Raw genomic sequence first — 54,454 nt, forward strand, 5'->3', positions numbered from 1 at the left:
CGGCGACCAAGGACCAGGTGGTGGGCCTGTTCGAGCATATCGAGGAGGCGCTTGACGCGCGCGGTTATTTCCGGCCGGCCCCGAAAAAGCCGAAGATGGTGGACAACTTGAGGGCCGTCCTGTCTCGCAGGGCCTTCACCTCCCAGGAAATTGGCGTCATGCGCGGCGTGATATCTTCCCTCGACCGGTTTTCCCGCAAGCGGCCTCGTGGCAGTGGTGCGCCGTTGGACGAGTTTGACGCGGAGAACGCCGAACTGGATGGCGGAGCCGATCATGAGTGATGGGAGGCCGGTGCTGGTTTTCGACAGCGGCATCGGCGGCCTGACGGTGCTGCGGGAGGCGAGGGTCCTCATGCCGGAGCGTGGCTTCATCTATGTGGCGGATGATGCGGGATTTCCCTATGGCGGCTGGGATGAGGAGCCGCTCAAGCAGCGTATCGTCACGCTTATGGGGGACTTGCTGGAGCGGTATCGTCCCGAAGCTGTTATCGTCGCCTGCAATACCGCCTTTACGCTCGTGGGCGCCGACCTGCGTGCCGCCTTTCACGGCGTGCCCTTCATCGGCACCGTGCCGGCGATCAAGCCTGCGGCCGAGCGCACCCGGTCCGGCCTTGTCTCGGTGCTGGCAACGCCCGGAACCGTTCGACGGGCCTATACCCGTGATCTGATCCAGTCGTTCGCCTCCCAGTGTCACGTCCGGCTCGTCGGCTCGGAAAACCTCGCGCGCATGGCCGAGGCCTATATCCGGGGCGATGCCGTGGCCGATGCGGACATCCTTGCGGAGATCGCTCCCTGCTTCGTTGAGAAGGACGGGCTGAAGACTGACATCGTCGTGCTGGCCTGCACGCACTATCCGTTCCTCGCCAATGTTTTTCGCAGGCTGGCGCCGTGGCCGGTTGATTGGCTCGATCCCGCGGAAGCCATTGCGCGCCAGGCGCGCCGGCTCGTGCCGGCCTCCGATATGGAGGATCATCCGGAGGAGTTTGATCGGGCCGTCTTTACCTCAGGCCGTCCTGACTTCTCCACCCGCAGGCTGATGCAGGGTTTTGGTATGCGAACGGTCTGAACCAAGAATAGCCGCAGGTTGAAGCGAAATTCGTCTCCTCTTGCGGTAAAATTGCCGTGGCTCATTTGGAAAGTCGCGGGGCGGTGTGCTAGACACGAGGCCGGGTTCGCTTTCGGGCGAACAAATGGAGCTTTGGAACTCTCGTGTTCGCTGAAATACTGATCGTTGTTTTTCTAACCGTCGTTAATGGTGTTCTGGCCATGTCTGAAATGGCCATTGTTTCTTCCCGTCCTGCCAGGCTGAAGGTTCTCGCCGAACAGGGCAATCGTGGTGCAGCCGTGGCCATCAGCCTGTCCGAGGAGCCAGGCCGCTTTCTCTCAACAGTTCAGATCGGCATTACCCTCGTGGGCGTTCTGTCCGGCGCATTCTCTGGTGCGACGCTCGGCTTGCGCCTTACCCAGTGGCTGGAGACCCAAGGCCTTTCCGATGGCGTTGCGGACGCCTTGGGCGTCGGCTCCGTCGTGGTTCTTATTACCTATCTTTCGCTGATCGTCGGCGAACTTGTGCCCAAGCAGATTGCGCTGCGGAACCCCGAGGCGGTGGCATCACGGATTGCCGGCCCGATGCGCCTGCTGTCCCGCATTGCCGCGCCGCTGGTGTGGCTGCTCGATAACTCCGGTCGTCTCGTCCTGGGCCTGCTCGGCCAGAAGGGCGAATCGGCCGGCACGGTGACCGACGAGGAAATTCGCTCTGTTCTGGCCGAGGCGCAAAGTGCCGGCGTGATCGAGACCGGCGAGTCCGCGATGATCTCTGGCGTCATGCGGCTTGCAGACCGCACAGCCCGTGGTTTGATGACGCCGCGTCGCGATGTTGAAGTTATTGACGTTCACGACAGCCTTGATGAGATCAAGGAGACCCTGCGGGAGACCCAGCATTCGCGCCTGCCGGTGCGTGATGGGCATTCGGACGAGATTATCGGCGTCCTGTTCGTCAAGCATTTCTACAACGCCATATCGCAGGACCCGAATGTGGATCTGCGCAGCGTCGTCGCGGAAGTGCCGATCGTTTCCGATCTGGCGGGTGCGATCGACATCATCCAGGCCATGCGCGCTTCGCCGCTGCATATGGTTCTGGTCTATGACGAATACGGCCATTTCGAAGGCATCATCACATCAGGTGATATCCTCGAAGCCATCACGGGCGTGTTTGTCGAGCATGAGGCTGAGGAACCTCATCTTGTTCGGCGTGAGGATGGCTCCTATCTGGTCGCCGGCTGGATGCCGATCGACGAATTTGTCGAGCAGATCCGCGTGCCGGTCGATAGCGATCCTGACTACACGACTGTGGCTGGCTATGTCATTGCTGGGCTCAAGCGTATTCCTGAGCTTGGCGAGTATTTCGAAACCGGCGGCTGGCGCTTCGAGGTGATCGACCTGGACGGACGACGCATCGACAAATTGCTGGTTACGCCGATAGAGGAAGGCTCACTGTAGCCTTCCAGTCTCCCGTCTGGTTTCCTCCTGCTTCCACTGGCCGCGCCTGATGGTTCGTCGATCGCGGTCAGTGTTGCGCGATGGCCACAGATGCGACATTGTGTCTGCAATCGCGAATTGCGGGCTTGCCGCCGCCTCGGCGCTGTGTAATTCTCTGCGTCGTCCACTGATCAACCCTTGGGAGGCGTAACATGACTATTGTTTATGTGCTTGCACGCCGATCCGGTGGACACGGTTCCATGACCATTGCATCCGGTGCAGGTCTATCGCGAACCACCCGCTGAACGAATTCGTTCGGCTTTCTAGCCACTTGGCATCTTTTCTCAAGCTGTAACCGCAGGTTCTGTTCGCGCTGACGCGTGTTCCTAGGTCTGCGTCCTTTTCATTTTTCATTCGATCAGAGGGCCTGGCTGCCGCGTGGCACCGGGCATGAAAAGTCATGCATCAAGAACAATCCATAGTTGTCGAGCCGCTTGACGCGGCATTGGACGAGCTTTGCCAGAAATTCGGTGTCTGGGGCACGAGTCTTGCTTTGCTGGGCGTTGCCTTCCGGCGCCGCAGGCAAAACAATTCGCTGCGCCACATGTCCAACCGAATGCGGAGGGATATCGGTGTGGCAGAGGTTGACGATCTGTTGCTGCCGCCGCGATTTTCCGTCTGGGATATCAGGCTGTAGCGGTTTACCAGCCCGCACCGGCGCGAGCCACTGCTCGCGTCGGTGCTGGCTCTGCGATTTTCGCGGTCATTGCGATCACTCTCGCGGATGAAGTGCAGAATTGCCTGTTGATGGAGGCGGCTTTCATTGCCGCTCTCCGTCATTTATTTGCTAAACAGCTCGGTGATGACGAGTCTCGATCCGTCATGTCATTGGAAGAGGTGCAACAGGTGCAGGTCGGAATCGATATGGGAACGGTCTCGGGCGGCGCGCCGGCCAAGCTCGATATCGAGGAACTGCTCGCGACGCGTCTTCTGGTGCAGGGCAATTCCGGTTCCGGAAAATCCCACCTTCTGAGGCGATTGCTGGAGCAGTCGGCCCAGTGGGTGCAGCAGGTCATCATCGATCCGGAAGGCGACTTCGTGACGCTTTCGGACAAATACGGCCATGTGGTCGTGGATGGCGAACGCACGGAAGCAGAGCTCGCCGGCATTGCCGACCGCATCCGCCGCCACAGGGTGTCCTGCGTGCTGACGCTCGAGGGGCTCGATATCGAACAGCAGATGCGGGCGGCGGCTGCCTTTCTCAACGGGCTGTTCGATGCGGATCGCGACTATTGGTATCCCGTGCTCGTGGTGGTCGACGAGGCGCAGATGTTTGCGCCCTCCGTCGGCGGCGATGTGTCCGAAGACGCGCGCAAGATGTCATTGGGCGCCATGACCAACCTGATGTGCCGTGGCCGTAAGCGCGGCCTTGCCGGTGTGATCGCTACGCAGCGACTGGCGAAGCTTGCCAAGAACGTGGCCGCTGAGGCCTCGAACTTCCTGATGGGCCGCACCTTCCTTGATATCGACATGGCCCGTGCAGCGGACCTGCTTGGCATGGATCGGCGTCAGGCGGAGATGTTCCGTGACCTGAAGCGCGGTAATTTCGTGGCCCTGGGGCCGGCCTTGTCGCGGCGGCCGCTGCCGATCGTCATCGGCAATGTCGAGACCTCGGCGCGGTCATCTTCACCGAAGCTGATGCCGCTACCGGATGCGCCTCAGGATGTCGAAGACCTGATCTTCACGCCGGATCCGGAAGAGTTTGCCCGGCCGATCGTGCGCCGTGCGCCGCCCGCCCCACGCCCCACCACGGATATTCTGGCCGAATTGTCGCGCTCGACGCCTGTCGCATCTGACGAAGGGGTGGTCATCGCCCCGCGTGCCTCCGCGCCGGAACTCTCCGCCGAGGAGCGTGAGGAGCGGCTGGTGGCCGTGCTGCAGGAAATCCTGTCCGATCCCCAGGCCGGCTATCGCACCGATTCGGTGCTCTATCAGGAATTCCTGGTTCGCGCCCGCATGCGCCGCGTGCCCGGTCCACCGATGTCGATGGGCGAGTTTCGTCGGCGCATGGCCATTTCCCGGTCCGGCGTGGACGAGGAGACGGCTTCCGGTGAGACCTGGGCCATGGCGCTGGACCTTTCGTCTCGGGTGTCGGATGACCTTCAGGGCGTGTTCCTGCTGGTGGCGAAAGCGGCGATCAAGGGCGAGCCCTGTCCCTCCGACCAGCAGATTGCTCGGGCCTACGGCACACATTCCGCCCGCCGCGCGCGCCGCCTGCTCGGCTATTTCGAGGAACAGGGCCTGGTGGTGGTGCATACGGATTTTTCCGGAAAGCGCATCGTCGCCTTCCCGGACATGCAGGTCGAGACGGCACCAGGTGCGGCCGACGCTCCGGGTGATGGAACGGATATGGCGTCTGCGGCGGAATAAATAGGTTATCCGTTGCGCACATGGATGTATCATCTATGGCCGCGTGCAGTTTGGGAATCAAAGGATGCCAAGAATTGTCGCAGTCTGCGGATTTTTTTGCTGCATTGCTGTTTTTGCTTTTACTATAATACTGGGCGTCTCTGTATTTGGAGACGGCCCCATCGATGATTCCGGATTTTCCAATTTATTGTTCTTGATGCTTTTAAGTTCTTCGATAACAGGTGTTGCTTTTTTCGCGGTAAATGTTTGGTCGATTGCAATCCTATTGATGGCTAAATCGTATGGGTCGTTCGACGTGATCCGAGACGCCGGTTCTCCTATGTATTTTCTCCTCTGGAGCGAGTTGCAGCACGAGTTGCAGGATCCAGCAAAGGATGTGGATGATTGATTTTCGTTGGGATCGCAAGCTGAGGTCATGGCGAGTTTCGGTGGCAGGAAATGCGGATGTCCAGCCTGACTTGATTATGTGGGTGAGCTTCTACTGTCGGACAAGGCTGGCAACGGTTAGTTCATCCCTTTCGCCCGCATGGAATTTGTTCAGCAAGGCCGTAAAGCGCTCCTCCCGCAGGTCGGCGTTGGCAAACAACGTGAGGCATGATTTGAGCTTCAAGACGTCGGGGTAGCCGAAAACCATTTCGGCCGTAACTCCGTCAAGGTCGAGCAGGATATCGCAGCATTCGCGCAGGCGGTTTCCCAGGACGGGATGCTGCAGATAGGACTGCGCTTCGGCCAGTGATGAAATCCCATAAGCGATCGCTGTCGGGCTGGAGCCGAGCCCCTTGATTTGCGGGAAGACGAACCACATCCAATGGGATGCTTTTCGGCCTGCCTTCAGCTCGCGCAAGACCGAGGACCAGACGGCGTCCTGCGCGGTCACGAAGCGCTGGAGATCGAAGGGATCGTCGGACATGGTTTCCTTTCAGCATGGGGCGGATCAGGCCGTCGCCCGTTCCTCCCAGATCTTCACCAGTTCGACGATGGTCTTGACCGAGATTTCCATGTCCTGGCGGCTGACCCATTCCAGCGGCGAGTGATAGGCGTGGCCGCCGGTATAGATATTCGGGCAGGGCAGGCCCATGAAAGACAGGCGCGAACCGTCCGTGCCGCCGCGGATGCTGGTCAGCTTGGGCGTGAGCCCGACGCGGCGCGTGGCTTCCTCCAGATTGGCCATGAGTTCCGGATGCCGGTCCAGCACCACCTTCATGTTGCGATACTGCTCGCGGACCTTGAAGCTGTAGCTTGAGCCGGGATAGGCCGTCATCACTTCGCGGGTGATGTCCTCCAGCAGTGCCTCCTTGGTCTTGAGGCCCTCTTCCTCGAAGTCCCTGATGATCAGGCTGATCCGGGCGCTGTCCATCGAGCCTGAAATGCCGGTGGGGTGGATGAAGCCTTCGCGGCCTTCGGTCGTTTCCGGTGTGATGTCGCGTGGCAGGCGGGCGACAATGTCGCTTGCGATCTTGATGGCATTCTCCATCTTGCCCTTGGCGGTGCCGGGATGGATGGCGACGCCGGTGATGGCGATCTCCACGCCATCGGCGGAGAAGGTCTCGTTTTCGATCTCACCCACGGTACTGCCATCGAGCGTATAGGCGAATTGCGCGCCGAGTTTTGTCAGGTCGACCTTGTCGGCGCCACGGCCGATCTCCTCGTCCGTCGTGAACAGGATCTTGATGGTGCCGTGCTTTATGTCGGGGTTGTCGATGAGGAAGCGGGCGGCGGTCATGATTTCGGCGATGCCGGCCTTGTCGTCGGCGCCCAGCAGTGTGGTGCCATCCGTCGTGACGATGTCGTGACCGATCTGGTGAGCGAGTTCCGGGTTGTCGGAAACGCGGATCACCTGGCTGGTGTCGCCCGTCAGCCGGATATCGCCACCCTGATAGTTTTTCACGATCTGCGGTTTGACATTGGTCCCGGTGAAATCCGGTGCGGTGTCCATGTGCGAGCAAAAGCAGATCACCGGCACGGTCTTTTCCGTATTGCCGGGGATCGTGGCGTAGACATTGCCATGCTCGTCGAGATGGGCATCATCGAGCCCGAAAGACAGTAATTCGCTCACCAGCAGCCGACCCAGGTCCTTCTGCTTTTCCGTTGACGGCTGGCTTGAGGAGGTCGGGTCTGACTGCGTGTCGATCACGACATAGCGAAAAAGGCGGTCCACAACAGTTTCGGTCATGAAATTATCCGATTCACATAAGAAAGGAGCGTCCAGCATAACCTTACCGAACCGACGAGGAAACGCTGCTCAGATGTCTTTACGGGCCTCTGAACCGGCAAAACTGTGGCAGGGGTGGTACACCGCGATGATTTCTTGGCCTTGATGGGGCGGAACAGCGTCGCCGCGAAAGATGGCATTTGTCACGCGGCCTTCAATGAATATTAGTAAATCGCCGGGAAACATGCCCGTCCGATTGCATTTTTACCTACGGAGATATGCCGGATGATGACTCGTCGGAGCCTCATCGGAGCAGCGACCTTGTTCGCCTTGCTGTGGAGCAGTGCAGTGCATGCCGAAAATGACGAAATGCGCCTTTGGACCAGCCAGCCCCCGGGTGGCGGCGGCCCTCAAGGCCAGATGATCGAGACGAATTTCGGCGCTCGCAGCAATATCGATGTACCGACGATCCGGGTCTATACGCCCAAGAAGCCGAACGGCGTTGCAGCCCTGGTGGCTGCCGGCGGCGGTTACCGGCAAATCTCGCTGGGGGGCGAGGCAAGGCCCGCGGCCGAGTGGCTGAATGCACGGGGCATCACCGCGTTCGTCTTGACCTATCGATTGCCGGGCGAGGGCTGGAAGGCCGGCCCGCTCAGCCCCTTGCAGGATGCGCAACGCGCCTTGCGGCTCATTCGCGCCAAGGCCAGCGAATTCAAGATCGACAAGAACAATATCGGCGTGCTCGGCTTTTCCGCCGGTGGCCATCTGATGGGCCTGGCTTCGGTCCGGTCAGACTTCCAGTCCTACAATCCGGTTGACGAGGCCGATAAGCTGTCGGCGCGTCCCGACTGGGCCGCCCTTGTCTATCCGGTTATTTCGCTTAGCGATCCCTATAACCGCACCTCGACTCGCCGGCAGATGGTCGGCCTTGAGGCGACGGCGCAGGCGGTGGCGGAATGGTCCGTCAATACGCATGTCAACAAGTCGACGCCACCGATGCTGCTCGTGCATGCGGCGGATGACCCGATCGCGGATTATCATCACAGCGAAATCATGAAGTCCGCCTGTGAAGGCGCCAAGGTTCCGGTCGAACTCGTGCGTCTGCCTGCCGGCGGGCATGGGTTCGGCATGAGCCGCCCGGGTGCGTCTAGCTATGGCTGGAGCGCCCATCTCGACGAATGGCTGAAGCGCGGCCCGCTGAAGCTGAAGCAGAGCGAGCCGCAGATCGCATCGGCTTCGACCAAACGCAGCTGACAGTTCCGCGCGAACCAGAAGCGGGAGTTTTGGTGGTTGACAATTCGATGACATCTGACTAATGCACCACCCAACGCCGGGCGGCAACGCCCGGTGTTTTATTTGACATGTCCCGTGGCCTCGTCCGTACGCGTTACGTGAGAGACCTGTCGGATCTTCCAAAAGAGGATCAGAGGAGGGCGTGTTTCCTCGATCGGTTTGGCAACGGACCGGTCTAACATCTTGAGAAGGAAATGCGATGAGCAAGCGCGCTGCATCCAAGTACAAAATCGATCGCCGCATGGGCGAAAATATCTGGGGTCGTCCGAAGTCCCCGGTCAACCGTCGCGAATACGGCCCCGGCCAGCACGGCCAGCGCCGCAAGGGCAAGCTTTCGGACTTCGGCGTGCAGCTGCGCGCCAAGCAGAAGCTCAAGGGCTACTACGGCGACCTGCGCGAGAAGCAGTTCCGCGCCATCTATGACGAAGCCAACCGCCGCAAGGGCGACACTTCGGAGAACCTGATTGGTCTGCTCGAATCGCGTCTCGACGCGATCGTCTATCGCGCCAAGTTCGTTCCGACCGTTTTTGCTGCGCGTCAGTTCGTCAACCACGGCCACGTGACTGTCAATGGCGTTCGCGTCAACATCGGTTCGTACCGTTGCAAGGCCGGCGACGTCATCGAAGTTCGCCAGAAGTCCAAGCAGCTCGTCACCGTTCTGGAATCGGTGCAGCTCGCCGAGCGTGACGTTCCGGACTACATCGAAGTCGATCACAACAAGATGGTCGCGACTTTCGCTCGCGTTCCGGGCCTGAGCGACGTGCCTTACGCCGTCGTCATGGAGCCGCAGCTGGTCGTCGAATTCTATTCGCGCTAATAGAATCTTGATTTTATGGAAAAGCCGCTCTTCGGGGCGGCTTTTTTATTTGCACTGCAGCATCTGTCGTTGAATATGGCGTATGGCATCCGCCGCAGGAGACACCATGGACCTACAGTCTGTTGTCGATGACATCTATGCCGATCTTGCGCCCCGGATTGGGGAAGGCAAGGTCGCCGACTACATTCCGCAATTGGCGCGGGTCAATCCAGCGCAGTTTGGCATAGCCATCACGACCGTTGGCGGAGAGGTGTTCTCGGCCGGCGATGCGGCTGTGCCCTTCTCAATCCAGAGCATTTCCAAGGTCTTCACCTTGACGCTGGCGCTGGGCAAGGCCGGTGAAACCATCTGGAACCGCGTCGGCCGGGAGCCCTCGGGGTCTGCCTTCAACTCGATCGTTCAGTTGGAGCAGGAGCAGGGTATTCCGCGCAATCCCTTCATCAATGCCGGTGCCATCGTTGTCACCGACATGGTGCTGGCCGGCCATGCGCCGCGCGAGGCGATCGGCGAGATCCTGCGTTTCGTTCGCTATCTCGCCGATGACGAGACTGTTGGCATCGACGACGCGGTTGCCGCGTCGGAGCAGGCGACGGGCTATCGCAACCGGGCGCTTGCCAATTTCATGCGCGGATTCGGCAATCTCCAGCATCCTGTGGACCATGTGCTCGGCGTCTATTTTCATCAATGTGCGCTCGCCATGACCTGCCGGCAGCTGTCGCGATCCGGTCTGTTTCTCGCCAATAGCGGCCGGGATGCGATGAGCGGACATTCCGTTGTGTCGAATCGCAGGGCGCGGCGTATCAATGCGCTGATGCTGACCTGCGGCCATTACGATGGCTCGGGCGATTTCGCCTATCACGTGGGTCTGCCGGGAAAGAGCGGCGTCGGTGGCGGCATTCTGGCGATTGCGCCGGGGAAGGCATCCATTGCCGTATGGTCACCAGGCCTCAACAAGGTCGGCAATTCTGCGCTGGGTTCGGCCGCCCTGGAGATGCTGGCAAGCCGCACCGGATGGTCGGTGTTTGAGTAGAAGTGTTGCCGCTCACCCACGGAGGTTGGGCGTCGCAACATTTATTAACACCGTCTGCCGGCAATCAGGCTCGCGCTGAAGAGCCTCTTCGGATAGACGGGGTAGCGCACTGTCGAAATCACCGACGGTGCGGCTGATGATACGGAGTGCCGTGAATGCAAGAAAGGGGTGGATGGCGCCAGAATTGGCAGACGAAGGCACTGCTGGCGACGATTGCCATTTTCACCGTCGTTCTGACGCTCCATGCTGACTGGTCCCGCTTCAATCTCGACGAATGGGGCGACATGCCGGAGAACTACGCCTGGGGCGTGCTCTGGCAGTGGGGATATTTCAAGCACCCGCCGTTTTTCGCCTGGGCCGTCGCGGCCTGGTTTTCGGTCATGCCGCATACCGATTTCGCCTATTATGCGTTTGCCTCGCTCAATATGGCTGTGGCGCTCTATTGTCTCTGGCGCATCGCTTTGCGCTATGGCGGTCCCGACTATCAGCTCTTCGTCATTCTGGCGGCCGTGCTCATTCCGCCATTGTCGTTTCAGGCTATCAAATACAACGCCAATTCCGCCATGACTCCGGTCTGGGCAGCGGTCTTCCTGTTTTACCTGCGGGGGCTTGAGCGGCAGCGCTGGTATGATGCGGTGGTGCTGGGTGCGCTCACCGGCGTGGCGATGCTGACCAAATATCATTCTGCCGTGCTGGTCTTTACCCTGTTGATCCATGCACTTGTCGACCGGCAGGCACGTTCGATCCTGTTGTCCTGGTTCGGTCTGATCACCGCGGTGGCGTCGATTGCGGTGTTCTCAGGACATGCGATCTGGCTCTTTCAAAACGATTTCCGGCCGATCACCTATGCCGCGTCCCAGGGCGACGGGTCTCTGGTGCTCATCGCAACAAGCCTGGTGCTGTTCCTGACGGGCATGGCGGTCTATCTTTTGCCCGCCGTCGGTCTGGCAGTCCTGCTCCGGGCGCCAAATGACGGCTATCCCCTTGTGTGGTTGGAAGGCCTGAGGAAGCTTCGAGAGACAGTGACGGGTCGGGCGCTGCTCGCCTTCGGTATCCTCCCGACAATCCTGACGATCATTCTTGCCTTCGCCGCCGGGGCGGACCTGAGCGTCGTCTGGGTTCTGCCGCTTTACGTGCCGCTGCTTCTCTTGGTCGGCCTGTTGCTACCTCCTGATCTCATCGGCCGCTATCTCCGGCGTGGTCTGGTCGTGGTCGGCATCTATATGGTTGCCCTCCTGGTAGCGGCGCCGATCTACAAGGAGAGCATACGCGGGAGCGATATTCGCAATATGACCGTGCCCGTGGCGCGCATGAGTGCGGCGCTGGATGAGTTTTGGGTGGAGACTGCAGGCGATGCGCCAGGTTTCGTCGTGGCCGGCGAGCCAATTCTCGCCAATTCCATGTCCTTCTACTCGCGCCATCATCCGCTGACGCTTGAAGCAAACTCGCTTGAAATCGCGAAAGGCCATATGGATAAAGCCGAGATCGATCGTCGCGGGCTTATGGTGATCTGCCGCGCTGGCGACGAGGCATGCCTTCCACTTGCGACCCTGCTGACCCAGGGCAAGCCGGATGCAGTCACGCGGCCCTTCACGATCGAGGGCTTCGACGGAGAGCGGCAGTGGCCGTTCGTGGTCACCATGGTGAAGCCGCAGGGCCGGTAATTCCTCAGCGCGCGAGCTTGTTTTCGATCGACCACCGCGCCGCGACGAAATTCAGGATCGCTGCGACAATCGTGCCTGCAATTTTTGCGGGCCAGAGACCGATAAAACCGGTCAACACACCGACGGCGAGCGAAGACACCAGGAGCGAAACGAGTGCGCCGCTGGCGACGAAGCGGAGCAGCGCTGGGAGATGGCGGACGCGCCGTTCAAACGACCAGTTGGCATTCGCGACATAGGAAAACACCACCGCGATCAGCCAGGCGACGAGATTGGCGAGCAGCGCCGTCAGGCCGACATGGATCAGCAGGCCGAAGATCGAAAAATCGATGAGCGTGTTGCCGACGCCCACAATAAGAAAGCGGACGGCCTTGCCCTGTAATGGTCGCTCTTGTTCCATGCTGATCCATCCTGTTTCACGCACCGCGATCTATCCGATATTGCAGCACAGGTTAAGCCCCTCATCCCGCTAGAGCGGAGGTGGGGAAGGATGTCTATGAACCAAGACGCTGGCTATTGTGCGCCTCTGTCATTATAGAGCCTGACGAAAGCATGTTTGTCACCGGAGACGTGAATGGCCCTCCTGACTGTCGTCGCGCCCTTCCTCAATGAGCGCGATTCAGCCGCCGATTTTGCAGCCTTTGCCAGCAAGCTGGGCGAAGAGGTCAAGACGCGCCACGGGCTCGATCTCGAAGTCATCCTGGTCGATGACGGCAGCAGCGACGACAGTATCGCACGGTATCGGGAATATCTGAGTGGCAACTGGCGGATCGTTGAGCTCAGCCGCAATTTCGGCAAGGAAGTCGCGCTTTTTGCCGGTATCGAGCAGAGCCGCGGCGATTTTGTGCTGATGGTCGATGCCGACCTGCAGCATCCCTATTCGGTTTGCCTGGAACTGATCGACAAGATCATGGCCGATCCCGAACTGGATGTCGTTTATTCGATCCGCGACGATCGCATGGACGAGTCGCTGAAGAAGGCGATTGCCGGCAGGTTCTTCTACTGGATCATCAATTCCCGCCAGCGGGTGAACATCCCGGAAAATGCCGGCGATTTCCGCATCATGCGTCGGTCGGTTGCCGATGCGCTTCTAACCGTTCGCGACAAGCGGCGGTTCAACAAGGGTCTCTATGCTTGGGCCGGTTTCCGGCAGGAAGGCGTGTATTACACCCCGGATGCGCGACATGCTGGCACCAGCAAATGGTCGCGGCTTGCCCTGGTCGCTTTGTCGCTGGAGGGCATCACCTCGTTTTCCGTGCTGCCTTTGCGGGTGCTGTCCGGTGTTGGCGTGCTGATCGGCCTGGCCGGGATGCTGTACGGCCTGAAGATCCTGTTCGAGGTGATGTTCCACGGTATCGACGTGCCCGGCTATCCGAGCCTGATGGTGGCCGTACTGGTGCTCGGGGGCTTCAATCTGGCGCTTTTGGGCTTGCTGGGCGAATATATCTGGGTCGCGGTCAGCGAGGTGAAGGACCGCCCGCTCTACATCGTCAGGCGTATCCACGGACCGGATAGATCGTCATGACCGAGACCGCTCCGTCAACACCGATGCCTCAGAACATCGTCCTGGTTGCCGACGATTATGGGCTGGCGCCCGGCATCAACAATGCGATCAGGACACTGATCGCGGCCGGTCGGCTGTCTGGGACGGGATGCATGACGCTGTTTCCGGAATGGCCTGAGGCGGCCAGGCAATTGAAGGCGATGCCGGAGGCGAGCGATGTCGCCGTGGGCCTGCATTTGACGCTGACGGATTTCGAGCCGTTGAGCGGTGTCGGCCCCCTCGGGACCGGACCCATGCCTAAGCTCAGCCGCCTGATCCGGGCAAGCTATACCGGTGGAGTCGACCTGCCGGCGCTGTTTCGCGAACTGGATGCGCAGCTCGCAGCCTTTGTCCAGGCCATGGGGCGCATGCCGGATTATCTGGATGGCCATCAGCATGTGCACTTCCTGCCGGGGGTGCGCCTATGGTTGACGCGGCGACGGTTTCACTTGGTCTCGTCGGGGACGCCCTGGCTACGCGGCGCTCCGGTGACTGGGCTCGCGGATGGTTTCAACATGAAGACCAAGGTCGCCGTCGTGGCGCTTCTCGCCCGCGGTTTCGATGCGGAGATGGCGGCCGCCGGGTTCGTCGTCAGGGGGCCGCTGGCCGGCTTTTATGAATGGGGCTCGCCTGCCAGCTTTGCTCCGACCTTGCGGTCTCTGGCCGCGCGCCTGCCGGATGGCGCCGTCGTCATGTGCCACCCCGGCGAGGTCGATGAGGTGCTCAAGTCACGCGACATGCTGATCGCCGCGCGGCCGATCGAATTCCAGGAATTGATGCGCTTCGATGGCTGGCGGCTCGCCAGGAGCGGAACGGGCAGAGGAGCGATTGCATGACACTCGACATGATCGATCAGGACGCGGCCGAAACGACCGTGACGGACGAAGACGAGGCGCGCCACCCGCTTTTCGCCGATGCGCCACGTTCTGTCTCGTTCAACAAGCTGCGCAAGCGGCTGTTGCGGCAGGTTCGGCAGGCCATTGACGATTTCGATATGCTGAAAGGCCAGCGGCGCTGGCTGATCGGCGTCTCCGGCGGCAAGGACAGTTACGGCCTGCTCGCCCTGTTGATGGACCTGAAATGGCGGGGCTTGCTGCCGGTCGAGCTTATCGCCTGCAACCTGGATCAGGGCCAGCCGAATTTCCCAAAACACATTCTGCCGGACTATCTCGCATCCATCGGCGTGAAGCATCGCATCGAGTATCGCGACACCTATTCCATCGTGAAGGAAAAGGTGCCGGAAGGCGCTACCTACTGCTCGCTCTGTTCGCGGCTTCGGCGTGGCAATCTCTACCGCATAGCGCGGGAGGAGGGCTGCGACGCGCTGGTGCTCGGGCATCACCGGGAAGACATTCTCGAAACCTTCTTCATGAATTTCTTCCATGGCGGCCGGCTTGCCGGGATGCCAGCAAAACTGCTGAATGACGAGGGCGACCTGATGGTGCTGCGTCCGCTGGCCTATGCGGCCGAGGACGACCTTGCCAAATTTGCCGCTGCCATGGCCTTTCCGATCATTCCCTGCGATCTCTGCGGCTCGCAGGATGGCTTGCAGCGCAATGCGATGAAGGCCATGCTGGCGGATATCGAAACGCGCATGCCGGGCCGCAAGGACACCATGCTGCGGGCGCTTGCCCATGTGAACCCTTCCCACCTCCTCGACCCCAGGCTGTTCGACTTTGCCGGCCTGATGGCACATTCCAAGGAAGACTGACGATGGCAGACATCGATATTTCCCTGCTGGCCAACCTGTTGCAGGAGGCCGCGGCGACGGAAATCCTACCGCGCTTCCGCAATCTCGGGGATGGCGACGTCAGGATCAAGACGGAGGCCATCGATCTCGTGACCGAGGCGGACGAGGCCGCGGAACGGCTGATCGCCGCGCGGCTGAAGGAGGCGATGCCGGACGCGCTGTTCGTTGGTGAGGAATCCGTGGCTGCTGACCCCGGCTTGCTGGGACGGCTGGCCGATGCGCCGCTGGCGGTGGTTGTCGATCCGATCGACGGAACCTTCAACTTCGCCTCCGGCCTGCCTCTGTTCGGCGTGATGATCAGCGTCGTTTCCGCAGGTGAGACGGTCGCCGGCATCATCTATGACCCCATGGGCAATGACTGGCTGATTGCCGAAAAGGGCTCCGGTGCCTGGCTCTGCAGCGTCGATGGCGCCCAGACGCAGATGCAGGTCTCGCCGTCTGTCCCTCTGGCCCAGATGGTTGGAATTGCCAATACCGGTTACTTCGAGCTGGAGACGCGCCGGCGGCTTCTGAACAATCTCGCCGATGTCAGGCTATTTACCAGCTATCGTTGCGCGGCCCATGAATACCGCGCCTTTGCGGCCGGGCACCTGCATTTCCTGATGTACAACAAGCTGATGCCCTGGGATCACCTGGCCGGCACGCTGATATCAACGGAATCCGGTGCCTATGCCGCCCGCTTTGACGGCACGCCCTATTTGCCGCACCACGTGGATGGTGGTCTGCTGATTGCCTCCGATAAGGATGCCTGGACCGAGCTTCGCGAGAAGATCTTCACCGTCTGAGCCCCAGCCACAACGCATGAAAAAAAGGCCGCGGAGCAGGTGCTTCGCGGCCTTTTCTATATCTGCTGTCCGACGCTCAGACTGCCGGGTTCTGCTGGCGGAACAGCTTGCCCTTCTCGCCGATCAGCACGAAAACCAGGCCGATGATCGAGACAACGAAATAGCCTGCGACCATGGGCAATGCCGTTCCGTCATAGGCCTGGCCGATGCCGGCGCCGATGATCGATCCGCCGACCGTGCCCATGAAGCCGAGAACCGAAGAGGCGGTTCCTGCGACGTGACCGAGCGGCTCCATGGCCAGCGAGTTAAAGTTCGACCCGATCCAGCCGAACTGGAACATGGCCAGGGCGAAGAAGGTGAAGAACAGGAAGAACGGCATCGGCTGCGGTCCCAGCAACTGGGCCAGCAGCCAGATGAAGGTGATGGCGATGAAGCCGAGCAGCGAGCCGTGGGACAGCCTGCGCATGCCGAAGCGGCCAACCAACTGGGCATTGACGAAGGACGACAGGGCCATGAACAGCGCCACACCCGCGAAGGCGACCGGGAAATAGACGCCGAGCTGGTAGATGCCGACATAGACCTGCTGTGCCGAGTTGATGAAGCCGAACAGCGCCCCGAAGATGAAGGTGCTGGCAATCGTGTAACAGAGCGCCACGCGGTTGGTGAGCACGATCCGGAAGCCTCCAAAGATCGACGCGGCCGACAGCGGACGAACATCCTCCGCATGCAGCGTTTCGGGGAGCTTGATATACATCCAAAGCCCGACGATCAGCGCTGAGACGGCCATGAAGACAAAGATCCAGTGCCAGTCGCCGAACATCATGATAACCTGGCCGCTGCCGGGAGCCACGACCGGTACCACCATGAAGACCATCATGATCAGGGACATGACCTCCGCCATCTTGCGGCCGCCATAGACGTCGCGAACGATCGACACGGTAATCACGCGGGTGGCGGCGGAGCCGATGCCCTGGATGAAGCGCAGCACCAGCAGTGATTCGAAGCTCGGGACCAAAAGCACGGCCATGGACGAGACGACATAGATGCCAAGGCCGACGAGCATGGGCATGCGCCGTCCAAAGCGGTCGGCTATCGGGCCATAGAAGAGCTGTGCGATGCCGAAGCCGATCAGATAGGCCGAGACGACATACTGACGATGGTTTTCGTTTTCGACGTTGAGTGCACTGCCGATCTCCTGGAGACCCGGTAGCATGATATCGATTGCCAGCGCGTTCAGCGCCATGAGCATTGCCATCATGGCAATGAATTGCGTTCTGCCCATGCCCTTCAGGGCCGCTGGGCGGTCGTCCAATGAACTGTTCATGAATTCCTGCCTCAAAACAGACTCAAGGCGCTGTTCGGCACAGCGCCTTGAAAAATAAACCGAATTTTCTTCCGGGATGCCGGAGGAGATCAGGCGGCGCCGCGAACGGCGATGCCCTGCTGTTCAAGATGGCCCTGCAATTCGCCGGCCTGGAACATTTCGCGGACGATGTCGCAGCCGCCGATGAATTCGCCCTTCACGTAGAGCTGGGGGATCGTCGGCCAGTTCGAGAAATCCTTGATGCCCTGCCGCAGTTCGCTATCGGCCAGCACGTTGATGCCCTTGTAGTCGACGCCAAGATAATCAAGGATCTGCACCACCTGTCCGGAGAAACCGCACTGCGGAAACTGCGGGGTGCCCTTCATGAACAGAACGACGTCGTTGCTCTTCACTTCGTTTGCGATGAAATCATTGGCGCTCATGGGATATCCTTTCACATGCGGGGTAAAGGCCCGCTGCTATACCTTTAAACCTTAAATACCATGAGTGGCCGCGAATTCCAGCCGCGAAATTAAAAAACCCGGGCGTGCGGATATTGCGACACAGATCGACTATCGGCTGCGCTGCCTGCTGCGGGCGCGGGCCGTCCGGCGGCGGCTCTGCTGGCGCTTGGCCGGCTTGCGCGTGGTGGACGTCGCCTTCTTTCGGACGAAGCGGCCTGTGGTCGCTGAGCGTGTTTGCTGGCGCTTGCGACGCTTGGTGGTGCTGCGCTTGCCGGTAGTCTTCTTGAGGATTTCCTTGATGACGCTTTCCACCACGCCGGTCACAAGCTCATTTACCAGATTGGCCATACCGAACTTGCTCCCCTCTAGCGATTGGCAAAACGTCCCGTAGCCCCGATCAGGACTGCGGCGGTGCGCTAGTCTGCAGGGCCAGCGCGTGCAACACGCCGCCCATATTGCCCTTCAGCGCATCATAGACCATCTGGTGCTGCTGCACGCGGGTCTTGCCGCGAAATGCCTCGGCCACGACCTCGGCGGCATAGTGATCGCCGTCGCCTGCGAGGTCGCGGATGACGACCTTGGCGCCGGGAATGCCTGCCTTGATCAGATCTTCGATTTCGCCGGGTTTCATGGCCATGACGGATTTCCTTTTACTGCGCTGCCACATGGCGGGGCGCTGGCCCCTCCATGAATTCAGGGAACCACGATTCATGGGCGGAGCGCAATCGGTCAACCGACACTGAGACGAGTTCGTCGATCACAAGCGCGTCGCCTTCGACGGTTCCGAGCTGACGGAAGGGCACGCCGGCGCCTTCTGCATTGGCGCAGACATAGCTTGCCAGATCGGCCGGAACGGCCAGCACGTAACGGGCCTGGTCCTCGCCGAACAGCAAAGCATGGCTCTGGCCCTTGGCATCCTTGAGGCTGACCTTTATGCCCTTGGCCGATGCCATGGCCATTTCGGCCAGCGCGATCGCAAGGCCGCCGGAAGAAATGTCGTGGCAGGCCGTGACTTGGCCGTTGCGGATCGCGGAGCGGACGAAATCACCATTGCGGCGCTCGGCAAAGAGATCGACTTCCGGCGGCGGGCCGTCGATCTGGCCAATGATGTCGCGCAGATAGACGGAGCTGCCGAGATGGGTGCCGTCGCCCCCGATCAGGATCAGATGGTCGCCCTGCTTGGCGCTGCCGATGCGCACCATGCGGGACCAATCGGGCAGCAGGCCGACGCCGGCAATGGTCGGGGTAGGCAGGATCGCCACGCCGTTTGTTTCGTTGTAGAGCGAGACATTGCCGGAGACGATCGGGAAATCCAGCGCGCGGCAGGCCTCGCCAATGCCTTTGATCGCATTGACCAATTGCCCCATGATCTCAGGCTTTTCCGGGTTGCCGAAATTCAGGTTGTCGGTCGCCGCCAGCGGCTCTGCGCCGGTTGCGGTGATGTTGCGCCAGCATTCGGCCACGGCCTGCTTGCCGCCCTCAAACGGGTCCGCTTCCACATAGCGCGGCGTGACGTCGGAGGAGAAGGCCAGCGCCTTTCTCGGATTGCCATCGACACGCACGACGCCGGCATCGCCGCCCGGCAGTTGCAGGGAATTCCCCTGGATCCAGGTGTCGTATTGCTCATAGACCCAGCGGCGGCTGGACTGGTTCGGCGAACCGACGAGTTTCAGCAGAGCATCGGTGTAGTCGGAGGGTTCCGCCACGAGATTGGCGGGCAGGGGCGCGCGCTTGGCGGATTCGCGCCACGGGCGGTCATATTCCGGCGCTTGGTCGCCCAGTTCCTTGATCGGCAGGTTGGCCACTTCCTCGCCCTGGTGCAGGATGCGGAAGCGCAGGTCATCCGTGGTCTTGCCGACGATGGCGAAATCCAGGCCCCATTTGATGAAAATCGCCTTGGCGACCTCTTCCTTCGAGGGCTCGAGAACCATGAGCATGCGCTCCTGGCTTTCCGACAGCATCATTTCGTAAGCCGTCATGCGCTCCTCGCGCACGGGAACCTTGTCCAGGTCGAGCTCAATGCCGAGATCGCCCTTGGCGCCCATTTCAACGGCGGAGCAGGTGAGGCCGGCCGCGCCCATGTCCTGGATGGCGATGACCGCGCCGGTTTGCATCAGTTCAAGGCAGGCTTCCAGCAGACATTTTTCGGTGAAGGGGTCGCCGACCTGCACGGTCGGACGCTTTTCCTCGATCTGCTCATCGAACTCGGCCGAGGCCATGGTCGCTCCGCCCACGCCGTCGCGGCCGGTCTTGGCGCCGAGATAGACGACGGGCAGGCCGACACCTTCGGCCTTCGAGTAGAAGATGGCGTTGGATTTGGCCAAGCCGGCGGCAAAGGCGTTGACCAGGATATTGCCGTTGTAGCGCTCGTCGAACTCGACTTCGCCACCGACTGTCGGAACGCCGAAGGAATTGCCATAGCCGCCAACGCCGGACACGACGCCTGAGACGAGGTGGCGGGTCTTGGGATGGTCAGGCGCGCCGAAGCGCAGCGCGTTCATGGCGGCGATCGGCCGTGCCCCCATGGTAAAGACGTCGCGCAGGATGCCGCCGACACCGGTCGCAGCGCCCTGGTATGGCTCGATATAGGAGGGGTGATTGTGGCTTTCCATCTTGAAGACGACGCAGTCGCCGTCGTCGATGTCCACCACGCCGGCGTTTTCGCCAGGACCCTGGATGACCCGCGGTCCCTTGGTCGGCAGGGTGCGCAGCCAGCGCTTCGACGACTTGTAGGAGCAGTGCTCGTTCCACATCGCCGAGAAGATGCCGAGTTCCGTGAAGGTCGGTTCGCGCCCGATCAGGTCCAGAATCCGCTGATATTCGTCGGGCTTAAGGCCATGGCTGGCGATGAGTTCCGGCGTGATCGCAATGGTGTTCGGGATGGTCATGGCGGTTCCTGGATTTGGCCCTTGCCGCTCGACAGGCCGGGCTTCGCGGTCTCTTTAGCGCAAGTGCAAAAGGCGCGCGACAGGAAAAATCACTAAAGCGCGCCGCGATCTTTCAGATTCGCTTGCCACGCTTCAGTCTCTTGTTTTTCAGCATGTCGTGATCGCAAAACCGCTGCACACTTTTGCGCGACATGCCCTAGAATCGGCCTCGTCCCGGAACATAGTCGGGGAAATCGCTATTGGATCGCCCCGTCAGGCAATGCTGTCATAGCCCGCCGAGCCGTTTTCCAGGAGATGGCGCAGCGTCCTCATGCCGCTCAGCACCTCGGCGCGTGTCTGCGGCGCCGAAAAGCTGATGCGGATCCGGTGCGTGGTCTTTTCCGACCGGCCTGCCTTGAATTCGTCCTCGTCATCAATCAGCACGCCGTCAGTATAGGCTGCATTCTTGTAGGTGCCGGAGAGCCAGGGCTCGGGTAATTTCAGCCAGAGGAAGGGAATTTCTGGCGAAGATCGATAATCGTAGCCGGTTAGGTGCTCGGTCACGATCTTCTCGCGCTCGCGAATTTCCTGCGCGCAGCGGGCGCTGATCTCTGCCGCGTCGCCACTGACGACCAGGCGGGCGCAGAGTTCGGCCAGGAGGAAGGGAATTCCGCCGGTCATCATTCGATGGGCGATGCGAACTCGCTGGGAGAAATGCGGCGGGCAGGCGACCCAGCCGCCGCGCACGCCGGCCGCGACCGCCTTGGACAGGCCGCCGACCAGAAATGTCCGCTCCGGCCCCAGTTCCGCCAGGAGCGGAATGGCGTTGTGGGACATGGCACCGTAGAGATTGTCCTCCACCAGCCAGACATTGTACCTGCGCGCAATGTCGACGATGGCCTTCCGGCGCTCCACCGGCAGCGTGGCCAGCGTCGGATTCTGCGCCGATGACATGATGAACGCCATCTTCGGATGCTGCTGCGCGCAAACCCGTTCGAAATCATCCGGCAGGATCCCGTCCGCATCGGAATCAACCAGAGTCGTCCTGCGGCCGGCCAGGCCGGCGCTGCGACTGATCTGCGAATAGGTGTGGTGTTCGAAGATGATCCGGTCGCCAGGCGCGGTGAGGGCGCTGATCACAGCCATCACGCCGGCATGGGCGCCGAGTGTCGGCACAACATTTTCGGCGAACGGATGCCAGTTTCCGCAGGCAAGCCAACGCGCCCCCGCCTCGAACCAATGCTCCGGAAAGGTCCGTGTGTAGCTGGCAATGTCGAGCGGATGGTCCTTCAGGATCGCCGAAATATGCTTTTCCAGAAGCTGGCCTTGTCCGACATCAGGCGCCGCCGTGCTGTCAAACCGGATCTTGCCATCCGGCGGCGTCACCGGCCTGGTTCCGCCCATGGCATAGGGGCTAACCTCTATGCCCGCGGATGGATTGAGGTGCGGGTCGGTGCGCCCGAGCACATAGGTGCCGCGTCCGACCTCGCCGCTGACAAGGCCGCGCTCATGCATCAAGGCATAGGCACGGCTTATTGTGCCGATTGTCACCCCCAGATCATAGGCGAGATTGCGCTGCGGCGGCAGCTTTGAGCCCGCCGGCAATATGCCCTCGGAGATGGCGGTCTCCATCTGGTCCGCGAGGCGGATGTAAATGGGGCCATCGCCCGTTTTTAAGTCAGGTAGCCAATTTGTCATCATGACAATTATCTACATTGATACCGTCGCGATGTCAATGTTACAGGATTGTCACCCAACTAGAGAGGCAATAGGTGCAATATGCGGAAGATGGACCAATATCTTAACACAATCGATACAATTTATCCAGATGGATACCAGCGCGAGTTCCTGTTCCGGGACAATGGTGACATGGTCGACGCGGCGCCTGTCGATGATCGGAAGCGGAGCCTTCTGTCGCGCGTGTTTCGGGCGATGTCCGCATGGAATACGAAGCGTTCCAGCCGGCTGGCGCTGCGGGACCTCAACGATTCGCAGTTGCGCGATATCGGTGTCTCGCGCTCTCAGGCGATGATCGAAGCGCGCAAGGCTCAGTTTCCGTTCAAGTAAATTACATCCAGCCAAACTGGTTGGATGTTGATCCGGCGCTGCCACCCAACCGGCCGCGCCGGATTATCTGTTTTTAGAAACGGTGCGCGTGTTTGTGCTCCGGAGCATGTCCGGCATCTGCGGCATAACCAGACATGCGGTCAGCCTTTTCCGTCACACAATGTCAGACAGAAGCAGGTTCGCTCAGTCTGCACAATTGCTCCAAAACAGGCGCCTTGACCGGCGATGTTCAGAACTTGTAGCCGACGGCAATGCCAGCATAGCTGAGGCCGTCATTGGCGTCACACAGGTCGGCATTCGACGAATGTTCAACAGTCGCCAGCACACGCCAGTTGTCGGTGATCTTGTAGCCGAGGCCTAAGGCTTCGTGGAACAGGACATTGCAGCCGACATGCGGGCCACGACCGAAGTTCGTGTCGTTGGCATTGTTCCAGGCGCCGCCGAAGCTCGCATCAACAAAGATTTTGTCGGTGACGTCGACCGTCCAGGTGAAGCCGGCGAATACCTGGTCGGCATTGCCGTCCGTGGAGATGATCGCACCTGCATGGATACGCGGCCGCAGGAAGATTTCCGTCCAGGTCTGGGCATTCGCGCGGTCAAAGGGATCGAAGAACAGAGTAGCCGACGGGAAGGCGCCTGACTCGAATGTATTCGATGACTGGATGGAGCCGGAGACGCCGATGCGCACTTCATCGAGAAATTTCTTCGGCGTGGTCATGGGAGTAAAAGGAGAGGCGGGCGGCGAGGGCGGCGGCGTCAGATCAGCGCTTTCAGCCGAAACCGCTCCTGATGCGACAACCAATGCGGCAAGTGCCGCGCTACGTATGCCATTGATCGCAGACTTCATGTTGCCTCAGTCCCCATGATGCCGATCGTGCCCCCAGCAGAATCAGCATGTGCTCCATCGTCACGTTCACGAACCATTAAGGTCCGATATGACTCGGATTCCTATAGCGACCGATGCGTCGCGTCCATAGGCTGAACATGTAAATTCGCAAGTGTGGTAAAATCCACGCGCTCTGGCAGGTCCGGTCTCAGCAGGACCGGTCACCCCTGGACCATCTGACGACGTCGGTGGAGATCCGCGCCTTGATCGGTTCTGCCATCATGGGGCCGAAGGCCTCCAGCTTTGCCGGCTTACCCTGGGCCTGGACCACCAGCAAAGGCCTGATATCCTTGCTCTGGCGACGCACCAGCAGAATGCGCGGTCGTCCCGTGAAGGAGTTCAGTTCAGGTGCCATGCTGTAGGACTTAAAAGCGGGATCGCCTGACTTGATCCAGCAGTTGTTGGCGGAAACCGCCACCCGTTCCATGATATCAAGCGCTGACGGGCCTGATGTCACGGGCGCTTCCGACTGGCAACCGCCAAGGGCCGAGGCCATGAGGAGAACTGAAATAATGGCGCGGCGCATGACGTGATTCCCGTTAATGATAGCGGGTCATAGAGTGTTTCGCGATGAAAGGGAATCCTTGCGCGGCTCAGGCCGCCGCAACAACTTCCAGGGCAGAGGCAAAGATGCCACGGCCGTCATTGCCGCCATGGGCCGCCTCAATGAGGTTTTCCGGATGCGGCATCATGCCCAGCACATTGCCCTTGGCATTGATTATACCGGCGATATCGTTGATCGAGCCGTTCGGATTGGTGCCGTCGGCATAGCGGAACACCACCTGGCCGTTGCCCTCGATGGAAGCAAGGGTTTCGGCGTCGGCGAAGAAGTTGCCGTCGTGATGGGCGACCGGGCAGCGGATGACCTGGCCATTTTCATAGACCCGGCTGAAATCGGTATCCGCATTGACGACTTCGAGCCGCACTTCACGGCAGACGAAGCGCAGGGAGGCGTTGCGCATGAGGACGCCGGGCAGCATGCCCGCCTCGACCAGAATCTGGAATCCATTGCAGACGCCCAGCACCTTGATGCCTTTGTCTGCGGCCGCCTTGATGGCCTGCATCACCGGCATGCGAGCAGCAATGGCACCGCAGCGCAGATAGTCACCATAGGAGAAGCCGCCGGGGATCACCACCAGGTCCAGGTCCGCAGGCAGTTCCGTCTCGGTCTGCCAGACGGTCACAGGCGCCCGGCCAGAAATCTTGGTGAGCGCCGCGATCATGTCGCGATCGCGGTTGAGACCTGGAAGCTGAACGACGGCCGATTTCATCAGGCAATCTCCGAAACGATGGAAAGGAAGTCCGCCGGGACATTTGCGGTGAGCCATACGCCATTGTCCGCACGAAGGAAAGAATAACCTTTCGCCTCCATCTGCCGTGCCGGCACCATCAACAGGACATGAGGCCCCTTGCGGCGCCCGGCCACCTGGCGGGCGGTTTCGAGATCCGCGGAGAGATGCACATGGGTGCGGTCCATCGGCTTCAGTCCTGCGGTTTGGATCGATGCCCAAGCCTCAGCGGTTGTTCCGTGATAAAGGACATCCGTTGCCGCAGCCACTTGTGCGGCAAGATCCACGCCGACGCTATGGCCCTGTGCCGCGCGGATGCGCGAACCGTCAAGGGTGAAGCGTTTCTTGGAATTCGTTGAGATGACCCTGATGATGTCATCGTCGGTGACGCCAATGCGTTCGCAGACGCGCTGGCTGAAAACGTCATAGTCGGTCCAGCCGGCATCATCCAGGGCAAGCCCAAGTTCCTCAGGAGCATGCCGCAGGATATAGCTCATGAACTTGGAAAGGTCGGTGTCGGACGTGGTCGTCACGGGATGCCCGGATGTTGTCAGGGGTGAGGCTCGAACTTCGCTTGCGCTTCCTGGAGCTCCCTCAGCTCCAGGCGATGCTCTATGCGGTCGAGGCGGTTCTCTATATGCACGACCGTAGTTCGGAGGTTGTTCACATCACCCTGCAAGACATGCAATTGCCCGCGAAGGGTCTGGTTGTCGGCCCGAAGCTCACTGATTGCGAAGTCGACTTTGTCGAAACGTTGGTTGAGCTTCTTGAGAAGCTCGTACATCAGCTCATTCGTCACTTCGGCCACAACGACCTCCTCAACCCCTAGGCGATGGAGATAGTATAGTTCTCGATCACCGTATTCGCCAACAGCTTCTCGCACATCGCCTTCAGGTCTGCCTCGGCCTTGGCGGTGTCGGAGCCTTCGAGTTCCAGATCGAAGACCTTGCCCTGCCTGACATGGCCGACACCTTCAAAGCCTAGGCCCGACAAGGCGCCTTCGATGGCCTTACCCTGCGGGTCCAGAACGCCGTTCTTCAACGTGACGGTTACGCGTGCCTTGATCACTGGCTTTCTCCGAATAGCTACTTGGCTGTGCCGACTTACTTGACGAGAACCGGGCCGGTGCCGCGGATCGGTTCGTTCTCGTTGATGATCCCGAGGCGACGCGCTACCTCCTGGTAGGCCTCAAGAAGGCCACCGAGGTCCTGGCGGAAGCGGTCCTTATCCAGCTTCTCCTTGGTCTCGATATCCCAGAGACGGCAGCTGTCGGGCGAGATTTCATCGGCAAGGATGATGCGCATCATGTCGCCTTCGTAGAGGCGGCCGCATTCGATCTTGAAGTCAACGAGCTGGATGCCGATGCCGAGGAAAAGGCCGGACAGGAAGTCGTTGACGCGGATGGCGAGCGCCATGATGTCGTCAAGCTCGGCCGGGTTTGCCCAACCAAAGGCAGTGATGTGCTCTTCGGAGACCATCGGGTCGTTCAAGGCGTCGGACTTGAAATAGAACTCGATGATCGAGCGTGGCAAAACCACGCCTTCCTCGATGCCGAGCCGCTTGGACAGGGAGCCTGCCGCGACATTGCGCACAACTACCTCAAGCGGGATCATCTCCACTTCCTTGATCAACTGCTCGCGCATGTTGAGGCGGCGGATGAAGTGGGTGGGGATGCCGATCTTGTTCAGGTGGGTGAAGACATATTCGGAGATGCGGTTGTTCAGCACGCCCTTGCCGTCGATGACATCGTGCTTCTTCTTGTTGAACGCGGTGGCGTCGTCCTTGAAGAATTGGATCAGCGTGCCTGGCTCAGGTCCCTCATACAGGATCTTGGCCTTGCCTTCGTAAACGCGGCGGCGACGGTTCATAGCGGGTTTTCTCTGTAGTTGGCGTCCCATTGCGGACGCGTGGATCGATCATTGAAGCGGTCCCATATCGGAAAACGCCCGAATTCACAATGCGCCTGTTGTTCCTTCCCTGGAATTCGTCCAAAGCGTAATCACGCACAGAATCAGCAAACTGTCATTGTACTTTTTACAGCCTTTTGCTTAATGGGATGCGAACCATCGTAGTTGGGCTAGATAACGGGAGACACCGATGAGCGGCATCAGCGATCGCGAAAAAGCATTTGAAAACAAGTTCGCCCATGACCAGGACCTCAAGTTCAAGGCAGAGGCACGTCGCAACAAGCTGCTCGGCCTGTGGGCAGCCGGTCTTCTGGGCAAGGCCGATGCGGAAGCCTATGCGAAGGAAGTCGTGGCCTCCGATTTCGAGGAAGCCGGCCACGAAGACGTTTTCCGCAAGATCAAGGGCGACCTCGATGCCGCCGGTGTATCGGTCACGGACGAGGTGATCCGCGCCAAGATGATCGAATTGCTCGACGAAGCCGCCTCGCAGGTGCAGAAGGGCTGACGTCGTTCAACCGAGAATTTGGGCTGCGCGAGGACCTGTCCGCCGCGCGGCCCTCTCGCCTAAATCGGGGCAACTACAGTCCGGCGCTAGACCGCCGTAACGGATCCGCCCAGCCCAGCGCCTCGCCAGCTGCCGGCGCGAATGAAGGCCTCCGTGGCCGAAAACTCCATGGACCTGGATAGGCCGTAGCCCTGCAGCATATCGCAGCCGAGCGATTGCAAGACCCGGACGTGATCGGGTGTCTCGACCCCCTCCGCCACTACCTTGATGCCGAGGGAATGGCCGATCTCGATGATCGAGCCGACCAGCTTGCGTTGCTCCAGCGAAACCGGAATCTTCTGCACCAATTCGCGGTCGATCTTGAGCGTGCTCGGGTTCAATCTGAGAAGGCTCACGATCGAGGCATGGCCGGTGCCGAAATCATCGATTTCGATATCGATTCCGAGCTCCCGCAGGTGGTTGAGGTTCTCGAGCACCTGGTCGTCATGCTTGTCCAGGAAGATCGACTCCAGCAGTTCGAACGACAAGGTACCGGGCTCGAAGGAGAGGCTGGCAAGTTTTCGCCGCAGGATAGGATCGTGCAACCGGCTTGAAGAGACATTTACCGACACCTTGGGGACGCCGAGGCCGCTCGTCTTCCAGCGGGCAAAGTCGGCCAGGGATTTTTCCAGGATCATGGCGTCGATTTCCGACACCACATCAAGGTCTTCGGCGATGGCCAGGAATTTGTCGGGCGTCAGTATGCCGCGCGTGGGATGGTGCCAGCGCGCCAAGGTTTCTGCGCCGGCAAGATCAAGGCTGCGGGCATGAAACTGGAATTGATAGTGGGGAACGAATTCGCCCCGTTCCAGGCCGCACAACAGCTCATCCGAAAGACGTTTCGCCGCGATCATACGGTTATGGGTGTCGCGTGAGAAGAATTCGTGGCGGTTCCGGCCGCGGTTCTTGGCGTTGTAGAGAGCGATATCGGCGTTCAGCAAGATCTGCCGGGCGTTGATATCGGGCCCCGTGGCATGGGCGATCCCGATGCTGGCCCCGAAGCGCACGTCGTTGCCCTCGAAGGTGACAGGCTGGCGCATGGCGTTGATGATCCTGTCCGCCAGGTCTGCCAGGCGCTGTTGCGCTCCGTCGAAGCGCGCCAGGAACACGAACTCGTCACCGCCGATCCGGGCGACGAAGTCACGGGCACGAACATTGGATTTCAGGATGCCAGCAGCATGCTTGAGCATCATGTCGCCGGCACCGTGGCCAAGCGTGTCATTGATCTGCTTGAAGCGGTCGAGGTCGATATGCAGGACGGCCAAGCCGTTGCCATCGCGTATGCACTCGGCAGCGAGCTTGTCCAGCATCTCGTCCAGGTAACGCCTGTTGGGAAGGCCGGTCAGATGATCGTGCAGAGCGATATGCTCGATGCGTGCCTTTGCGCTTTCCAACTCGCGGTTATGCGCCTCCGCCTGTTTTTTGGCGTGGTCGAGGGCCTGGTGCAGATAGACATCCTCGGAGACATCCCAGGTGACGCCGATCAGTTTGCGCCGGCCCTCATTGTCTGTGAAGGTTGTGGCGCGGGATCGCAGATAACGCACGGCGCCGTCATTGCGCCGGAAGATCCGGAACTGGTTGGTGAGGTTCTGCCCCTGCGCAATGGCGATTTCGGTGTGAGATTCCGCCAGGGCCAGGTCTTCGGGGTGCACCAGGCTTTGCCAGGTGCCGTTGGGCAGTTCACGGGCCGGACCATCCAGGCCGTAGAGCTGCATCGACCTGTCGTCCCAATAGACGGACAGATTTTCCAGGTCTGCCTCGAAAATCCCGATATTGGATGTCTCCAGCGCCAATTCCAGGCGCCGGGACATTTGCGCGACCATTTCCTCGGCTCTCTTACGCTGCGTGACATCGGTGTCGGTGCCGATCATGCGCACGGGATTGCCCTGGGCATCCCACTCGACGCAGGCGCCCCGGCATTCGATCCATACCCAGTGGCCATCCTTGTGACGTTCGCGATACTCGAACACGGCGTAGTCCGGGTCGCCGGCCAGCTGCCGTTCGATGCAATGGGGTATGCGCTTCTTGTCCTCCGGATGCAGGTATTCCAGCCATTCCTCTGTTGACAGGGGGATGGGATCGCCGGGCGTCAGGCCACGGATCTTGTACCATACCTCGGAATAGCTCATCGCGTTGGTGACGATGTTATGATCCCAGACGCCTGAGGCAGCGCTGACCAGTGCGGCATTCCAGCGGTTTTCGCGGTCCGTAACCTCGTTCAGTTCCGCGATGAGCGAGCTTACATCCGTCGCCTGAAGCAATACCGTGGTCTGGCCTGGACCCAAATGGGCGCCGAGGCGTCGCATGCCGATCCTGAACCATCGTTCTTGCTGCTCATCATCGGCCAGCCGGACATCCACGGTGTCGCCAACGTCATCACTGACCAGGGCCGAGATCAGTCTTGACGAGAAGGCCGGGCGATCGTCGTCGCAAAGCGCTTCAACCACCGACGAGGTGGGGTATGGGAGCCGGAATTCTGCAAGAAACCGGGGATTGGCGGCGAGCACGATGCCATCGGCGTTAAGGATTGCGGCAGCGAAAGGCAGTGCATCGAGCATGTCTGCGGGCCAGGCAGGAGCCTGCCCGCTATTGCTCTGCCGCCGCCGCTGGTCTTGACGCACCATATCTTCTGTTGACGCTCGCGTTGCCTCTCTCAAGACAATGCCGACGTCCCCTTAAAGACCGCTTAATTGGTTTTGCCGGATTGTCGCGAAAAGGGTGCGTTGCATGGCTGCGAGCACTAAACGGTGCATACCGGTCTGCGCAGGCTCAACCCTTGAGGCGGCCCAAGAACTGCGCGAACACCATGGTTCCTTCCGGCCAGGGTCCATGACCGGACTCGGCGTTGAGGTGGCCCGACTCGCCCGCATCGATCAGCAGCGACCCCCAGGCATTGGCCATCTCGTCGGCATGTTCATAGGCACCGAAGGGATCGTTGCGGCTTGCGACGGTGACCGAAGGAAAGGGCAGCGGATCGCGCGGGTAGGGGCCGAAGGTCATCAGGTGCTTCGGGCGTATGGCCGGGTTTGCAACGTCGGGCGGAGCGACAAGGAAGGCACCGGCGATCGGTTTGCGGAATTTCGGCACGGCATGGATGGCAGCCGGCACCCCCAGCGAATGGGCAACCAACACGACGGGACGTGTCGACTGGTTCACTGCTTCGGCGACTGCGTCGACCCAGTCTTCCCGCACGGGTTTGGACCATTCGCGTTGCTCGACCCGTCTTGCCGTCGACAGCTTCGCCTCCCACCGGGTCTGCCAGTGGTCGGGGCCGGAATTGGTGTAGCCGGGGATGATCAGGATGTCGGTTTCTGAGGCTTTCATGATCACGCGCATGTGTGCCGCCACCGCCGGCCTGTCAAGGGTTTGGCGGTACAAATGGCCGGAAATGTGCTAGAAAGACCAATGCCGGTTGTTCAGTGAGCGTCGGCGCAGAGCCCGTCGTTCGCCGGCCCGGTGTCACATGAAGTGAAACTGGAGGAGTGAACAATGACGCAATTTCATGTCTGGTCTGGCCCGCACAGTGACTATTCCCGGCCGGCGGTGCGACGTATCGGTGTTGCCGATGTGTTCGACGCGCTGAAAGCCGGTGCGCGGGATTTCAACGAGAAACCATCGCACTACGTGTTCCTGGCAATGATCTACCCCGTCGTCGGGATCCTGCTGATGGCCTGGGCGGCGGGCGCCGAACTGCTGCCATTGCTGTTTCCGCTGGCCTCGGGTTTTGCGCTGATAGGCCCTTTTGCCGCCATCGGTCTCTACGAAATCAGCCGCCGGCGTGAGCGGGGTCTTGGCACGCAGGGGCGGGATATCTGGGCACTGAGGCACTCGCCGGCTCTTCCATCCATGCTGGCTTTGGGCGTGATGCTCGCCATCGTGTTCGTTCTCTGGATGGTGACGGCCCAAGGGATCTACACGGCGCATTTCGGTGAGGCCCCGCCGACATCCGTAGGTGCATTTATGGGTGATCTCCTGTCGACCGAGGCGGGCTGGTCCATGGTGTTCCAGGGCATGCTGGCCGGTTTCTGTTTCGCCGTCGTCGTTCTCGCCTGCACCGTGATTGCGTTTCCGATGATGCTGGAGCGTGATTGCGGTGCGGCCTGCGCCATAGAGACATCGGTACGCGCGACCATGGCCAATCCCGGCCCGATCGCGTTGTGGGGACTGATCGTGGCGGCCATGCTCACGATCGGCTTCATACCGCTGATGGTCGGCTTGATCGTGACGATGCCGATCCTCGGCCATGCGACATGGCATCTTTACCGGAAGCTCGTGGCCCGACCAGCGAGGTGACCGGATGCCAAACGAAAGACGCCGCCGGGAAGGCCGGCGGCGTCCATTGTGGTGAAGCGCTATCTCGGATCAGCCGAACACGCGCTTAAAGATCGTGTCCACATGCTTGGTGTGGTAGCCGAGGTCGAACTTCTCGCGGATCTCCTCTTCGGAGAGCGCCGCGCGGACCTCTGCGTCGCCGAGCAGTTCCTCAAGGAAGTCGGCGCCCTTTTCCCAGACCTTCATCGCATTTCGCTGGACGAGACGATAGCTATCCTCGCGGGAAACACCGGCCTGGGTCAGGGCCAGCAGGACGCGTTGGCTCATGACCAGGCCCTTGAACTTGTTCATGTTCTTCAACATGTTCTCGGGATAGATCACCAGCTTTTCGATGACGCCGGCAAGGCGGTTCAGGGCAAAGTCGAGGGTGACCGTGGTATCGGGACCGATGGCGCGTTCGACGCTGGAATGGCTGATATCCCGCTCGTGCCACAGCGCCACGTTCTCCAGCGCCGGGACGACCGACATGCGCACCAGCCGGGCAAGACCCGTCAGGTTTTCCGTCAGCACCGGATTGCGCTTGTGCGGCATGGCCGAGGAGCCCTTCTGCCCCGGCGAAAAGAACTCTTCCGCTTCCAGCACTTCGGTGCGCTGCATGTGGCGGATTTCGATCGCCACGTTCTCGATGGACGAGGCAATCACGCCAAGCGTTGCGAAGAACATCGCGTGGCGGTCGCGTGGGATGACCTGGGTCGAGACGGGTTCGGGCACCAGGCCGAGCTTGGCGCAGACATGCTCTTCCACATAAGGATCGATATTGGCAAATGTGCCAACAGCGCCTGAAATGGCACCGGTCGCGACCTCCGCACGGGCTGCGACGAGCCGTGCCCGGTTGCGCTGCATTTCCGCATAGAAGCGGGCAAAGGTCAGGCCCATGGTGGTGGGCTCGGCATGGATGCCGTGGCTGCGGCCAATGCGGACGGTATCCTTGTGTTCGAAGGCACGGGTCTTCAGCGCCGCCAGGACCCGGTCCATGTCGGCCAGGAGAATGTCGGCGGCGCGAACCAGCTGGATGTTGAACGTCGTGTCGAGCACGTCTGACGACGTCATGCCCTGGTGGACGAAACGGCTGTCCGGACCGATAAACTCGGCAAGATGGGTAAGGAATGCGATGACATCATGCTTGGTCACGGCCTCGATTTCGTCGATCCGGGCGACGTTGAACTCGGCAGCGCCGCCTTTTTCCCAGATGGTGCGTGCGGATTCTCTAGGGATTACGCCGAGTTCCGCCAGCGCATCGCAGGCATGGGCCTCGATCTCGAACCAGATGCGAAACTTGGTTTCGGGAGACCAGATGGCGACCATTTCGGGCCGGGAATAGCGCGGGATCATGGGCGAGGCTTTCTTTGAACGCTTGGTTTCTTTTAAGGCTTGATGTCTTCGATCACAGGGGATGGCGCCGCTTTAGCAAAGACGGCCGGCAATCTCAACGGATGAGCCGTGTCAGGATGATGCTTGCCACCAGCAGCAGCAGAAAGCCGAAGGGCATCAGCAGGCGCAATCCGAGCACGCCGAACTGGTAGACGGCGGAAGCGGATGTGAACACAAACTGGAACATCCAGATTGTCGTGCCGAATGGCTGGTGCCACTGCGCGTAGAACATGCGGTATTGAAGGGCAAACAGGAACGCCGTGGACGCCGCCGAACCGAGTGTCAGCAGCAGCAAGGCCACCGCGAAACGGGTCTCGACAGGGCTGCCAAGTCCCATAAAACGCGCCAGAGGCAGCGCTACCACCCAGCTGAGCAGACCGCCGGCAAAATAGAGCCCGAGCAGCAACGGCAGGCCGGCCTGCGACAGGCGTTGCTCCAGGGCCAGGGAGAGCAGGATGGAGACGGCCATCGCCAGGCCCCAGGTCACTCCACCAAGGAGCCACTGGCCGGTGGGAGGCCGCATGCGGCGCAGGCGCGATCTGATGTCTCGACCTGGTGTGGCGACGGTTACAGGTGCTGGCGACCTCATGGGCGAAGCGGAACCGCGATCCATCGGCCGTCACGTCCCTCGAAGCCGATGCTCAGCACCATAACGAGAGCCATGTGAATGGTTTTGCCGCCGGTCGTCGGCGCATGGGTCATCACGCCGCCAAGCCGGTATCCGGAGGGGCAGTTCCGGCTCTTGGGTATCGCCTTGTCCTGGTAAAGCTTCTCGTTCGCCGGCTTGCCTTCGCGGGCCGTCAGGATCAGCCGGAAAGACCTGATCTGAGCGACCATGTCCTTGCATTGTGGCGGTGCGGGCTCGGCGATTTCCTCAAGACGCAGGCCATAAGCGCCACCGACGGCGGGGTCGGCGGGATGGACCAGATAGCGCAGGGTGTGCGACTGGGCGTTGACCTCGGAAATCGGGTTGAAGGCGACGAAGTTGCCGGGATGATCCTCCAATGCGAAGGAGCCAAGCAGACCGGAGGCCGCTGTCGCAGCCTCGGCTCGTGCCTTGCCGAGGCTTGCACCGTCATCATCGAGGCGCACGCGTATCGGGGTGCCGTCGAGATAGGCGTCTTTTTCCGTGTCGATGGCGAAGATGTTGGAATAGGGGAAGCCGGATCCGTCCTGGATCCCGTATTCTTCAAAGGCGAAGATGCGTCCGTGCGCGGAAAAGCCGATGGGCCTGATTGCCGCGATGTCGGCGGATTGGGCAGACGTGGCTGAGAGCGCCAACGCCATGGCGGCCATCGCTCCCCATTTCCTCGCCCAGCGCTTGATCAACGGCGCCCTCCCTCTGCGGCTTCCCTGATAGCTTCGACCGTTTTACGATAATCGTCAACGCCTGCGCCCTTGAAAATGGCGGAGCCGGCAACGAGGACGTTGGCGCCGGCCGCGGCCACATGCGGCGCGGTGTCGACCGTCACGCCACCGTCCACCTCAAGCTCGATCGGTCGGTTGCCGATCATCAGGTTGGTCTTGGCAATCTTTTCGGTCATCGCGGGAATGTATTTCTGACCGCCGAAGCCGGGGTTGACGCTCATGATCAGGATCAGGTCGAGATCATCAAGAACATGCTCGATGACCGAGAGCGGGGTGGCAGGGTTCAGCGATACGCCGGCCTTCTTGCCAAGCGCGCGGATGCTTTGCAGCGAGCGATGCAGATGTGGGCCCGCCTCGGCATGGACCGTGATGATGTCGCAGCCGGCATCGGCGAAGGCAGCCAGATAGGGATCGGCCGGGGCGATCATCAGGTGGCAGTCAAAGACCGCTTTGGTGTGCGGACGCAGGGCCTTGATGACCGCGGGACCGAAGGAAATGTTGGGCACGAAATGGCCGTCCATCACATCGAGATGCACCCATTCGGCGCCGGCCTCGGTCACGTCGGAAACTTCCTGTCCCAGCCGTGCAAAATCAGCAGCCAGGATGGAGGGGGCGATCTTCAGGGGGCGGGTCATGGTACGAAATCCTCAAGCCAAACTCTTCGTCGCGGCTGCCATATCATTGGGACGGCGCTGTCACAACCTCGCCGGCTACCCGCCAATGGTCTGACTCCATGCCGGCGCCACTGCCCGAATCCGGGAATCGATGCTATGAGGCGACAAACACACAGGAGGATGGAATGGCCAAGTTCGCAATCGTCACCGGCGGCAGCACGGGAATTGGCCGGCAGCTCGTGATATCGCTTTGCGATGCGGGTTATCAGGTGGCCTTCACCTTCCTGAAGGACTCGCTGGAGGCCGACCAGTTGATCATGACGCTGGGGCGGCGGGGGGCCAAGGTGGAAGCCTTTGCCTGCGACCAGCGCCAGGGGTCCGAAATCCTTTCCTTCTTCAATCGCGCTGTCGCATGGGCGGGGCAGGCGCCCGACGTGCTTATCAACAATGCCGGCGTGCAGACCTGGTCGCCTCTCCTCGAACTCTCGGAGGAGGATTGGAACAATGTGATTTCCACAAACCTCACCGGCTGCTTCCTCAACACCAAGGAAGCGGCGCGCCGCATGGTGGAGGCCGGTAAGGGCGGCTCTATCATCAATCTCGGTTCCGGCTGCAACAAGCTCGCCTTCCCCAAGCTGGTCGACTACACGGCGTCCAAAGGCGGCATCGAGCAGTTCACAAAGGTTTCGGCAGTGGAGCTCGGCCCGCATGGTATCCGCGTGAATTGCATCGCTCCGGGCGCGATCGAAACGGAGCGGACCAAGGCCGAGGCGCCAGACTATGCCGCGACCTGGGGCAAGGTGACGCCGCTTCGGCGGGTGGGAACGCCTGAAGATATCGCCGGACCTGTGCTGTTCCTCGCCAGCGATGCCGCGTCGTTCGTGACGGGACAAACCATCTGGGTGGATGGCGGCGTGTTTTCGCAGGCCTTTTGGCCATACGAAACCTGATCGGGCGCTGCTACTGCGTGCCCTGGGCCAGCGGCAGAAATACGGTGCCGCGCCATTCCAGCAGGCGATAGGGGTTGTCGCGCAATTCGTGGTCGGCACCGAAGGCAATCGGCCCGAGCACCGTGTCGAAGGTTTCGGTCTTGAGGCTTTCTTCGGCGGAAACCGTGTTTGCGACAGCCTTGGCCGCCACCTGCGTCGCCGCATAGGCGGGCAGGACATAGCCTTCGGGAATGATCGCCTTTGCTTCCAAGGCGGCCGCGACCGCCGTTGCGGGCGCCTGCGTGTTGTAGGCCGGCAGCGTTACGGCCTTTACGCCATCTGCCAGCGGTATCGGCTGGTTGGCGGCATGCAGACTGTCGCCGCCGAGAAGGTCCAGCGTTATGTTTTCGGCGGCGGCGTCGCGGGCGATGATGGCCACGTCATTCCGGTCGCCGCCGATGAAGACCTTGGTGACGCCTGCCTTTTTCAGCCGCCGCACCAGTGCCACCTGCTGCTCCTGCCCGGGCCTGTAGGTGTCGAGAAAGGCCGGTTTCATGCCGCGTTCCTCAAGCGCGTTGCGGATTGCTTCGACCAGTTCGCGACCCCTGATCGTGCCGTCCTCGATCAGGGCGAAGGCGCTGCCCGGCCAGTCGCGCAGCATGACCTCGATCAGTTTCGCGGCCTCGGCCCCGTTCGACGGGGCCATGCGGTAGAATGGCCATGAAAACTTCAGCGCGTCCTCCATGAGGATCGGCGCCCGCACCGAGATGGTAATGGCGGGAATGCCGGCCTGCTGCAGAAGCGGCAGGGAGGCTTCGAGCGACTCGCTGCAAAGGAAGCCGATGGCTGTCTTGACCCCCGACTGCTTCAGCGCCTCAGCGATGGCGGGACCGCTGCCGGGTTCGCAAGTCTCGTCGATCCAGGTGATTTCGGTCCCCAGATCCGCTGCAGCAGCCATGGCTCCATCGGCCATCTGCTTGCCCAATGTCTCGTAGGCGCCGGTCTTCGGGGCGACCAGGCCAATGCTGGCGGCGTCAGCTGTTGCCGGTAGGGCGGCAGCAGCGAGGCTCAAGCAAAGGCGGACTATGTAACTCATCAACATCGGCTTTCGTTGTTGCGCATCATCTCGGCATTGTAGCCTTTGCGGCTTGCAAACCGCAATGGCGGGCCACCTGCGCCCAATCCCGAAAATATCCATCCGCATATTCTGGAAAAGGTAATCTCTCAGCGCCATATTGCGGCGACCCGCCGCATCACGTCGCAGTTTGTCCGGCAATCGGGGTTTTGCCGAGGCGGCTGCGAAAAACGGTCCTGTCGGACCGGGAGTATTCGTTTCTTGACCAGCGATTTCATGGATCCACTAGTCTATCGAAATGCCATGGCCCTCTATGCCGGCCATGTTCAGATCGTCACGACGGAGAAGGATGGGCTTCGACGCGGCGTGACGATCACGGCAGCGTGCTCGGTATCCGACAGCCCGCCGATGGTGCTGGCCTGCCTCAACAACGGCAATGCCAGCAACCAGGTGTTCTTCGAGAGCGGCGTGTTTGCGCTCAACACGCTCGGACTTCGCCACCAGGGGCTCGCAAGTGCCTTTGCCGGCTTTGGCGGTCTGGCCGTCGAGGATCGGTTCGCGCTGGGTGACTGGCAGTATCTGGCGACCGGTGCCCCGGTCCTGAGCGACGCCATCGCCTCCTTCGATTGCCGGGTGATCGATGCCAAGGTGACCGCCACCCATACCGTCCTGTTCGGGCAGGTGGAGGCCATCCATTTCGGGCCACCGGATGCGGCCTTGATCTATCTGGACCGAAGCTTTCGGTCGCTATAAGCTCCCTCTAAAACGGGAGGAAATATGTCACATCTGACGGACCAGGGCCTTCCCTCGTCGATCGACGCGCTCGTGTCGCTGCTTGCCGACCATGACTATCTGTGCGGTCGTCCCATGGCGACCGTGCTGTTCCTGGCGCTGAAAATGGGGCGTCCGCTGTTTCTCGAGGGGGAAGCGGGCGTGGGCAAGACGGAGATCGCCAAGGTCCTGGCCAAGGCACTCGACCGCCCGTTGATCCGGCTGCAGTGTTATGAAGGGCTCGATATCTCCTCAGCTGTCTATGAGTGGAATTATCCGGCGCAGATGTTGGAAATCCGGCTCGCGGAAGCGGCAGGCGTGACCGATCGCGAGCGGATGGAGCATGACATCTTCTCGCAGCGATACCTGATCCGCCGACCGGTCCTGCGGGCGCTTGAAAGTGTGGACGGTCGCGCGCCGGTCTTCCTTATAGACGAACTCGACCGCACAGATGAAGCGTTCGAGGCTTTCCTGCTTGAGGTTCTCTCGGATTTCCAGGTGACCATTCCCGAACTTGGAACAGTCAAGGCCGAGCATCCGCCCATCGTGATCGTCACCAGCAACCGGACGCGTGAGGTGCATGACGCGCTGAAGCGACGCTGCCTGTATCACTGGGTGGATTACCCGCAGGCGGCGCAGGAACTTGATATCATCAGGCGCAAGGTGCCGGGCTGCAATGCGGCGCTGTCGCGGCAGGTTGTTGCCTATGTGCAGAAGCTGCGCACCCTTGACCTGTTCAAGAATCCGGGTGTTGCGGAAACCATTGATTGGGCAACGGCGCTGACAGAGCTCGACCGCCTGGCGCTGGACCCCGAGACGATTTCGGATACGCTTGGCACTCTCCTGAAATATCAGGACGACATTGCCCGGATCCAGAGTGGGGAAGGCCGCCGCATCCTCTCGGATGTGCAGGCAGAGCTTGAGGCGGTACGTTGACCGCGGCAAAGGGCGCCGCTTCGGACGGGCTGGTGGTTGCGCCGGTCGGCATGGGTGACGGGCGGTTTGCCGACAACATCGTGTTTTTTGCGCGTGTGCTGCGCAAGGCCGGATTGAAGCCCGGGCCGGGTGCGGTGGCCGATGCGATCGAGGCTGTCGACGTCATCGGCATCGGCAGTCGTGACGAGTTTCATGCGGCCTTGTCCTCGATCTTCGTCAAGCGGCATGAGGACCAGCCGGTATTCGATGAAGCCTTTCGGATTTTCTGGCGATCCCGTGATCTCGTCGCCAAGATGATCGCGATGATGTCGCCGGTGGCGGCGGACGCGCGCGAGAAGGAAAAGGCGAAAGCCGGCGCGTCGCGTGTCAGCGATGCACTCTATGCCGAGCGCCAGCGTCGCCAGACGGAAAAGGACGATCCCGACATTGAGGTCGATGCCCGGTTCACCACGTCAGGCAATGAGGTGCTGCGGGCCATGGATTTTGCCCAGATGTCGGCGCAGGAACTGGCGCTGGCGCGTCGCGAGATGGAGCGCCTGGTTCTGCCGTTGGACAGGGTCAAGGTGCGGCGCTTCGCGCCGTCGCATCGTCCCGTCAGGATCGATCCGCGGGCAACCATGCGCGGAGCGCTGAGATCCGGCGGCAAGCTCATACTGCCGCGCTACCGCGCCCGGCGCGAAATGCATCCGCCGCTGGTGGTGCTGGCCGATATATCCGGCTCGATGAGCCAATATACGCGGGTGTTCCTGCATTTCCTGCATGTGCTGACCGAGAAGCGCCGTCGGGTGCACACCTTCCTGTTTGGCACGCGGCTCTCCAATGTTAGCCGCCAGATGAAGAACCGTGATCCGGACGACGCCCTGGCGGAGTGCACGCGGCTGGTGCGCGACTGGTCGGGAGGCACGCGCATCGGCGAGGTGCTGCATGAGTTCAACCGCACCTGGTCGCGGCGTGTGTTGGGGCAGGGTGCGGTGGTGCTCCTGATCACCGATGGCCTGGAGCGCGATGAGGTTGGGCAGCTTTCCCATGAGATGGACCGGCTGCATCGCTCGTGCCGGCGCCTGGTTTGGCTCAACCCCTTGCTCAGGTTCGACGGGTTCGAGGCGAAGGCGAGAGGCGTGCGGGCCATGCTGCCGCATGTTGACGAGTTCCGTTCCGTGCACAATCTAAACTCTCTGGGCGACCTGGCCAGGGCCCTGGCTGTTGGGCGCTCATCGGATGGCGACTTGCGTCGCTTCCTTCAGACCTTGAGGACAGACTGATGTCAGATATCGATACTCTGGACCCGCTTGCCGTTGCAGAGAGCTGGAAACACGACGGACGTTCCGTTGCCATCGCGACGGTGGTCGAAACCTGGGGCTCGGCGCCACGGCCTGTGGGGAGCCATCTCGTCATCGACGGCGAGGGCAATTTCCATGGTTCGGTGTCGGGCGGCTGCGTCGAAGGCGCCGTCATCACCGAGGCGCTCGAGGTGCTTGAGGCGGGGAAGGCCAAGATGCTCGAATTCGGCGTTGCGGACGAGACGGCCTGGCGCGTCGGCCTGTCCTGTGGCGGGCGGATCAGGGTCTATGTGGAAAGGCTCGGCTGATGAATCTCGAAAACCTTGCTCGCCTGAACAAGGCACGTCATCAGCGCCAGGCCTGTATCCTGGTGACGGACCTCTCCACCGGAGCCGACCGCCTTGTCATTGAAGGCGAGCCGTTGGATGGCGCCTTGGGTGCCGAGCTCGGCCGTCGTTTTGGCTCAGGCACGTCAGGTTCGGTCGAAATCGAGGGGCAGACCCTGTTCCTAAACGTGCACCTGCCGCCGCCGAGCATCGTCGTCATCGGTGCCGTGCACATCACCCAGGCGCTTCAGGTGATGGCGCCGGTTGCCGGGTTCGATATGCGCGTGATCGATCCCCGGACCGCCTTTGCCACCCCTGAACGCTTTGCCGGCGCCGACCTTGTGGCCGACTGGCCGGAGGATGCGCTGAAGGGCCGGCCGCTGGATGCCTATACGGCGCTGGTGGCGGTGACGCATGATCCCAAGATCGACGATTTCCCGATCATCGAGGCCCTGCGCGCCGGCTGCTTCTATGTTGGGGCGCTGGGCAGCCGGAAGACCCATGGCAGGCGGGTGGAACGTCTTCTGGCGGAAGGCCTGACGATGGAGCAGATCGGGCGGATATCCGCCCCCATCGGCCTGGATATCGGCGCTGCGACCCCGGCGGAAATTGCCGTGTCGGTTCTTGCCGATATCATCCAGGCCCTCAGGCGGCGCAAGCGGTCAGATGTCACGGAGATAGTCGCATGATCTTCGGCCCGGTGCCGATATCGGAAGCCGAGGGCGCAATTCTCGCCCATGCCGCGCGTCTGGCCGATGGCCGCATTTCCAAGGGCACAGTGCTTTCGGCTGGCGATGTCGCGCGCCTCGCCGATGCCGGGCTGACCACCGTCATCGTCGCCCGACTGGAGGCGGGAGACCTGCAGGAGGATGATGCCGCGGAGGTGCTGGCCAAGGCGATCGAGGGTGATCATCTCAGGCTCACCCCGGCCACCACGGGCCGCGTCAATATCCACGCCACGGAAAACGGTATGTTCGTCGCCGACAAGGCGCTGATCGACAAGTTCAACCGGATCGACCCCGCCCTGACCCTGGCCTGCCTGGCGGACCATGTGGCCGTGATGAAGGGCGACATGGTCGCCACCTTGAAGATTATCCCCTTGGCGGTATCCGGCGAAAAGGTGGAGGCCGCCCGCCGCGTCTTGGCCGAGGCCTTTCCTTTTGCGGTCAAGCCGTTTGTCCCGCATGATGTCACGCTGGTCGCTACCGAACTGCCCTCGCTGAAGCCGTCCGTGATGGACAAGACTGCGCGCCTGCTGGAACAACGGCTCGCTCCTTCCGGAAGCAGGCTGCGACGCGAGATCCGCGTGGCGCATGATGCTGAGGCGGTTGCCACGGCCATCACACGTGCGCTTTCCGAGCCTCCAGAGGCTCCGCAGATGGTGGTGGTCTTCGGCGCCTCGGCAGTTTGTGATCCAGAGGATGTCATCCCCGCGGCAATCCGACTGGCGGGTGGAGACGTGACGCAGGTGGGCCTGCCCGTCGATCCGGGGAACCTGCTGGTGCTGGGAATGGTTGGAGGGGTGCCTGTCATCGGCGCTCCCGGCTGTGCCCGGTCGCCGAAGGAGAACGGCTTCGACTGGGTGCTCACGCGCATCCTGGCTGGAGACATGCCCGATTCGCATGCTTTGACAGGTCTCGGCGTAGGAGGTTTGCTGATGGAGATTCCAACCCGGCCGATGCCGCGCGCAAAGGTTTCAGACGGGCAGGGCGGTCTGCGCATGGCGGTCCTGTTGCTTGCGGCCGGCAAGGCAAGCCGCATGGGTGAGGGCGGACGGCACAAGCTACTGGCGGAGTTTGAGGGCGTGCCCCTAGTGCGGCGGATGGCAGAGCGCGCGCTGGATGCCTGCGAGGGACCTGTCATCCTGGTGACGGGCTATCGCGGCGCCGATATTCTGAGCGCGGTGGAGGGGCTTCCGGTCGAAACCTGCGACAATCCTGACTATAGCTCGGGCATGGCGAGTTCCATCCGGTCGGGCCTGGCGTCGCTGGGCAAACGAGATATGGACGGGGTGATGATCATGCTCGCCGATATGCCCGGGGTGAGTGTTGCCGACCTCGAAGCCCTGTTTGGCGCTTTCCGGCGCATGGGCGGGCGGGCAATCGTGCGGGCGGTCGCCGACGGCAAGCGCGGCAATCCCGTCATACTGCCGCGCTCGACCTTCTCGGCGCTGATGAAGCTCGAAGGCGATATCGGCGCGCGGGCTCTTATCGAGACATCCGGCCTTGAGGTGATCGATGTGGAAATCGGGGCCGCCGCCCATCTCGACGTCGATACGCCGGAAGCTGTTCTCGCCGCGGGCGGCGTGCTGAAGTCATGACCATGGATAAGGATGCGATCGAGGAGATGTTTTGCAGCCTTGGCTCCGTCAGCATCAAGCGCATGTTCGGCGGCAAGGGGATTTATCATCAAGGCTTGATTGTCGCCCTGGAGGTTGACGGTCAGATCCTGCTCAAGGCAGATGCCATCTCGGCGCCGGCCTTCGCTGTCGCTGGCGCGCAACAATGGGGCTACGACGTCAAGGACCGGAAAACCGTGATGATGCCCTACTGGAACATTCCGGAGGATGCCTATGACGATCCTGACGAAATGGCAAAATGGGTGAGGCTGGCTTACGAGGCCGCAGTCAGGTCAGAGGCTGCCAAGAAGGGCTCGCGGTCAGCGAAGAAAGCGAAGAATTGATGAGGTGAAGGCCGACAGCGGCTGCGGCAGATCATCAAGGTCGAACCAGCCGAAATCGGAGAGCTTGTCGGGTTCGACAAGTTGCGGCTCGCCGGAAACATCCTCGGTCTTGTAGAGCAACGACACCCAGTGCTGTCCGTCGGCGGCGATGATCTGCTCGGTCATTCCGACATAAGTGATGGCGCCGATCGTCAGACCGCTTTCTTCCTCGGCTTCGCGGCGGGCTGCCTGTTCGGCAGGTTCGAGGTGATCCACCTTGCCGCCGACGATGTTCCAGAAACCCGCCTCCGGCGCCTTCATCCGCTTGTAAAGCAGGAGCTTGCCATCGCGCAGAATGGCGAGCCCGACGCCGACACCGGGGAAGTCGATTCCTGGAACACCCATTGGCTCGGTCAGCCCTTGGCGTTGGCCACGATCAGCATGAAGGCCGGAATTTCGTCGCCGAAGCCGATCGGGGTCGGACCATCATCGTGGTCGCGATAGTGGCGACGACGCTGTTCGCGGTGATCGTCATTGGCAGGATTGGGCCGGCTGTTGCGATTGCCCTGCTGCGGCTTCCTGTCTGCCCTGCGTTCTGGTTTCACGCTATCCGCCCCTGTTTGAGCTGTTTCCTCGATGACAACAACACTGTTTTCTTCTGTTTTGGTGTCGGTTTTGTGACTGGAAGACCGGCGGCTGTCACCGCGATCCCCGCGCTCGGAGCGGCTGCGTCCGCCACGCTCATTGCGACGCTTTCCGTCGTCGTGGCTTTCTGCGGCCGGGCCAAGCTCGGACAGGTCTCCGGCATGCCATTCGATCTTCTTGACGATCAGCTTTTCGATCGCATCGAGATGTTTTGCATCGGAACGGGTCACGAGCATGAAGGCGCGACCGGAGCGGCCTGCACGACCGGTACGGCCGATCCGGTGCACGTAGTCTTCAGCGTGAATCGGGACATCGAAGTTGAAAACATGGCTCACATCGGGAATGTCGAGGCCACGGGCGGCGACATCAGAGGCGACCAGGAGCTTGATATTGCCATCCTTGAAGTTGGCAAGCATCGCGGTTCTCGACCGCTGGTCCATGTCCCCATGCAGGGCGCCGACCGAAAAGCCATGACGCTCGAGCGAGCGGAAGAGGTCAGCCACGTCCTTCTTGCGGTTGCAGAAGATGATCGCGTTCTTGATATCGGCCTCTTCTGCCCGGATCAGATCGCGCAGAGCAGCGCGCTTTTCGTAATCCTTGTGATGGGAGGCAACGAGGCGCTGCGACACCGTGATGGCGGTGGACGACGGCTTGGCGACTTCGATTCGTTCGGGATTCTGCAGAAACTTGTCGGCAAGCTTCTGGATCTCCGGCGGCATCGTTGCAGAGAAGAACAGCGTCTGCCGGGTGAACGGGATCATCTTGGCGATTCGTTCGATATCCGGGATGAAGCCCATGTCCAGCATGCGGTCGGCTTCGTCGATCACGAGGATCTCGACACCGGTCATCAACAGCTTGCCACGCTCGCAGTGGTCGAGCAGGCGGCCCGGCGTGCAGATCAGCACGTCTGCGCCCCGTTCCAGCTTCTTGTTCTGATCCTCGAAGGATACGCCGCCGATCAGCAGCGCGACGTTCAACCGGTGATTCTTGCCGTATTTGTCAAAGTTTTCAGCAACCTGGGCTGCCAGCTCGCGGGTCGGCTCAAGAATGAGCGTGCGCGGCATGCGGGCGCGGGCGCGGCCGGTTTCCAGCAGGGTCAGCATCGGCAATACGAAGGATGCTGTCTTACCCGTACCGGTCTGCGCGATCCCGCAGATATCGCGTCGCTGCAGCGCTGGCGGAATTGCACCCGCCTGGATCGGCGTCGGTTGCGTGTAGCCGGCGTCCGTGACGGCCGATAGTACTTTTTGGCTCAGGCCAAGGTCAGCAAAAGTGGTCAAAGGGAAATCTATATCCGTTCTGTTCTTGCGAACTGAGTGATTGGTCGTCTTGAACGCGACAATGCAAGCGCGGCTTAGTGCCAAAACGCCGGAAAGTCAAGGAAAGTGCCGTCGTGAACGTTGGAAGTCTCGCCGCAAGATTAACGGCTTGTAGCACTGGCGATGATTGTGACGCCGGATCCTGACATAACTATGGCTGCGGCACGGTTTGTCGGGCGCGCCCGGGCTATCAATCGAGCAATGTGTCGAGTTTCATGCCGGCATTGAGAAAATGCATCGGATCGATGGCATCGCCATTGCGGCGGATCTCGTAGTGAAGGTGAGGGCCGGTGGAGCGGCCGGTGCTGCCGGCGAGCCCGATCAGGTCGCCCGATGTCACGGTCTGGCCTTCCTTGACGAGGATGCGCGAGAGGTGGCCGTAGCGCGTGGAGATCCCGAAGCCATGGTCTATTTCCACCATGTTGCCGTAGCCGCCTGATGGGCCTGCCGTCGTCACGGTGCCGCCGCCCGAGCTGCGGACTTCACCGCCGGTCACGGCGCGGAAATCGATCCCTGCATGCATGGCGAGCCGTCCGAGGAATGGGTCGATTCGGTTGCCGAATCGGCTGGTGATCGGTTTGCCCGGCGCCGGATTGGAGTAGGGAAGGCGGCGCGCTGTCTGGCGCATTGAGTCCAGGCGGTTGAGCGCAGTATCCAGATTGTCGAGGGACGTCTCAAAATTGCTGCCCAGCGAGGGTGCCAGATAGGGGCCGCCCATGGCGTCTGCACTGTCTTCCGTGGGGATGTCGATACCGGTCCGCTGCAGGATATTTTCGATCGCCGACGCGGTTTCGCTGGCGCCGATGGTCAGTTTCTGGATGCGATCCATCTGCTGGCGCTCGATGTTCTTCAGCGACAGGGTCACCTTGGAAAACACACGGTCGGCGCGATCGGCCGTCGTTTCACGCAGCGGCGCATAACCGAGCGCCCGGTTTTCCTTGCCCGTGGCCTTCGACGCCGTCTTGCCGAGCAGCGCGTCGATGGCGCCGAGGCCGCCCGAGACGCTGGCGTGATCCGCAGCCTTTGCCGGATTGTCCGTCGGCACGGGAATGGTGGGAGCGATGACGCCCGATTCGGTGGCGCGGTCCAACAGCGAATCGAGCTTGCCGTGACGGGTGGTGAGCGCCATTTGCTGCGCCAGGAGTTTTTCCACCTTGTCCTCGACGAGTTGCTGGTCGAGCAACTGCCGCGAGGTGACGCGATCCACCTGCGCCCGCAGCGCGGCAATGCGGTCTTCATATTCGTGCTGCATGCGCGCCTGGCGGGCCATGGTGGCACCAATCAGGTTGTCACGCAGGACCAGGTAGGAGGTGGCGGCCAGATAGCCGATGGCGACGACGCCGATGAAGGAGGCTCCGAGAGCGGCCATCCACGGCCGAATCGTCATGTGGCGGACTTTTTCACCGCTGGCGAGGATGATGATATGCTGCTGGCGGCGTTTTCCGAAAACCCGGTTTTCTGCCTTGCTCACCACAATTCTCCTACTCGCCCACCCTCTGTCTGCCCGGCACCAGGGAGGCCGCTCGAATACTTGCGCCGCAAGGCTTGTGGCTGCGCCGAGCCCGCCGTCGGCGGATGCGTTCAGATCAGGCGATTAGAAATCATTATGGTTAATAATTCCTTGCGCGAGCATGGTGTCGCGGCGGAAATCCAGCATTTGCAGGTGAAAGCGGCACTCAAGCGTGGCTTGTGGCAGTCAGCGAGCGGTAGAAGGAGGGTGTCAAACCGGCAGCCGCACGCGCCACATCGTTGAACGGCGGTTTCAGCGCGCCGCGGAAGTTTTCGCGGACCAGTTTCTGGAAGGTCAGGGCCGGGTCCTTGCCTTCGCGCGCGCAAAGGAAGCGGAACCACTTCGCTCCCACGGCGACGTGTCCCTTTTCGTCGTCGTAGATCACTTTCAGCACGTCGGCGCTTTCCGTATCGCCGGTCTCGCGCATCTTTGCCTGGAGCGAAGGCGTGACATCAAGGCCGCGTGCTTCGAGAATCAGCGGCACCACCGCCAAACGCGCTGTCAGGTCCGAACGCGTCTGGTGAGCGGCCTGCCATAGACCGTCATGAGCCGGCAGGTCGCCGTAATCGGCACCCAGGCTGCGCAGCCTGTCGCGGACCAGGCCGAAATGCTTGGCTTCCTCGTCGGCAACCATCATCCAGCCCTCAAAGAAGGAGAGCGGCACCGGCTGGTCCGCAAAGCGCGCGACGATATCCAGCGCCAGGTCGACGGCGTTTAATTCGATATGGGCGAGCGCGTGCAGCATGGCGATTCGGCCGGCGGGCGTATGCAGCGAGCGCTTGTCGGTATCCTTGGGCGGCACCAGCACAGGCTTGTCCGGTCGCCCGGGACGGTCTGGAACCCGAGGATCCAGCGGCGAGCGCAGCGACAGCCGCCGCTCGCGCCAGCGCCGGGCCAGATCTCGGGTCAGGCCGGTCTTCAGGTCGAGATCCGTCTCGGCCACGGCCATGGCAGCGCCGGCCCGCAGCGTCGAGACGGCCGGAAACCTATGGCGGGTATCAGCGATGCCTGTCACAGCGCGCGCACGGCCTGGAGCACGACTTCAGCATGCCCTGGCACCTTCACCTTCGGCCAGATCGCGGCAATCTTGCCCGCGGGGTCGATCAGGAACGTGCTGCGCTCGACACCCATGTAAGTCTTGCCGTACATGCTTTTTTCTTTCCACACGCCATAGGCCTGGCATGCGACCTTGTCTTCGTCCGCGGCGAGTGCCACCGTCAGATTGTGCTTGGCGGCAAACTTGTCGTGGCTTTTCACAGAATCGGGCGAAATGCCGATCACGACGGCGTTGGCTTGTTCGAAGTCCGAGGCAAGCGCGGTAAAGGCAACCGCCTCGGCGGTGCAGCCGCTCGTGTCATCCTTCGGATAGAAATACAAAACCACCTTTTTCCCGGCGAGGTTAGCCAGGGACAAGGTGCCTCCGCCATTGCTTGGCAGGGAAAATGCGGGTGCTGCGTCGCCGATCGAAAGCTCGCTCACGATAAGACCTTTCTTTTGCCGGTTTTGTGTATGTATAGCGCGTCGAGTAGCGTTATAGTGCGGGAGCGGTAATCGTCCAGCCCATGCGGACGGGCTTCGTGTGAATGCGGCCATTTGGAGAATAGACGAGACGGGATGGGAGATCTCCGCAGCGAGAAGCTGAACTTCCGCAGGAAAGATATTGTTTCCCTCGGCGACCTGCCGTCCTCGCAGGTGGCGGATCGCCTTGTCGTGAAGTGTCCTCCGGTGCGCCGGTCCATTGTCCGCAGGGTCTTGCGGTTCTATGGTGGGCTTTTCCTCCTTATCGGCCTGCTGGTTGCCGCCGCAGTGTCGGCACTCGAGAGCGGCATGCTTGACCGGAGCCTGTCGTCAGGCGCTCAGTCCGCACTCAATGCAGCCATGGCGCCGGACTTCCGGGTGTCCATCGGGTCGAGCGCCACACGCTTCTCGGGCAATCTGCATCTTGCTGTCGAGGCGCGCGATGTCGCCGTCACCAATGTCACTTCGGGCGAGGAAGTATCCAGAACCGAGATCCTGCGGATCATGCTGGATCCCGTCTCGCTGCTCAGCGGACAGGTGTCCATCAGCCAGATCGAGGCAGATGGCATTGCGCTGGATTCATCGCTTCTCTCCTCGGGCAACGCGCCCATCGACCTGTCGAAACTGCGGATCGACGCCATTCCCGGAACGCTTGAGCAAGGCTTCTCGTGGCTCGATCAGGCCGCCTCCTTCATGCGCAGAAGCGGAACCGACAGTCTCAAGCTGAACCGGGTTGCCGTGGGGCTGGTGGCCCAGGATGGATCGCCAAAGCCGCTCACGGTCGATGACTTGCAATTGATGCGCAGCAGCGCGCAAGGGCTCGCCCTGTCCGGCGTCGTCTCCTTCGCCGGCAACGACACCGAGTTTCGCGTGGACGCCGATCATGTGGGCGAAAAGACGCAGGCGCTGTCGGCGACTTTTGATTCCATCGAGCTTTCGCCCTTCATGCTGCGCCGAGACAAGGCGGGAGAAATTCGCCAGGGATATGCGGGTGCCGCGTCCTTGAACATTCGGGCCAGACGGGCGCTCAACGGGGCCGCCCCCGGCATCAGCGCCTCGATTTCCAGCCGCGACGGCATGTTCTATTTCGACGCGGTGCCGCAGGCCGTCGGTCGCGCTGACATCGCGCTGGCCTATGACTTTTCCAAGGACACGATCGAACTGATGCCGTCCGAAATCGAATTCGGACCGATGCGCGTGCCATTTTCCGGCGGTCTGATCGACCTCGACCGTTTGGAACGCGGTGGCAAATCGGGCTTCGGAATTGATTTCCTGGTGAACGACGCCTGGGCGGATGCGCCCGCTGCCGGCGAAGCGCCGTTTCCCTTTTCCCTCAAGCTGTTCGGGCGCTATCTTCACGAGGAGAAGCTGATCGATGTAACGGAATTGACGGCGCAGACGCCGTCGGGAAATCTCAACGGCAAGCTGCGGGTTTCGATGGCAAACCCATCGCCTGACATCCGGTTCAACGCGCAAATTCCGCAAATGCAGACCGGCATGGTCAAGCAGCTATGGCCCTATTGGATGGCGGCGAAACCCAGGCAATGGGTGTTCGCCAACCTGTTTGGCGGGACCATTCGAAATGGGTCGATCGACGTTCACATCCCCTCCGGCCGCCTGACGGTCGAGCCGCATCCGCTCGAATTGCGTGGCGATGAACTGCGGGTGGAATTCGATATCGAGAATGCCCGCATGAATATTGCCGGGGATATCCCGCCGGTGCGCGACACCAGCGGTCATCTTCTGCTGCAAGGCGAGACCCTGGCCGTGAACGTTACGGGCGGCACGTCCTATTTCGGATCGAACCGAAGCGTGAAGGTCGAAAGCGCGCAGATCGGCATTGCCTCTACCTACACGAAGCCGTTGATGGCCGACATCAGCGTTGCCGTCTCTGGCGAGGCTGCGGCTGTCGGGGAACTGGTTTCCTATCAGCCGATCAACGCCTTGCAGCGAACCGGCTTTTCGGCAGAGGACCTCAGCGGCCACGTCAAGGCCAAGGTCGATCTGCGGCTCGGCCTGATCCGATCGCAGCATCCGCCTGATCCGGATTGGAAGGCCGAGGTGCAACTGAACGACGTGGCTCTGGCGCGCGAGTTCGACGGCCGGAAAGTGTCTGCCCTGTCGGGAACCTTGTCCATCGATCCGGCTGCTGCTCGACTGGAGGGCAAGGGCGAGGTCGATGGCATGCCGATGGAGGTGACCCTTACCGAACCGATCGAAAAGGGCTCTCCGGTCGCCCGTGAACGACTGGTCAAGCTCAAGCTCGATGATGCCGACCGCAACAGGCTGGTGCCGGGGCTTGAAGGCGTGATCGATGGCCCGATCGAGCTGGAACTGACCCGCATCGATGAGAAGCGCCAGGCTGTGGTGACCGATCTTAGCCGTGCCAGCCTGACCGTGCCATGGGTTGGGTGGAGCAAGGGCAAAGGCGTTGCCGCCAAGACGCAATTCGAGATGAAGGACATCGATGGCGTCACCCATGTCGACAACTTTTCGCTGAAGGGCGATGGCTTCGGCGCCGATGGTCGTTTTGTCGTCAACAAGGCTGGACTGGTGTCTGCCGACCTGCCTCGGGTGCAACTGTCGCCGGCGGATGATTTTGCCCTCTCGCTCAATCAAAACAAAGGCAATTACCAGATCAGCCTCAGCGGCAAGTCAGCCGATCTGCGCTCGATTTTTGGCAAGCTAAAGAGCTCTGGCGACGGTGGAAAGTCGCAGTCCAGCAAGTTCACGGGCAAGATTGACGCCAAACTGGAGCGGGCGGTCGGCTTTCACGACGAGACCCTTTCGAACCTGTCGCTCCGTTATGTCTCGCGCGGCGGGAAGGTGTCGGCGGTCGATCTGTCGGCGGTGACCGATAGCAAGCAGGCTGTCGTGGCGCAGATGCGCGGGGAGGGTGGCGACAGCACGCTTTCGCTGACAAGCAGCGATGCAGGCGCCGTCGCACGTTTTGCCGATATCTACCGGCATATGCAGGGCGGGTTGGTCAACCTCAAGCTGAATGGGACCAATAACGGCCCCTGGGTGGGCTCCATTGATGTCCGCAATTTTCGGATCGACAATGAAGAGCGCTTGCAATCGATCGTCTCGACACCGGCCGACCCCTCCGGTCGCAGCCTGAACAAGGCGGTCAAACGCGATATCGACGTCAGTTCGGCCAAGTTCCAGCGCGGCTTCGCCCGGCTGGTCTATCACGACGAGGCCTTGCGGATCGACAATGGCGTGGTGCGCGGGGAACAGGTCGGTGCCACGTTCCAGGGGATGCTGCGGGACGCCGCTGGCAATATGGACATGACCGGTACGTTCATGCCGGCGTACGGGCTGAACCGACTATTCGCCGAACTGCCCGTCATCGGGGTCCTGCTTGGCAATGGTCGCGACCGTGGCCTGCTCGGCATCACGTTCAAGCTAGTTGGGCCGACCGACAAACCCAAGCTCAGCATCAATCCGCTGTCGCTGATTGCACCCGGTGTGTTCCGCCAGATCTTCGAGTTTCAATGACATCCAGATGCAGAAACGCCGGCGAGGTGCCGGCGTTTCATGTTGTATCTGACATCGGCGATCAGGCCGGACGAACCAGAATATGCTTCTTCTTGCCCAGGGACAACTTGATTAGGTTGTCGGCGGTGAGTTCGCCGCTGCCGATCACCTTGCGTTCATCCGCGATAGGCTGGTCATTGATGCGCACGGCGCCACCCTGCACATGGCGACGGGCTTCGCCGTTCGATGCGGCCAGACCGGCGCGCACGATCAGCGACAACAGGCCGAGACCGGCTTCGAGCTCTGCCGCCGGGATCTCCACGGAGGGCAGGTTTTCCGCAACGGCGCCTTCCTCGAAGGTCTTGCGTGCGGTTTCTGCTGCTTCCTCGGCCGCCGCCCGACCATGAAGGATGGCCGTTACTTCCGTCGCCAGGATCTTCTTGACCTCGTTGATCTCCGCGCCGCCGAGCTTGGACAGGCGTTCGATCTCTGCCATCGGCAGCGTCGTGAAGAGCTTCATGAAACGGATAACGTCCGCGTCCTCGGTGTTGCGCCAATACTGCCAGAAGTCATAGATTGGCATCAGGTCCGCGTTCAGCCACACGGCGCCGGACGCGGACTTGCCCATCTTCGCGCCCGATGACGTGGTGAGAAGCGGGGAGGTCAGCGCGTAGAGCTGCTGGGTGCCCATGCGGTGGCCGAGATCAATGCCGTTGACGATGTTGCCCCACTGGTCGGAACCGCCCATCTGCAGCCGGCAGTCATAACGCTTGGCCAGTTCGACGAAGTCGTAGGCCTGGAGGATCATGTAGTTGAACTCCAGGAAGGAGAGCGACTGCTCCCGGTCGAGCCGCGTCTTGACGCTGTCGAAGGACAGCATGCGGTTGACCGAGAAGTGACGACCGACATCGCGCAGGAATTCCAGATAGTTCAGCGGACGCAGCCATTCCGCATTGTTGATCATCATCGCGGCGTTGCCGGTCTTTTCGTAATCAAGATAGTGGGCGAAGACATGCTTCAGCGAGGTGATGTTGTCCTCGATCATGTCTACCGTCATCAGCTTGCGGGCCTCCTCCTTAAAGGAGGGGTCGCCCACCATGCCCGTGCCGCCGCCCATCAGCGAAATCGGCCGGTGGCCGGTTGCCTGGAACCAGTGCAGCATCATGATCTGGGTGAGATGCCCGACATGGAGGCTGGAGGCTGTCGGATCGTAACCGATATAAGCCGTCACGGTTTCCTTGGTCAGCAGGTCGTCCAGGCCGGTTTCGTCGGAAACCTGGTGGATGAAGCCACGCTCTGCGAGCGTGTGGAGGAAATCGGACTTAAACTTGGTCATGACCCTGGTCTTTCTGAGGATACGGACAGTCTTTCGCTGTGTCAGCACAAATGCGGGGCGGCTTTAGCATTGTTTTGGCCGATGTGCACCTGTATCGGCCACGAATCTTGACGCGTGGCGGTTCTCAGTTCGCCGGTCAGGATCCGGTTTGTTGCCGAGCAAAGGCCAAACCATCCCGCAATCCTACCTCATAGGCATGCCGGATGCCGGCTGCGTCGCCGACGGCGAACTTGCTGACGGGGATGTCCTCGCTCGGGCCGACGACGGTGCGGTTCGCCGCGGTCGGCGGGCTTCGACCATATCGGGTCGAGAGAAGCAGGGTCTTCCAGCCCTTCTCCTCGACCTCGCGAAGCTTGATCAAGGGCGGATTGTCCACCAGCCCGCCATCGAGATAGGCGCGGCCCCTGACGCGGCCGACGGGCATAAAGGGCGGTACCGAAGACGTGGCCATCAACGCGTCTACCAGTTCGCCAGGATAGTCCAGATGGTGCGTCGAGAGCCACACGGGTCGCAGCCCCATCCGGGCGCCGGCTTTCGAATGGCTCCCGTCGGTCATAAGCTTCTCGATCTGATATGCACCGATCGAGCCCAGCGCTCCGAGCGACCCCGGCATCCAGTCCGGAAGCCCGGATAGCTGGATCAGCATCGGCGGGGCCGCCTTTAGCGCCATGAGTTCTTCCTCGCCAAATTCGCTGGCCAGCAATTGCCGGAAGAGCGATCCGACGACCAGCGGCGATTGCCGTCGCCTGAGCGCTCGCCAGTCCACACCCGAATGCCCTTTCTCGGCGAATGCGAAGGCCGATGCGCGAACACGGTCGCCGACGCCCGCGAGAAACATGGCGCCGTGATAGGCGCCTGCCGATACGGAAACATAAAAGCGTGGAGAGAGCGTATGGTGTTCGCTGAAGGCCTTGAGGAAGCCGCTCTGCCAGTAGCAGCGATTTCCGCCACCCGCCAGGCCGACGGCATCAAATGTCATGGGTGGGTTCATTCCAAAATCGCAGTCTGAAATCGCAGCCGCAGGTCAGTCGCGCCGAAGCAAAGCGAGCGCCACGTCGATCTTGTCCTTGCCGCGTTCCTGCATGTCTCGAAATCTCTTATAGGCATCATATTGCTGCACCATTTCGGATGCCATCTCGGAGAGCAGGGCCTCTGGTGTCACACCCTTCTCCATAGCAATGAGATCGACCTTTTCTTGAACGTCGGTGCTCAGATTGATGGTCAGCGCGTTCATCTAAGAAGCCTCTTTGCCGTTTCTTCAGGGAGTTCGATTTTCAAATGCGGAAAACGCAGTTCTGCATGTGCGAAATCTCGCGTATTCGACGTCACCAGTATATGCGCATTCACCGCAATTGCCAGTTCGATCAGGTGATTATCGGCCTCATCGCGCAGATTGGGCCGCCAAGTGAAATGCGCTATTCCCCATTCGCACCTAGCAACAAACGCCTCAAGAAGGTCCCAGCGCTCTGCAAGCGACAGTCGTGCGTTCTTGAATGGAGCATCGCGGGAGAAAACGTCTCGGTACTCCATAAGGAGCGGGCCAGAAAGGTAGGGTTTGCAGCGCCCGTCGAGACACGCCTCGATCACTTTCGAGGCGGGGCCGCGGCCGATACAAGCGCTGACGACAACGTTTGTATCGGCCACGATCCGGATCATCTTACCGGATCCGCTTGGCGGCCGGTTCCGGAACCAGATCGCCTTCCAGGCGACGGTCGAGA

General features: G+C 61.1%; 59 protein-coding genes (2 of these 59 running past the window's edge). 26 read left to right on the top strand and 33 right to left on the bottom strand.

Features of this window, described 5'->3' with window-relative positions; genetic code table 11:
• The 6 genes from B9A97_RS10975 to B9A97_RS11000 form a co-directional block, all read left to right on the top strand.
• A protein-coding gene (locus B9A97_RS10975; RefSeq protein ID WP_084365372.1) for an RNA methyltransferase crosses the window boundary here: on the top strand, positions 1–281 show its 3' end. The gene continues 562 nt to the left of window position 1, outside the view; the window shows 281 of its 843 coding nt (coding positions 563–843); its start codon lies beyond the left edge, outside the window; its stop codon occupies positions 279–281.
• Entirely contained in the window at positions 274–1,065 is a 792-nt protein-coding gene (murI, locus tag B9A97_RS10980; protein ID WP_179145269.1) for a glutamate racemase, read from the top strand. The genes B9A97_RS10975 and murI overlap by 8 nt, the downstream gene beginning before the upstream one ends.
• Before the next feature lie 158 nt (positions 1,066–1,223).
• Positions 1,224–2,498: a hemolysin family protein gene (locus B9A97_RS10985; protein WP_084365532.1), complete on the top strand. Its 1,275-nt coding sequence runs from the start codon at positions 1,224–1,226 to the stop codon at positions 2,496–2,498.
• A gap of 439 nt (positions 2,499–2,937) precedes the next feature.
• Complete coding sequence (locus B9A97_RS10990; protein WP_084365374.1) at positions 2,938–3,174, top strand: DUF1127 domain-containing protein; 237 nt, start codon at positions 2,938–2,940, stop codon at positions 3,172–3,174.
• A gap of 209 nt (positions 3,175–3,383) precedes the next feature.
• Entirely contained in the window at positions 3,384–4,907 is a 1,524-nt protein-coding gene (locus B9A97_RS10995) for a helicase HerA domain-containing protein (RefSeq protein WP_084365533.1), read from the top strand.
• Between the two features lie 64 nt (positions 4,908–4,971).
• Positions 4,972–5,295, top strand: coding sequence for a hypothetical protein (locus tag B9A97_RS11000; RefSeq protein WP_084365375.1), 324 nt, complete (start codon positions 4,972–4,974; stop codon positions 5,293–5,295).
• 90 nt (positions 5,296–5,385) lie between these two features.
• Here the strand turns inward: B9A97_RS11000 and B9A97_RS11005 are convergent, their stop codons facing one another.
• Together B9A97_RS11005 and pepT are read right to left on the bottom strand one after the other, a co-directional pair.
• Positions 5,386–5,817, bottom strand: a complete 432-nt coding sequence (locus B9A97_RS11005; protein WP_084365376.1) for a DUF1810 domain-containing protein — start codon at positions 5,815–5,817, stop codon at positions 5,386–5,388.
• A gap of 24 nt (positions 5,818–5,841) precedes the next feature.
• A complete protein-coding gene (gene pepT / locus B9A97_RS11010) occupies positions 5,842–7,080 on the bottom strand; it encodes a peptidase T (protein ID WP_084365377.1) in 1,239 nt (412 codons plus the stop codon).
• A gap of 264 nt (positions 7,081–7,344) precedes the next feature.
• On the opposite strand from pepT, the gene B9A97_RS11015 reads away from it, so the two are divergent.
• The 4 genes from B9A97_RS11015 (at position 7,345) to B9A97_RS11030 (ending at position 11,863) form a co-directional block, all read left to right on the top strand.
• Positions 7,345–8,313 (top strand): alpha/beta hydrolase, encoded by a 969-nt coding sequence (locus tag B9A97_RS11015; RefSeq protein ID WP_084365378.1) that lies wholly within the window; start codon positions 7,345–7,347, stop codon positions 8,311–8,313.
• 238 nt (positions 8,314–8,551) lie between these two features.
• Entirely contained in the window at positions 8,552–9,169 is a 618-nt protein-coding gene (gene rpsD, locus B9A97_RS11020; protein ID WP_084365379.1) for a 30S ribosomal protein S4, read from the top strand.
• Between the two features lie 106 nt (positions 9,170–9,275).
• Entirely contained in the window at positions 9,276–10,199 is a 924-nt protein-coding gene (locus B9A97_RS11025; protein ID WP_084365380.1) for a glutaminase, read from the top strand.
• A gap of 155 nt (positions 10,200–10,354) precedes the next feature.
• Positions 10,355–11,863 (top strand): glycosyltransferase family 39 protein, encoded by a 1,509-nt coding sequence (locus B9A97_RS11030; protein WP_084365381.1) that lies wholly within the window; start codon positions 10,355–10,357, stop codon positions 11,861–11,863.
• A 4-nt stretch (positions 11,864–11,867) separates the two neighbouring features.
• Here the strand turns inward: B9A97_RS11030 and B9A97_RS11035 are convergent, their stop codons facing one another.
• Positions 11,868–12,260, bottom strand: coding sequence for a GtrA family protein (locus B9A97_RS11035; RefSeq protein ID WP_084365382.1), 393 nt, complete (start codon positions 12,258–12,260; stop codon positions 11,868–11,870).
• Between the two features lie 174 nt (positions 12,261–12,434).
• Here B9A97_RS11035 and B9A97_RS11040 point away from each other — a divergent pair, with 174 nt between their 5' ends.
• The 4 genes from B9A97_RS11040 to B9A97_RS11055 are packed head-to-tail and all read left to right on the top strand — an operon-like array spanning position 12,435 to position 15,938.
• A complete protein-coding gene (locus B9A97_RS11040) occupies positions 12,435–13,385 on the top strand; it encodes a glycosyltransferase family 2 protein (protein WP_084365383.1) in 951 nt (316 codons plus the stop codon).
• Positions 13,382–14,239 (top strand): ChbG/HpnK family deacetylase, encoded by an 858-nt coding sequence (locus B9A97_RS11045; RefSeq protein WP_244564183.1) that lies wholly within the window; start codon positions 13,382–13,384, stop codon positions 14,237–14,239. Before B9A97_RS11040 ends, B9A97_RS11045 begins: the two co-directional genes overlap by 4 nt.
• Positions 14,240–14,247: 8 nt before the next feature.
• Complete coding sequence (gene ttcA / locus B9A97_RS11050) at positions 14,248–15,114, top strand: tRNA 2-thiocytidine(32) synthetase TtcA (protein WP_084365535.1); 867 nt, start codon at positions 14,248–14,250, stop codon at positions 15,112–15,114.
• Positions 15,115–15,116: 2 nt separating this feature from the next.
• Complete coding sequence (locus B9A97_RS11055) at positions 15,117–15,938, top strand: inositol monophosphatase family protein (RefSeq protein ID WP_084365384.1); 822 nt, start codon at positions 15,117–15,119, stop codon at positions 15,936–15,938.
• A 76-nt stretch (positions 15,939–16,014) separates the two neighbouring features.
• On the opposite strand, the gene B9A97_RS11060 is transcribed toward B9A97_RS11055, so the two are convergent.
• From B9A97_RS11060 to B9A97_RS11085, 6 genes are all read right to left on the bottom strand, one after another.
• Positions 16,015–17,220, bottom strand: a complete 1,206-nt coding sequence (locus B9A97_RS11060; RefSeq protein WP_084365536.1) for a multidrug effflux MFS transporter — start codon at positions 17,218–17,220, stop codon at positions 16,015–16,017.
• A 131-nt stretch (positions 17,221–17,351) separates the two neighbouring features.
• On the bottom strand, positions 17,352–17,684 hold the full coding sequence (gene grxD / locus B9A97_RS11065) for a Grx4 family monothiol glutaredoxin (RefSeq protein ID WP_084365385.1): 333 nt from the start codon (positions 17,682–17,684) through the stop codon (positions 17,352–17,354).
• Positions 17,685–17,813: 129 nt separating this feature from the next.
• Positions 17,814–18,053, bottom strand: a complete 240-nt coding sequence (locus B9A97_RS11070) for a hypothetical protein (protein ID WP_084365386.1) — start codon at positions 18,051–18,053, stop codon at positions 17,814–17,816.
• 49 nt (positions 18,054–18,102) lie between these two features.
• A complete protein-coding gene (locus B9A97_RS11075) occupies positions 18,103–18,342 on the bottom strand; it encodes a BolA/IbaG family iron-sulfur metabolism protein (RefSeq protein WP_084365387.1) in 240 nt (79 codons plus the stop codon).
• Between the two features lie 13 nt (positions 18,343–18,355).
• Positions 18,356–20,593, bottom strand: coding sequence for a phosphoribosylformylglycinamidine synthase subunit PurL (gene purL / locus B9A97_RS11080; RefSeq protein ID WP_084365388.1), 2,238 nt, complete (start codon positions 20,591–20,593; stop codon positions 18,356–18,358).
• Positions 20,594–20,845: 252 nt separating this feature from the next.
• Complete coding sequence (locus tag B9A97_RS11085) at positions 20,846–22,270, bottom strand: aminotransferase-like domain-containing protein (RefSeq protein WP_084365537.1); 1,425 nt, start codon at positions 22,268–22,270, stop codon at positions 20,846–20,848.
• A 90-nt stretch (positions 22,271–22,360) separates the two neighbouring features.
• Between B9A97_RS11085 and B9A97_RS11090 the strand changes: the two genes are divergently transcribed.
• Positions 22,361–22,639, top strand: coding sequence for a DUF1127 domain-containing protein (locus B9A97_RS11090; protein WP_348532393.1), 279 nt, complete (start codon positions 22,361–22,363; stop codon positions 22,637–22,639).
• A 229-nt stretch (positions 22,640–22,868) separates the two neighbouring features.
• On the opposite strand, the gene B9A97_RS11095 is transcribed toward B9A97_RS11090, so the two are convergent.
• The 7 genes from B9A97_RS11095 to purC form a co-directional block, all read right to left on the bottom strand.
• Positions 22,869–23,486: an acyloxyacyl hydrolase gene (locus B9A97_RS11095; RefSeq protein ID WP_244564184.1), complete on the bottom strand. Its 618-nt coding sequence runs from the start codon at positions 23,484–23,486 to the stop codon at positions 22,869–22,871.
• 187 nt (positions 23,487–23,673) lie between these two features.
• Entirely contained in the window at positions 23,674–24,051 is a 378-nt protein-coding gene (locus B9A97_RS11100) for a hypothetical protein (protein WP_084365390.1), read from the bottom strand.
• 67 nt (positions 24,052–24,118) lie between these two features.
• The gene (purQ, locus tag B9A97_RS11105) at positions 24,119–24,796 is read right to left on the bottom strand and encodes a phosphoribosylformylglycinamidine synthase subunit PurQ (protein WP_084365391.1); all 678 of its coding nucleotides are present in this window, start codon (positions 24,794–24,796) and stop codon (positions 24,119–24,121) included.
• On the bottom strand, positions 24,796–25,347 hold the full coding sequence (locus B9A97_RS11110) for an RNA 2'-phosphotransferase (RefSeq protein WP_280164079.1): 552 nt from the start codon (positions 25,345–25,347) through the stop codon (positions 24,796–24,798). Before B9A97_RS11110 ends, purQ begins: the two co-directional genes overlap by 1 nt.
• 17 nt (positions 25,348–25,364) lie before the next feature.
• Entirely contained in the window at positions 25,365–25,622 is a 258-nt protein-coding gene (locus B9A97_RS11115) for a hypothetical protein (protein ID WP_084365392.1), read from the bottom strand.
• 17 nt (positions 25,623–25,639) lie between these two features.
• Positions 25,640–25,882: a phosphoribosylformylglycinamidine synthase subunit PurS gene (purS, locus tag B9A97_RS11120; RefSeq protein WP_084365393.1), complete on the bottom strand. Its 243-nt coding sequence runs from the start codon at positions 25,880–25,882 to the stop codon at positions 25,640–25,642.
• 35 nt (positions 25,883–25,917) lie between these two features.
• A complete protein-coding gene (gene purC, locus B9A97_RS11125) occupies positions 25,918–26,682 on the bottom strand; it encodes a phosphoribosylaminoimidazolesuccinocarboxamide synthase (RefSeq protein ID WP_084365394.1) in 765 nt (254 codons plus the stop codon).
• 229 nt (positions 26,683–26,911) lie between these two features.
• On the opposite strand from purC, the gene B9A97_RS11130 reads away from it, so the two are divergent.
• Positions 26,912–27,226 (top strand): DUF1476 domain-containing protein, encoded by a 315-nt coding sequence (locus tag B9A97_RS11130; protein WP_084365395.1) that lies wholly within the window; start codon positions 26,912–26,914, stop codon positions 27,224–27,226.
• 86 nt (positions 27,227–27,312) lie between these two features.
• On the opposite strand, the gene B9A97_RS11135 is transcribed toward B9A97_RS11130, so the two are convergent.
• Together B9A97_RS11135 and B9A97_RS11140 are read right to left on the bottom strand one after the other, a co-directional pair.
• A complete protein-coding gene (locus B9A97_RS11135; RefSeq protein WP_084365540.1) occupies positions 27,313–29,823 on the bottom strand; it encodes an EAL domain-containing protein in 2,511 nt (836 codons plus the stop codon).
• A gap of 211 nt (positions 29,824–30,034) precedes the next feature.
• The gene (locus B9A97_RS11140; RefSeq protein WP_084365541.1) at positions 30,035–30,589 is read right to left on the bottom strand and encodes an RBBP9/YdeN family alpha/beta hydrolase; all 555 of its coding nucleotides are present in this window, start codon (positions 30,587–30,589) and stop codon (positions 30,035–30,037) included.
• A gap of 165 nt (positions 30,590–30,754) precedes the next feature.
• On the opposite strand from B9A97_RS11140, the gene B9A97_RS11145 reads away from it, so the two are divergent.
• Complete coding sequence (locus B9A97_RS11145) at positions 30,755–31,558, top strand: DUF2189 domain-containing protein (protein WP_084365396.1); 804 nt, start codon at positions 30,755–30,757, stop codon at positions 31,556–31,558.
• Positions 31,559–31,627: 69 nt separating this feature from the next.
• On the opposite strand, the gene purB is transcribed toward B9A97_RS11145, so the two are convergent.
• The 4 genes from purB to rpe form a co-directional block, all read right to left on the bottom strand.
• Positions 31,628–32,929 (bottom strand): adenylosuccinate lyase, encoded by a 1,302-nt coding sequence (gene purB, locus B9A97_RS11150; protein WP_084365397.1) that lies wholly within the window; start codon positions 32,927–32,929, stop codon positions 31,628–31,630.
• 94 nt (positions 32,930–33,023) lie between these two features.
• Positions 33,024–33,437 (bottom strand): hypothetical protein, encoded by a 414-nt coding sequence (locus B9A97_RS11155; protein ID WP_084365398.1) that lies wholly within the window; start codon positions 33,435–33,437, stop codon positions 33,024–33,026.
• Positions 33,438–33,553: 116 nt separating this feature from the next.
• The gene (locus tag B9A97_RS11160; RefSeq protein ID WP_244564185.1) at positions 33,554–34,297 is read right to left on the bottom strand and encodes a DUF2259 domain-containing protein; all 744 of its coding nucleotides are present in this window, start codon (positions 34,295–34,297) and stop codon (positions 33,554–33,556) included.
• The gene (gene rpe / locus B9A97_RS11165) at positions 34,294–34,971 is read right to left on the bottom strand and encodes a ribulose-phosphate 3-epimerase (protein ID WP_084365400.1); all 678 of its coding nucleotides are present in this window, start codon (positions 34,969–34,971) and stop codon (positions 34,294–34,296) included. The genes B9A97_RS11160 and rpe overlap by 4 nt, the downstream gene beginning before the upstream one ends.
• Positions 34,972–35,135: 164 nt before the next feature.
• On the opposite strand from rpe, the gene B9A97_RS11170 reads away from it, so the two are divergent.
• Positions 35,136–35,900 (top strand): SDR family NAD(P)-dependent oxidoreductase, encoded by a 765-nt coding sequence (locus B9A97_RS11170; protein ID WP_084365401.1) that lies wholly within the window; start codon positions 35,136–35,138, stop codon positions 35,898–35,900.
• Between the two features lie 10 nt (positions 35,901–35,910).
• Here the strand turns inward: B9A97_RS11170 and B9A97_RS11175 are convergent, their stop codons facing one another.
• Positions 35,911–36,975: a branched-chain amino acid ABC transporter substrate-binding protein gene (locus B9A97_RS11175; protein ID WP_244564186.1), complete on the bottom strand. Its 1,065-nt coding sequence runs from the start codon at positions 36,973–36,975 to the stop codon at positions 35,911–35,913.
• Between the two features lie 255 nt (positions 36,976–37,230).
• On the opposite strand from B9A97_RS11175, the gene B9A97_RS11180 reads away from it, so the two are divergent.
• The 7 genes from B9A97_RS11180 to B9A97_RS11210 are packed head-to-tail and all read left to right on the top strand — an operon-like array spanning position 37,231 to position 42,949.
• Complete coding sequence (locus B9A97_RS11180; protein ID WP_244564195.1) at positions 37,231–37,707, top strand: flavin reductase; 477 nt, start codon at positions 37,231–37,233, stop codon at positions 37,705–37,707.
• Positions 37,708–37,731: 24 nt separating this feature from the next.
• The gene (locus tag B9A97_RS11185) at positions 37,732–38,661 is read left to right on the top strand and encodes an AAA family ATPase (RefSeq protein ID WP_084365404.1); all 930 of its coding nucleotides are present in this window, start codon (positions 37,732–37,734) and stop codon (positions 38,659–38,661) included.
• A 50-nt stretch (positions 38,662–38,711) separates the two neighbouring features.
• On the top strand, positions 38,712–39,923 hold the full coding sequence (locus B9A97_RS11190; RefSeq protein ID WP_084365542.1) for a vWA domain-containing protein: 1,212 nt from the start codon (positions 38,712–38,714) through the stop codon (positions 39,921–39,923).
• The gene (locus tag B9A97_RS11195) at positions 39,923–40,249 is read left to right on the top strand and encodes an XdhC family protein (protein WP_084365405.1); all 327 of its coding nucleotides are present in this window, start codon (positions 39,923–39,925) and stop codon (positions 40,247–40,249) included. The genes B9A97_RS11190 and B9A97_RS11195 overlap by 1 nt, the downstream gene beginning before the upstream one ends.
• On the top strand, positions 40,249–40,956 hold the full coding sequence (locus B9A97_RS11200; protein ID WP_084365406.1) for an XdhC family protein: 708 nt from the start codon (positions 40,249–40,251) through the stop codon (positions 40,954–40,956). Before B9A97_RS11195 ends, B9A97_RS11200 begins: the two co-directional genes overlap by 1 nt.
• The gene (locus B9A97_RS11205; RefSeq protein WP_084365407.1) at positions 40,953–42,587 is read left to right on the top strand and encodes an NTP transferase domain-containing protein; all 1,635 of its coding nucleotides are present in this window, start codon (positions 40,953–40,955) and stop codon (positions 42,585–42,587) included. The genes B9A97_RS11200 and B9A97_RS11205 overlap by 4 nt, the downstream gene beginning before the upstream one ends.
• A 2-nt stretch (positions 42,588–42,589) precedes the next feature.
• Positions 42,590–42,949 (top strand): TfoX/Sxy family protein, encoded by a 360-nt coding sequence (locus tag B9A97_RS11210; protein WP_084365408.1) that lies wholly within the window; start codon positions 42,590–42,592, stop codon positions 42,947–42,949.
• On the opposite strand, the gene B9A97_RS11215 is transcribed toward B9A97_RS11210, so the two are convergent.
• From B9A97_RS11215 to bcp, 5 genes are all read right to left on the bottom strand, one after another.
• The gene (locus tag B9A97_RS11215) at positions 42,926–43,333 is read right to left on the bottom strand and encodes an NUDIX domain-containing protein (RefSeq protein WP_084365409.1); all 408 of its coding nucleotides are present in this window, start codon (positions 43,331–43,333) and stop codon (positions 42,926–42,928) included. The two genes, B9A97_RS11210 and B9A97_RS11215, sit on opposite strands and share 24 nt — an antisense overlap.
• An 8-nt stretch (positions 43,334–43,341) precedes the next feature.
• On the bottom strand, positions 43,342–44,853 hold the full coding sequence (locus B9A97_RS11220) for a DEAD/DEAH box helicase (RefSeq protein WP_084365410.1): 1,512 nt from the start codon (positions 44,851–44,853) through the stop codon (positions 43,342–43,344).
• A 229-nt stretch (positions 44,854–45,082) separates the two neighbouring features.
• Positions 45,083–46,366, bottom strand: a complete 1,284-nt coding sequence (locus B9A97_RS11225; RefSeq protein WP_084365411.1) for a M23 family metallopeptidase — start codon at positions 46,364–46,366, stop codon at positions 45,083–45,085.
• Positions 46,367–46,568: 202 nt separating this feature from the next.
• Positions 46,569–47,351: a ferritin-like domain-containing protein gene (locus tag B9A97_RS11230; protein WP_084365543.1), complete on the bottom strand. Its 783-nt coding sequence runs from the start codon at positions 47,349–47,351 to the stop codon at positions 46,569–46,571.
• 62 nt (positions 47,352–47,413) lie between these two features.
• Positions 47,414–47,881: a thioredoxin-dependent thiol peroxidase gene (gene bcp / locus B9A97_RS11235; RefSeq protein WP_084365412.1), complete on the bottom strand. Its 468-nt coding sequence runs from the start codon at positions 47,879–47,881 to the stop codon at positions 47,414–47,416.
• Positions 47,882–48,016: 135 nt separating this feature from the next.
• Between bcp and B9A97_RS11240 the strand changes: the two genes are divergently transcribed.
• The gene (locus B9A97_RS11240; RefSeq protein WP_084365413.1) at positions 48,017–51,421 is read left to right on the top strand and encodes a YhdP family protein; all 3,405 of its coding nucleotides are present in this window, start codon (positions 48,017–48,019) and stop codon (positions 51,419–51,421) included.
• A 61-nt stretch (positions 51,422–51,482) separates the two neighbouring features.
• On the opposite strand, the gene tyrS is transcribed toward B9A97_RS11240, so the two are convergent.
• The 5 genes from tyrS to B9A97_RS11265 form a co-directional block, all read right to left on the bottom strand.
• Entirely contained in the window at positions 51,483–52,736 is a 1,254-nt protein-coding gene (tyrS, locus tag B9A97_RS11245; protein WP_084365414.1) for a tyrosine--tRNA ligase, read from the bottom strand.
• A 136-nt stretch (positions 52,737–52,872) separates the two neighbouring features.
• Positions 52,873–53,715 carry a patatin-like phospholipase family protein gene (locus B9A97_RS11250; protein ID WP_084365415.1) on the bottom strand — a complete coding sequence of 281 codons (843 nt, stop codon included), beginning with the start codon at positions 53,713–53,715 and terminating at the stop codon, positions 52,873–52,875.
• Between the two features lie 45 nt (positions 53,716–53,760).
• Positions 53,761–53,970, bottom strand: a complete 210-nt coding sequence (locus B9A97_RS11255) for a hypothetical protein (protein WP_084365416.1) — start codon at positions 53,968–53,970, stop codon at positions 53,761–53,763.
• Entirely contained in the window at positions 53,967–54,392 is a 426-nt protein-coding gene (locus B9A97_RS11260; protein ID WP_084365417.1) for a putative toxin-antitoxin system toxin component, PIN family, read from the bottom strand. Before B9A97_RS11260 ends, B9A97_RS11255 begins: the two co-directional genes overlap by 4 nt.
• A gap of 1 nt (position 54,393) precedes the next feature.
• Positions 54,394–54,454, bottom strand: the 3' end of a protein-coding gene (locus tag B9A97_RS11265) for an alpha/beta hydrolase (protein WP_084365418.1). It continues 617 nt past the right edge of the window; only the last 61 of its 678 coding nucleotides appear in the window; its start codon lies off the right edge, out of view — the gene reads right to left on this strand; it ends in the stop codon at positions 54,394–54,396.

Source organism: Rhizobium sp. RU36D, assembly GCF_900176345.1.
Lineage (GTDB): Bacteria > Pseudomonadota > Alphaproteobacteria > Rhizobiales > Rhizobiaceae > Allorhizobium.

What these genes read in the sequence shown, in the direction of transcription:
- murI (WP_179145269.1), top strand. Translation starts at nt 274, where the DNA reads ATGAGTGATGGGAGGCCGGTGCTGGTTTTCGACAGCGGCATCGGCGGC.
- B9A97_RS10990 (WP_084365374.1), top strand. Translation starts at nt 2,938, where the DNA reads ATGCATCAAGAACAATCCATAGTTGTCGAGCCGCTTGACGCGGCATTG.
- B9A97_RS11000 (WP_084365375.1), top strand. Translation starts at nt 4,972, where the DNA reads ATGCCAAGAATTGTCGCAGTCTGCGGATTTTTTTGCTGCATTGCTGTT.
- B9A97_RS11005 (WP_084365376.1), bottom strand. Translation starts at nt 5,817, where the DNA reads ATGTCCGACGATCCCTTCGATCTCCAGCGCTTCGTGACCGCGCAGGAC.
- pepT (WP_084365377.1), bottom strand. Translation starts at nt 7,080, where the DNA reads ATGACCGAAACTGTTGTGGACCGCCTTTTTCGCTATGTCGTGATCGAC.
- B9A97_RS11015 (WP_084365378.1), top strand. Translation starts at nt 7,345, where the DNA reads ATGATGACTCGTCGGAGCCTCATCGGAGCAGCGACCTTGTTCGCCTTG.
- rpsD (WP_084365379.1), top strand. Translation starts at nt 8,552, where the DNA reads ATGAGCAAGCGCGCTGCATCCAAGTACAAAATCGATCGCCGCATGGGC.
- B9A97_RS11025 (WP_084365380.1), top strand. Translation starts at nt 9,276, where the DNA reads ATGGACCTACAGTCTGTTGTCGATGACATCTATGCCGATCTTGCGCCC.
- B9A97_RS11030 (WP_084365381.1), top strand. Translation starts at nt 10,355, where the DNA reads ATGCAAGAAAGGGGTGGATGGCGCCAGAATTGGCAGACGAAGGCACTG.
- B9A97_RS11035 (WP_084365382.1), bottom strand. Translation starts at nt 12,260, where the DNA reads ATGGAACAAGAGCGACCATTACAGGGCAAGGCCGTCCGCTTTCTTATT.
- B9A97_RS11040 (WP_084365383.1), top strand. Translation starts at nt 12,435, where the DNA reads ATGGCCCTCCTGACTGTCGTCGCGCCCTTCCTCAATGAGCGCGATTCA.
- B9A97_RS11045 (WP_244564183.1), top strand. Translation starts at nt 13,382, where the DNA reads ATGACCGAGACCGCTCCGTCAACACCGATGCCTCAGAACATCGTCCTG.
- ttcA (WP_084365535.1), top strand. Translation starts at nt 14,248, where the DNA reads ATGATCGATCAGGACGCGGCCGAAACGACCGTGACGGACGAAGACGAG.
- B9A97_RS11055 (WP_084365384.1), top strand. Translation starts at nt 15,117, where the DNA reads ATGGCAGACATCGATATTTCCCTGCTGGCCAACCTGTTGCAGGAGGCC.
- B9A97_RS11060 (WP_084365536.1), bottom strand. Translation starts at nt 17,220, where the DNA reads ATGGGCAGAACGCAATTCATTGCCATGATGGCAATGCTCATGGCGCTG.
- grxD (WP_084365385.1), bottom strand. Translation starts at nt 17,684, where the DNA reads ATGAGCGCCAATGATTTCATCGCAAACGAAGTGAAGAGCAACGACGTC.
- B9A97_RS11070 (WP_084365386.1), bottom strand. Translation starts at nt 18,053, where the DNA reads ATGGCCAATCTGGTAAATGAGCTTGTGACCGGCGTGGTGGAAAGCGTC.
- B9A97_RS11075 (WP_084365387.1), bottom strand. Translation starts at nt 18,342, where the DNA reads ATGGCCATGAAACCCGGCGAAATCGAAGATCTGATCAAGGCAGGCATT.
- purL (WP_084365388.1), bottom strand. Translation starts at nt 20,593, where the DNA reads ATGACCATCCCGAACACCATTGCGATCACGCCGGAACTCATCGCCAGC.
- B9A97_RS11085 (WP_084365537.1), bottom strand. Translation starts at nt 22,270, where the DNA reads ATGACAAATTGGCTACCTGACTTAAAAACGGGCGATGGCCCCATTTAC.
- B9A97_RS11090 (WP_348532393.1), top strand. Translation starts at nt 22,361, where the DNA reads ATGGACCAATATCTTAACACAATCGATACAATTTATCCAGATGGATAC.
- B9A97_RS11095 (WP_244564184.1), bottom strand. Translation starts at nt 23,486, where the DNA reads ATGAAGTCTGCGATCAATGGCATACGTAGCGCGGCACTTGCCGCATTG.
- B9A97_RS11100 (WP_084365390.1), bottom strand. Translation starts at nt 24,051, where the DNA reads ATGCGCCGCGCCATTATTTCAGTTCTCCTCATGGCCTCGGCCCTTGGC.
- purQ (WP_084365391.1), bottom strand. Translation starts at nt 24,796, where the DNA reads ATGAAATCGGCCGTCGTTCAGCTTCCAGGTCTCAACCGCGATCGCGAC.
- purC (WP_084365394.1), bottom strand. Translation starts at nt 26,682, where the DNA reads ATGAACCGTCGCCGCCGCGTTTACGAAGGCAAGGCCAAGATCCTGTAT.
- B9A97_RS11130 (WP_084365395.1), top strand. Translation starts at nt 26,912, where the DNA reads ATGAGCGGCATCAGCGATCGCGAAAAAGCATTTGAAAACAAGTTCGCC.
- B9A97_RS11135 (WP_084365540.1), bottom strand. Translation starts at nt 29,823, where the DNA reads ATGCTCGATGCACTGCCTTTCGCTGCCGCAATCCTTAACGCCGATGGC.
- B9A97_RS11140 (WP_084365541.1), bottom strand. Translation starts at nt 30,589, where the DNA reads ATGAAAGCCTCAGAAACCGACATCCTGATCATCCCCGGCTACACCAAT.
- B9A97_RS11145 (WP_084365396.1), top strand. Translation starts at nt 30,755, where the DNA reads ATGACGCAATTTCATGTCTGGTCTGGCCCGCACAGTGACTATTCCCGG.
- purB (WP_084365397.1), bottom strand. Translation starts at nt 32,929, where the DNA reads ATGATCCCGCGCTATTCCCGGCCCGAAATGGTCGCCATCTGGTCTCCC.
- B9A97_RS11155 (WP_084365398.1), bottom strand. Translation starts at nt 33,437, where the DNA reads ATGGCCGTCTCCATCCTGCTCTCCCTGGCCCTGGAGCAACGCCTGTCG.
- rpe (WP_084365400.1), bottom strand. Translation starts at nt 34,971, where the DNA reads ATGACCCGCCCCCTGAAGATCGCCCCCTCCATCCTGGCTGCTGATTTT.
- B9A97_RS11170 (WP_084365401.1), top strand. Translation starts at nt 35,136, where the DNA reads ATGGCCAAGTTCGCAATCGTCACCGGCGGCAGCACGGGAATTGGCCGG.
- B9A97_RS11175 (WP_244564186.1), bottom strand. Translation starts at nt 36,975, where the DNA reads ATGAGTTACATAGTCCGCCTTTGCTTGAGCCTCGCTGCTGCCGCCCTA.
- B9A97_RS11180 (WP_244564195.1), top strand. Translation starts at nt 37,231, where the DNA reads ATGGATCCACTAGTCTATCGAAATGCCATGGCCCTCTATGCCGGCCAT.
- B9A97_RS11185 (WP_084365404.1), top strand. Translation starts at nt 37,732, where the DNA reads ATGTCACATCTGACGGACCAGGGCCTTCCCTCGTCGATCGACGCGCTC.
- B9A97_RS11190 (WP_084365542.1), top strand. Translation starts at nt 38,712, where the DNA reads ATGGGTGACGGGCGGTTTGCCGACAACATCGTGTTTTTTGCGCGTGTG.
- B9A97_RS11195 (WP_084365405.1), top strand. Translation starts at nt 39,923, where the DNA reads ATGTCAGATATCGATACTCTGGACCCGCTTGCCGTTGCAGAGAGCTGG.
- B9A97_RS11200 (WP_084365406.1), top strand. Translation starts at nt 40,249, where the DNA reads ATGAATCTCGAAAACCTTGCTCGCCTGAACAAGGCACGTCATCAGCGC.
- B9A97_RS11205 (WP_084365407.1), top strand. Translation starts at nt 40,953, where the DNA reads ATGATCTTCGGCCCGGTGCCGATATCGGAAGCCGAGGGCGCAATTCTC.
- B9A97_RS11210 (WP_084365408.1), top strand. Translation starts at nt 42,590, where the DNA reads ATGGATAAGGATGCGATCGAGGAGATGTTTTGCAGCCTTGGCTCCGTC.
- B9A97_RS11215 (WP_084365409.1), bottom strand. Translation starts at nt 43,333, where the DNA reads ATGGGTGTTCCAGGAATCGACTTCCCCGGTGTCGGCGTCGGGCTCGCC.
- B9A97_RS11230 (WP_084365543.1), bottom strand. Translation starts at nt 47,351, where the DNA reads ATGGCCGTGGCCGAGACGGATCTCGACCTGAAGACCGGCCTGACCCGA.
- B9A97_RS11240 (WP_084365413.1), top strand. Translation starts at nt 48,017, where the DNA reads ATGGGAGATCTCCGCAGCGAGAAGCTGAACTTCCGCAGGAAAGATATT.
- tyrS (WP_084365414.1), bottom strand. Translation starts at nt 52,736, where the DNA reads ATGACCAAGTTTAAGTCCGATTTCCTCCACACGCTCGCAGAGCGTGGC.
- B9A97_RS11250 (WP_084365415.1), bottom strand. Translation starts at nt 53,715, where the DNA reads ATGACATTTGATGCCGTCGGCCTGGCGGGTGGCGGAAATCGCTGCTAC.
- B9A97_RS11255 (WP_084365416.1), bottom strand. Translation starts at nt 53,970, where the DNA reads ATGAACGCGCTGACCATCAATCTGAGCACCGACGTTCAAGAAAAGGTC.
- B9A97_RS11260 (WP_084365417.1), bottom strand. Translation starts at nt 54,392, where the DNA reads ATGATCCGGATCGTGGCCGATACAAACGTTGTCGTCAGCGCTTGTATC.